Here is a 54,724-nt window from a genome sequence, read left to right on the forward strand (position 1 = left end):
CCGGACGGGCTGCGCAGCGAGTAGCGCCGACGGCGGGCGGCCACGCCCGGTCCGTACCTCCGCACCTCTGTACGGGTCAGCCGCGGCCGCCCGCCGTCACGCGGACCGGCAGCGTCGCCATCGCCTCGCGCAGCGCCGCCGCGAACTCCTCGAACTCCTCGTGCCGGGCGGCCCCGGTCCGCATCCCCAGCGCCACCCGCCGGGCGGGGGCCGGGTCCGCGAAGTACCCCGTGGTCAGCGCGTCGTTGCGGGCGGTCTCGACGGTGACCGCGGTGCGCGGCAGCAGCGTCACACCGAGCCCGCCGGCCACCAGTTGCACCAGCGTGGAGAGCCCGGCCGCGGTCGTGGTGACGGGCGCGCCGTCCGTACGCCCGGCCTCACGGCAGATGTCGAGCGCCTGGTCCCGCAGGCAGTGCCCCTCGTCGAGCAGCAGCAGCGGCAGCTCCCGCAGCGCCTCGCGCGGGATGTCGGCCCGCCCACCGAGCCAGTGGCTGCGCTCCATGACCAGTACGAAGTCCTCGTCGAAGAGCGGGAGCTCGGTGACCCCGGGGACTCCGAGCGGCACCGCGAGCAGCAGCAGGTCGAGCCGCCCTGCGGCCAGCCCCTCCACCAGCGAGGAGGTCTGCTCCTCGTGCACCTGGAGGTCGAGGGCCGGGTAGCGCTCGTGGACCAGCCGCAGTACGGCCGGCAGCAGATAGGGGGCGACGGTCGGGATCACGCCGAGCCTGAGCACTCCGGTGAACGGCGCCCGGACCGCCTCGGCCTCCTCCATCAGCTCGCCGACGGCTTCGAGCACCACGCGCGCCCGGACCGCGAGCCGTTCCCCGGCGGGCGAGAGCAGCACCTTGCGCGTCGTACGCTCGATGAGCTGGACACCCAGTGCCTCCTCCAGCGCGGACACGGCCCCGGAGAGCGCGGGCTGACTCATCCCGATTGCGGCCGCCGCGTCCCGGAAGTGCAGATATTCGGCGACTGCGACGAAGGCGCGCAGCTGCGAGAGGCTGGGCTGTTTGGGCCGGTTGCCCTGATTGCTCTGCGCCACTGATAGGTACCTCCGATCATCACGACCGAGTGTAGCTATTTCCGCGATCAATGCACTCTGTGCCATGGTGGTGATCGTCCAACCCTCAGGAACTCCCCCAAAAAGGGAGGTCCTACGCTGTAAGGAGAGCGCGTGCTCACTGTCGGTGACAAGTTCCCCGAGTTCGATCTGACCGCCTGCGTCTCGCTGGAGAGCGGCAAGGAATTCGAGCAGATCAACCACAAGACCTACGAGGGTCAGTGGAAGATCGTCTTCGCGTGGCCGAAGGACTTCACCTTCGTGTGCCCGACCGAGATCGCCGCCTTCGGCAAGCTGAACGACGAGTTCGCCGACCGTGACGCCCAGATCCTCGGCTTCTCCGGCGACTCCGAGTTCGTGCACCACGCCTGGCGCAAGGACCACCCGGACCTGACCGACCTGCCGTTCCCGATGCTGGCCGACTCCAAGCACGAGCTCATGCGTGCCCTCGGCATCGAGGGCGAGGACGGCTTCGCGCAGCGCGCCGTCTTCATCGTCGACCAGAACAACGAGATCCAGTTCACGATGGTCACCGCCGGTTCCGTGGGCCGTAACCCCAAGGAGGTCCTGCGGGTCCTCGACGCCCTGCAGACCGACGAGCTGTGCCCGTGCAACTGGACCAAGGGCGAGAACACCCTGGACCCGGTCGCGCTCCTCTCGGGCGAGTGAGCTGATACCGACATGGCACTCGACGAACTGAAGGCCGCCGTACCGGACTTCGCCAAGGACCTGAAGCTGAACCTCGGTTCGGTCATCGGCAACAGCGAACTCCCGCAGCAGCAGCTCTGGGGCACCGTCCTGGCCTGCGCGATCGCCTCGCGCTCGCCGAAGGTGCTGCGCGAGCTGGAGCCGGAGGCGAAGGCCAACCTCTCCGCGGAGGCGTACACCGCCGCGAAGTCGGCCGCCGCCATCATGGCGATGAACAACGTCTTCTACCGGACCCGCCACCTGCTCTCGGACCCCGAGTACGGGAACCTCCGCGCGGGCCTGCGGATGAACGTGATCGGCAAGCCGGGCGTGGAGAAGGTCGACTTCGAGCTGTGGTCGCTCGCCGTCTCCGCGATCAACGGCTGCGGCCAGTGCCTGGACTCCCACGAGCAGGTGCTGCGCAAGGCCGGCGTGGACCGCGAGACCATCCAGGAAGCCGTCAAGATCGCCTCGGTGATCCAGGCGGTGGGCGTCACCCTGGAGGCCGAGGCCGTCCTCGCCGAGTAGGAACCCGCAGTACCCTGATACGAGAAGGGCCCCGAGGACGACCGACCGTCCGAGGGGCCCTTCTTTCATGTGCGTGGTGTACGCGCTTCGGAGTATCCGCGCTACGGGGCCTCCGGCGCGTCCTCGTCGTCGTCGCTCTCCTCGGGCGGTGAGCCGGGGGCCGGGGTCGGCGCCGCGTCCAGCGCGGTCGCCCCGTGCGGCGGCGGCGAGTGGCGGCGCGACTCCTCCTGCCCGTACGCCCGCAGATAGCCGACCACCGTATTGGTGACCGCGACCAGCGGCACCGCGACGACCGCGCCGCCGATGCCGGCGACCATGCCGCCCGCGGCGACCGACAGCACCACGGCCAGCGGGTGCACGCGCACCGCCCGGCCCAGGATGAACGGCTGGAGGATGTGGCCCTCGATCTGCTGCACCGCGAGGACCACGAGGAGCACCATCAGCGCCGTGAACACGCCCTCGGTGACCAGGGCGACGACCACAGCCAGTGCCCCGGAGACCACCGCGCCCACGAGCGGGATGAACGCGAAGAGGAAGATGAAGACGGCCAGCGGCACGGCCATCGGCACGTCGAGGAAGTAGATCCCGAGGCCGATGAAGATCGCGTCGATCAGGGCGACTATGACGGTGCCGCGCACATAGGCGGTGAGGGTCCGCCAGGCGCGCGGTCCGGCGCCCGCGACACCGGGCCTCGCCTGGGCCGGCACCAGCTTGAGCACCCACTGCCAGATGCGCTTGCCGTCGTAGAGCAGGAAGAGGGTCGAGAACATCGCCAGCAGCGCGCCGGTCATGAACTCCACCACGACGGTGACGCCCTGGAGGCCCGCGGTGGTGATCGCCTCGGTGTTGGTGCCGACGGTGTCGCTGAGGTTCTTCGCGATGTCGTTGATCTGTTTGTCGGTCACATGGAACGGGCTGTCCAGGAGCCAGTTCTTCAGGTCGTCGATCCCCTTGGTCACCTTGTCGGACAGGGTGTCGATGTTGTCCATGACCTGCCACACCACGAACCAGCCGACCAGGCCCATGATGATGAAGCCGGAGACCGCGGTGACGGCCGTGGCGAGGCCCCTCGGCAGTCCGTAGCGCCTCAGCCGGGCGACGGTCGGCTGGAGCAGCGCGGTGACGAGCAGCGCGGCGACGAAGGCCAGCACCACGAGCTGCACCGCGCTGATGACCCGCATGAGCACCCACAGGGTCCCCGCGAGCACGAGCAGCCGCCAGCCCGCCTCGGCCGCGACCCGCATCCCCCAGGGGATCGCCGCGACCGGGTCGGGGCGCGCGGCGACGGACGGCGCGTACGTGGGCGGGGCCGGCACCTGGTCGACGGCGGCCGCCGCGTCGTCCTTCGTGGCGCGCTCCCCGGGGCCGTTCCCGGCGCTCGCGGACGGGCCCGCGAGCAGGGGGTCGTCCTCGGCCTCCGACTCGGCCCGCCGTTCGTCAAGGCGCTCACCCAGTCTGGTGAGTTCGGCGCCCAGTGTTCCGAGCCACCCCGGCAGTTTCGACATAGCGGTTCCTCTACCCCCGTCCACTCTCCCCACCGCTCTCCCGGGAGCGGTTCCGCATGACCGTACACGCGTGAAGCCCCTCACCGTAGGACGGCGAGGGGCTTCACGGGGTTGAGACCTGAACCTCGGAAGGTTCTAGTACGAGTGGTGGACCAGCCAGAAGGACCAGGCACCACACGGGCTGCCGTACCGGCCGTTCATGTAGCTGAGGCCCCACTTGATCTGGGTGGCCGGGTTGGTCTGCCAGTCGGCGCCGGCGGACGCCATCTTGGAACCGGGCAGCGCCTGGACGAGGCCGTAGGCGCCGGAGGACGGGTTGCTCGCCCGGTAGTTCCACGTCGACTCGTGGGACACGATGTTGCTGAAGCACTGGAACTGGTCGGCGGGCACGATCTGCCGCGCGATCGCCTGGATCTCGGCCACCGTGTAGGAGCCCTGGGCGGCGAACGTGGTGGTGCTGCGGACCTCGGAGCGGCTGGCGCGCTCGGCGGCGTCCTTCTTCTCCTGGCGCTGGCGCTCCAGCCTGTCCTCGGCCGCCTGCTTCTTCGACTTGGCGTCCTTGGCGGCCTGGATACGGGCCGATTCCTCCGCGGACTTCCTCGCGGCGGTGTCGGCGGCGGACGCCTGCGCGTCGGCCTGCTGCGTCAGGGACGCGGTCTGCACCTGGGCCTGCTGGCCCGCGGGAATGTCGGCGAGCAGCGTGGTGTCGGCTGCGGTCGCCTCGAAGTTGTTGTCGTCGGCAGCAGGGGTGCTGCCCGATGCAACGCCTACGACGGCGCCGACGGTGGTGACCGCAGTGGCAGATGCCACGGCGAACCCCCGGACCGAGATCCGGCTCACACGGTGTCCTTCCAGCGTCGCCCGCTTAGGTGACCTCGCGGGCGCAATCGTGCCCCTGGCGCTGGCCTCCCTACTGCTTGGGTCACGGGAGGCACGGGCCCGGTGGGCGACTCCCCGGAGGGAACGCCGCGTGGTGCTCGCGGGCGGCATACGGACGACGGTTGTTGAGTTGTGTGGTGCGTGGCGCCTCTGGAGGTGCCGGTGTGCCGTATGCGGGGCCTGACGGAAGCAAGACTCTGCCGGAACGGGACACCGGGAAGCAATTCTCCGTTGCGTGTGAAAGCTCACACCCCGTTTGGAGCACCTGAATTACGGAAAAGGCGCCGCAACACGATGCTGCCCGGCTAAGCTCCTTGGCTCGCCGGGCGGCACCAAAACCCCAACCGGTATCAGATCTGACCTTCCTCCAGCATTTCGGTCACCAGGGCGGCGATGCGGGAGCGCTCGGAGCGCGTGAGCGTCACGTGCGCGAAGAGCGGGTGCCCCTTCAGCTTCTCGACCACGGCGACCACGCCGTCGTACCGGCCGACCCTGAGGTTGTCCCGCTGGGCCACGTCGTGCGTGAGCACCACGCGCGAGTTCGTCCCGATCCGGGACAACACGGTCAGCAAGACGTTCCGTTCGAGCGACTGGGCCTCGTCGACGATCACGAAGGCGTCGTGCAGGGACCGGCCCCGGATATGGGTGAGCGGCAGGATCTCCAGCATGCCGCGCCCCAGCACCTCTTCGATCACCTCGCGTCCGGAGACGGCCGAGAGGGTGTCGAAGACGGCCTGCGCCCAGGGGCTCATCTTCTCGGCCTCGCTACCGGGGAGATAGCCGAGCTCCTGCCCGCCGACCGCGTACAGCGGACGGAAGACCATCACCTTCTTGTGCTGTCCGCGCTCCAGCACCGCTTCGAGGCCGGCGCAGAGCGCCAGCGCCGACTTGCCGGTGCCGGCCCGGCCGCCCAGCGACACGATCCCGACCTCCTGGTCCAGGAGGAGGTCGAGGGCGATGCGCTGCTCGGCGCTGCGGCCGTGGATGCCGAAGGCCTCCCGGTCGCCGCGGACGAGGCGCACCTGTCCGTCGGGCGTCACCCGGCCGAGCGCCTTGCCGCGTTCGGACTGGAGGACCAGGCCGGTGTGCACGGGCAGGTCGGCGGCCTCGGGGACGTACAGCGTCTCCTCCGCGAAGAGCAGATCGACCTGGTCGGCGGCGAGGGGCAGTTCCGCCATGCCCGTCCAGCCGGAGTCGGTGATCGCGAGTTCGGCGCGGTACTCCTCGGCGAGGAGGCCGACCGAGGACGCCTTGATGCGCAGCGGGAGGTCCTTGGAGACGACCGTGACGTCGTACCCCTCGGCCTGGAGGTTGCGCGCGACCGCGAGAATCCGTGAGTCGTTGTCCCCCAACCGGTAGCCGGCGGGCAGGACGCCGGGATCGGAGTGGTTGAGCTCGACGCGGAGCGTCCCGCCCAGGTCCCCGAGCGGGATCGGGGCGTCCAGCCGGCCGTAGCGGACCCGGAGGTCGTCCAGCAGGCGCAGGGCCTGGCGGGCGAAGTAGCCGAGCTCCGGATGGTGCCGTTTGGCCTCCAGTTCCGTGACCACGACGATCGGGAGCACGACTTCGTGCTCGTCGAAGCGGGCCATGGCGTTCGGATCGGCCAGCAGGACGCTGGTGTCGAGAACATAGGTGCGCCTGTCGGGCATGCGGCGCTTTGTGCTGGTCACCACGGAAGGACGTACCCCCTCGGACGAGGTTGGGGTGCGACGGCGTCGCGGAGCATCCCAATGGGAGAGGACGGACCGGGCTCCGGCCACCTTGCGCGGGCCGAGCGCCGGCCCTCCGCGTCAGCCGCACTGTATGTACGGTCCTTCGTGTGCAAAGGGCCTCCCGGGCGAGCGGACTCCATGCCGCTCACTTGGACACGGCGTCCGCCTGGTTGATGACCGGACGCCGACCTGTCAGGGATATGCCCTCGAACCCGCCCGGCCATGCCGACCCGCCCACTTCCGGGGGAAGGCCGCGCGGGCCGGGCGGTGGTGAGTCAGCCGCCGTAGCGGCGGTGGCGGGCGGCGTAGTCGCGCAGGGCCCGCAGGAAGTCGACCCGGCGGAAGGCCGGCCAGAAGACCTCGCAGAAGTAGTACTCGGAGTGCGCGCTCTGCCAGAGCATGAACCCGGACAGCCGCTGCTCGCCGCTGGTGCGGATCACGAGGTCCGGGTCGGGCTGGCCGCGCGTGTAGAGGTGCTCGGAGATCAGGTCGGTGGAGACGATCTCGGCGAGGTCCTCGAAGGAGGTGCCCTTGGCGGAGTGGTCCAGGAGCAGCGAGCGCACCGCGTCGGCGATCTCCTGGCGGCCCCCGTAGCCGACGGCGACGTTGACCAGTATCCCGTCGACCCCGAGCGTGGCCTGCTCGGCCTCCTTGAGGACCGTCTGGGTGTGGGCGGGCAGCAGGTCGAGCGTGCCGACGTGGTGGACGCGCCAGCGGCCGTCGGCGGCGAGGCCGCGCACCGTGTTCTCGATGATGCCGAGCAGGGGCGTCAGCTCGGACTCGGGCCGGTCGAAGTTGTCCGTGGACAGCAGCCAGAGTGTGACGACCTCGACGTCGGTCTCGCTGCACCAGCCGAGGAGCTCTTTGATCTTGTCCGCCCCGGCCTGGTGCCCCTCCGCCGCCGTGCCGCCGGACGCCTTGGCCCAGCGCCGGTTGCCGTCGAGGATGACACCGATGTGCTTGGGCACCTGGGCGTGATCGAGGCGGGCCTCCACCCGGCGCGCGTAGAGCCCGTACACCAGGTCGCGCAAGTTCACTGAGTCCACCTCTCGGTTCCGTGCGGGCCCGCCGGCCCCTTCGCCCGGGGCCCGGGTCGTCCCCTGGGGATCGGATCGCCGCACTGGAAGGAGGCGGATCGCCCCGCCGTGTCATGGCAGTCCCGTCAGGGCCACCACATTACTGCGCAGCCGCCGCACCGGCCCAACCCGGCCTGTCACAAGTCCGTGATAGGGAGAGAATCATGACTGATTCCTCTTCCTCCTACCGGGCCTCCGGATCGCGCTACGACTCCATGGAGTACCGGCGCAGCGGACGCAGCGGCCTCAAGCTTCCGGCCGTCTCGCTCGGCCTGTGGCACAACTTCGGCGACGACCGGACGCTCGATTCCCAGCGCGCCATCCTGCGCCGGGCCTTCGACCTCGGCGTGACCCATTTCGACCTGGCCAACAACTACGGCCCGCCGCCCGGCTCCGCCGAGCTGAACTTCGGCAAGCTCTTCCGGCAGGACTTCGCCCCGTACCGCGACGAGCTGCTGATCTCCACCAAGGCGGGGTACGAGATGCACCCCGGCCCGTACGGGGAGTGGGGCTCGCGCAAGTACCTGCTGTCGTCGCTGGACGCCTCGCTGAAGCGGATGGGCCTGGACTACGTCGACATCTTCTACTCGCACCGCTTCGACCCGGACACCCCGCTGGAGGAGACGATGGGGGCGCTGGCCTCCGCCGTGCGCCAGGGCAAGGCGCTCTACGTGGGGGTTTCCTCGTACAACTCCGCGCAGACCGCCGAGGCGGCGCGGCTGCTGCGGGAGATGGGGGTGCCTGCCCTGATCCACCAGCCGTCCTACTCGATGATCAACCGCTGGACCGAGGACGACGGGCTGCTGGACACGCTGGAGGCGGCCGGCATGGGCTGCATCTCCTTCGTGCCGCTGGCCCAGGGGCTGCTGACCGGGAAGTACCTGAACGGCGTACCGGAGGGCTCGCGGGCCACGCAGGGCAAGTCGCTCGACCCGGGTCTGCTGTCGCGGGAGGTGGTGCGCCGGCTGAACGGGCTGAACGACATCGCGCGCCGCCGGGGCCAGTCGCTCGCCCAGCTGGCCCTGAAGTGGGTGCTGCGCGACAGCCGTATGACGTCGGCTCTGATCGGCGCCTCGCGCGTGGAGCAGTTGGAGGAGAACGTCGCGGCGCTGGCGGGTCCGGAGCTGTCGGCCGAGGAGCTGAAGGAGATCGACATCTTCGCCGTGGACACCGAGGGCACCAACATCTGGGCCGGACGGGCCTGAGAACCCCGGCTGCCCGCCGGGCTGAGAACCCCGGGCGCCCACCGGGCACAAAAAAACGGGCCGGTCCGTGGGGGGGGGTACGGACCGGCCCGAGGGGGGGGTTCCACCATAACCCTTCGTAAGTGATGTTGGGTGCCACGGCGCGAAATAATTACTCTCCGAGAGTGAAGCGCTCCGTTCCGGACGCGGGACCGGTACCTTCGCACAGCCTGGACCTGCGCAAACGTCCCGAGGCGCCCATTCGGCGCCGGAAACACTCCCAGGACATCCACAGGATGTCCACATCCCCTTGGTCAGTGGCCGCCCTTCGGCTTCACGCAGCCGGTGCCCTCCATGTAGCGGCCGTGCGCCTCGGCGTTGACGAGTCCGTTGACCATGCCGTCCAGCGAGCCCCGCACGCACAGGGCGCCGAGGGACAGGATGAACGAGGTGCGGTGGGGCCCGAAGGTGCCGGTGGCTATCGCCCCGTCGGCGTATCCGAGCCCGCTGAGCGCCCGGTGGACCGTGGCCTCGGTGGACTTGCGCCCCTCCGCGAGCCCGGCGAGCCCCCGCTTCACCTTCTCCACCTCGGCCTCGCCCTTGGCCCGGTCCGCGTCCGACAGGTCGAAGGTGGACTGGAAGGCGTGGTTCTCGGCGTAGTGGGGGCTGGTGTCGCCGGGGCCCTTCTCGTCGTACGGGCTCGCGGCCGCGGGTGACAGGCTGCCGCCCGGGTCGGCGTTCTGGTCGTGGACCCGCTCCGTGCCGCAGCCCGCGAGGGCCGCACCCAGCAGGAGCGCGGTCGCGCCGGTGAGGAACGGGGAAGTGCGTCTCGTACGTCTCGCTGCGCTCATGGGTACGAGTATGGGACGGGAACCCGCCCGCCGGAGGGGCGAGTTGGCGCGCCTGCCGTCAGGTCGCGGCGGCGGCGCCCCGGTGTCCCCGGGTGAAGCGGATGCCCACGGTGTCGCCGCCGACGACCACGAAGCGGCCGCCCTCGCAGCGGATGACGGCCTCGTGGACCTCGCCGCGCTCGTCCCGGCGCTCGTCGGTGCTCAGCACCGTCCAGCCGCCGTCGGGTGGCTGCGGCAGGGCGGCCAGGGCGGCGTACTCCCACTGGGCGGCGGGGACGCACCAGTCGGGCAGGTGCGGCCAGGTGCCGGCGCCGACGTGCAGGGTGCCGTCGGACGCGCAGGTCAGGAGCACCGACTGGCCGTCGCCCAGGAGGAACGCGACGGCCTCCGGCTCGCCCATGCGGCCCTCGGGCCGGTAGAAGATGCCGAGCACGCCGACGATCCTGGCCCCCCTGAGCCACTCTGCCTTGCCCTGGCGCGGGCCGCGTATGGCGTCCCCGTCGTTACCGGCGTCCATGGCCTGCTCCTTCCCCGAGCGCTCAGCGAACAGAGTGCCATCCTTCGGGCCGGCCAAGGGCGTTGGCCTCACCCCGGTTTGCGGGCCTCGATCAGGAAGCGGGTGGTGTGGGCGACGAACGGCCCCTCGGTCTCCAGCCGGTGGTGCAGCTCGGCCAGGCGGGGCCGGTACTCCTCGACGGTGAAGCCCGGCACCATCCAGATCACCTTGCGCAGGAAGTAGACGACGGCGCCGATGTCGAAGAACTCGGTACGCAGCCGCTCCGCCCGCAGACCGACCACGTCGAGCCCGGCCGCCTCGGCGTCGGCGCGTGCCCGTTCCGGGTCGCGGGCGCCGCGTACCTGCGGGGGCTGCGGTCCGAGGAAGTACTCGACCAGCTCGAAGACGCTGGCCGGCCCCACCTGCTGGGAGAAGTACGTGCCGCCGGGGGCCAGCACCCGGGCGATCTCGTCCCACCAGGTGGTCACCGGATGGCGGCTGACCACCAGGTCGAAGGCCGCGTCGCCGAAGGGCAGCGGCGGCTCGTCCGCGTCCGCGACGACCACGGCCCCGCGCGGGTGCAGCAGCGCGGTGGCGCGGGCGATGTTCGGCGGCCACGACTCGGTGGCGACGGTCAGCGGCGGCAGCTTCGGCACGGAGGCGAGCACCTCGCCGCCGCCCGTCTGGATGTCGAGCGCGGCCCGCGCCCGCCCCATCCGCTCCCCCATCGCCCGCGCGTACCCCCAGGAGGGGCGCGCCTCGGTGGCCCGGCCGTCGAGCCAGGAGAAGTCCCAGCCCGCCACGGAGACGGTGTCGGCCTCGGTGACCAGCGCGTCGAACCGGTCGGCTTCGCCGGGCGGGAGTGCGCTTTCATCGGGTGCGGCGGGCATGCGGTCATCGTCGCAGGGGGCGGCAGACGGGCGCGACCGCATTACCGCCCGCGCGGGCGGGGGCGGAACGGCAACGGCGCCACGGGCACCGCCCGCGCGTGCCGGTGGGGCGGTTACCGCGCCCGTGGCGCGGTTCCGCGCCGGTGGGGCGGTTCCGCGCCGGTGGGGCGGTTCCGCGCCGGTGGGGCGGTTCCGCGCCGGTGGGGCGGTTCCGCGCCGGTGGGGCGGTTCCGCGCCGGTGGGGCGGTTCCGCGCCGGTGGGGCCGTGCCGTGCCGGTGGGGCGTTGCCGCGTGGATGGGGCCGTTGCCGCGCCGGTGGGGCCGTTCCGCGCCGGTGGGGCCGTTCCGCGCCCGTGGGGCCGTTGCCGCGCCCGTGGCGCCGTTGCCGCGCCCGTGGCGCCGTGCCGCGCCGGTGGGGGCCGGGTCACCACCAGAAGACGGGGTACGGCTGCTTGTTGACCCGGTTGCCGACGAGGCCGACCAGCACCAGGATCACCGTGGCCGCGGCGAGCAGGGCGAGGAACGGTACGACCGAGGGCCCGGTGGCGGCCACGATCACGGCCGTCGCGGCGGCCGGCGAGTGGGCGACGCGCAGGAGCATCATGGCTCCGAGCGCGAGGCCGCCCGCGATCCCCGAGGACCAGACGCCCTGCCCCAGGGCGGCGAGGACGACGAACCCGGTCACGGCGGAGACGAGTTGCCCGCCGATCACGCTGCGGGGCTGCCCGAGGGGCGTCCCACTGGCACCGGCGATGAGCGCCATGCTGGCCGCGAGCGGCGGGATGAGGAGTACCTGATCCGTCCATTCGCCGATGGCCACCAGGAGGGTCAGCGCGATCACGCTGCTTGCGGTGGCGACCAGCATCGTCAGCGGCTTGGGCCGGGGCGGCGCCTGTGTCGCGTGCCACGGACGCGTGGGGGCTAGGACCTCTGCCCCGGGCCTGGTCTGCGTCATTGTGTCGGATTCCTTTCACTCACCGAGTGATGCACAAGCGTTGCCTAATGGGCTTCCCATTAGCGCTGACGGTATGAAGATACCCGCAACCGACCGGCTCCGCGGTCGGTTGCGCGGACTACGACCGGAATGACTCAGCCGGTCAGCGATGTCTCACCGGGACGACCGGCACCGCACGGCACGGGAGCCGCGCCTCGACGGTCCTGCGCGGCGTAGACTTCCGCTCGCGAGTCGGCAGCCTCTCCGCTCCGCGCTTCGCGCAACGCCGCAGGTCGCGTGCGTACGGCCAGGGCGGTGCGGCCTCCGGCGCCGGGCATCCGGTGCCGCGTTCCGGGGCCTTCGACCACCAAATCGCCCTTGACCGACACCCGTTCGGCCCGGCTCGGCCCAGGAAGACCCGGTCGAGCCCGTCGAGGCTGAAACCTCCGGGAGGGAGGGTCGGAATGACCACACACGGTAGGGACACTCTCGAAATCCGCCCCCTTGAGCCGCTGGCGGTCGAGTTCACCAGCTCATGGCACTTCGACGCGGGTGTCCTGATCGACGAGGTCAGCACTCCGCAGGGACTGGCGCACTGGGCCGGCACGTACCGTTCGCGCCTCGGCATGGCCGCCGGCACACCGGTGGAGGTCGGGGCCTGCGACGTGACGACCGCGCTGGCCGTCCGGGGAGCCGTGCGCGATCTGCTCGACGCGATGGTTGACCTGTCGGTGCCGCCCCAGTCCTCCCTCGACCTCGTGACCGGGCAGGCACAACGTGTCCAGGAGGCCCGGGTCACCTGGCCCCCGGCCGGCCCGCAGCTCGAATGGCCGGGCCACATGCGGACGATGGACATCATCTCCGCCCAGGTCTGCGCCTCGGCGACCCGGCTGCTGACCTCGCCGCGCCGCGACCTCCTGCGCCGCTGCCCCGCCCCGAGCTGCGTGCTGTTCTTCACCGCCCTGCGCACGGGCCAGCAGTGGTGCAGCCCCGCCTGCGGAAACCGCGCCCGGGTCGCGCGCCACAGCGCCAAGGCGCGCTGACCCCGGTCGCCCGGGGTGCCGGAGGCAGCCGATCAGGCCGCCAGGCCGCCGAACAGGAGACCCAGGAGTGCCCCGGCGATCATGAACGGGCCGAACGGGATGCCCGTCTTGCGCCCGGCGCGCCGCAGCGCGACGAGCACCACCCCGTAGACCGCGCCGAACAGGAAGCCCGCGAAACCTCCGGCGAACACGACGGCCCAGCCGTACCAGCCGAGGGCCACGCCCAGCGAGAGCGCGAGCTTGACGTCGCCGAGGCCCATGCCGCTCGGGTTGACGAGGAAGAGCAGGAAGTAGAACGCGCCCAGGACGAGCCCGCCGAGCAGCGCGGACAGCCAGGAGCCCGCGTGTTCCGGCAGGAGTGCCGCGATGCCCAGGAGCACGGTGGCCGCCCCGGCGGCCGGCAGTGTCAGCGCGTCGGGCAGCCGGTGGACCCGGTGGTCGATGCTCGCGAGGAGCACGGCGACCGGGGCGAGCACCAGCCAGACGGCCAGCTCGGGCCGGGCCCCGGTGGCCCAGGCGAGGGCGGCACAGGCGAGGGCGGAGACGACGGGGGCGAGCAGGTGGGGAGCGTAACGGGGTTTGGTGGCGGGGGGGTTGGCGCGGGGGCCGTCCTCGGGCCATTCGGCGGCAGGCGGGCTGACGCGGGGGCCGTCCTCGGGCCATTCGGCGGCGGGCGGTACGGGGCGGGGCTCGGTGGCCTCCGTGCCCGTCCGTACGGCGGCGGCTGACGCACCCGGGCCCGCCCCCGCACAGCCGGCGCAGCGCGTGGAGCCGAGCCAGGCGCGGGCGGGGCCGGTGAGGGGGTGGCCGGCCGGGCAGACGTCCCGCCAGGGTTCACCGGGCTGGACGGAGAACCGGTAGGCGGCGCGCGGGACCAGCAGTCCGCCCGCGGCTCCCCAGAGGGCGGCGACCCCTATCAGCATGGCGTACACCTCACCGATCCTAATCGCCGTTCCCGCTGGGGCGTTGGGCCCAGCGCGCCGATTCGGCCCCGGCGGCCGCCGGGCACCGCTACGGTCGTCGCCATGGCTCGATGGCGCAATGGCACGGGGACGCTGACGATCACGGACCGGGACGGGGTGACAGAGACCCGGGTACCACTGCGGATCGCGGCCTCCTACCGGCACCGGGCACGCGGGCTGCTCGGCCGGGACGGCATCGACGGGGCGCTGATGATCACGCCGTGCGGGAGCGTGCACTCCTTCCGCATGCGGTTCACGATCGATGTGGCCTATCTGGACCGGAGGTTCAACGTCCTCGCGGTCCACACGATGAGGCCGGGGCGGCTGGGCCTGCCCCGGCTGCGGGGCCGGCATGTGATCGAGGCGGAGGCCGGGGCGATGGCGGCGTGGGGGCTGCGGCCGGGCGTACAGGTGCGGATCACGCAGTCCGGCGAGCGGGCATAGGGCTTCTTGGGCCCAACGCATCTGTCTGGGCCCGGAATCGGGGCCGGGGGCCCGGGCCGGGGCGCGCCCTGCCGCTTTACGCTCGCGCCACACCCGGGTCCTGCGGTACGCGCACCGGGGACGGGCGTCGGGGCGGGGACGGGCGTCGGAGGGGAGAAGCATGAGCGGTGGCAGCGGCTGGGTCGGCAGGAGCGCGGGGCGCGTGCGCCGGGGACGCGGTCCGGTGCGGGCGGGCGGTTCCGGGGAGGGTGTGGACGGGCCGGGGGGCGGGAGGCTGGGGGGCGACGGTTCCGGGGGCGTGTTCTTTCCGCTGGTCCGCAGCTGGGTCGCCGGGACGGTCGTCCATCTGGCCGTGGGCTACCTGGTCTCGCGCGGGCTCGTCGGCGTGCTGGCCACCGACGCGCGGCTCGACGACTTCGCCTGGCGGCTGGGCCTGCTGCACGTGCCCGCCGTCCTCATGACCGTACTGACCGTCCTCGCCGCCGCCCGGGTGCTGCCCGAGGAGCGGCGCGAGTCCAGGACGCTGTACGTGTCGGCCGCCCTGGGCGTCCCGCTGGTCGCCCTCTGCTACGGCTACGCCACTGCGTGGCAGGTCGCCGGGGTCGAGGGCGCCGTGATGCCCGTCGTGGCGGTGGCGACCGGGGCCGTGGTGGGGCTGGGCGTCGACCGGCTGATGGAGGAGGTCGACCCGGGGCCGACGGCCGCCCCGTAGGTCCGGCGGGACGGCGGCGCCACCGCCACGGAGTACCTCGGCGTGATCGCCCTGGCCGCCGCCGCCGTCGTCGTCGCGGCGCTGGTCACGACCGGGGCGGGCCTGGACGCGTTCTTCGCTTCGATCACCGCCGAGTAGGCGCCCTCACCGGTTGGGCACGTCACTGCCGTAGACGACCCACGGCGACTGCTCGAAGGAGTTCACGCCGGACAGCTGCGGCTGGGCGGCGGCCACCTCCGGCAGGACGGCGAGCGTGTCGGGCCAGCAGTCGAAGTACACCGACCCCTTCACGATGAAGCCCTGCCAGTCGGTGGACGCCGACGCGCCCTCCCGGTCGACCACGAAGCCGACGCAGAGCAGCGAGGCCCGGCCGATCGCCTCCCGTATCGCGCGCAGGGCACGCTCCTGGTCGGCGCGGCTAAGCGAGCCGAGCCCGAAGCGCAGCCCCACCGTCCCGTCGTCGCCGCGTCCGATCCGGGCCGGTATCCCGGCCCCGCTGTCCAGCCAGAGCAGGAAGTCGACCCGGTCGAGGCGTTGCAGGCCGGCCAGGAGCACGAGTTGGTCCCTGGTCACCCAGGACTGGGTGCCGGAGGGCTCGGCGCCGGGGCTGAGCAGGGTGATGCGCCGGGTGGCCGGGTGGTCCGCCCGCACCCCCGCCGCCTCCAGGTCTCCGAGCAGGGACTCGGCGTCGGGGCGGCTCCAGCACAGGTGGTACGAGCAGAAGAATCCGTCACTCATCAACACGTCACCTCATGAAGTACGGGCAGCCCTCCGGCCCCGTTCCGCCGCAGACGGCGGCGGTGCGGGTGGCCGGTTCACGAGCGTAGGGCAACCTCTGGTCCGGGGCGTGGGCCCAAGGGCCACGGGCGGGCCCCACATGTCCGATGTGCCTGGCGTGCCCGGCGCCGCCCGTTCGACGCAAATGCCGTGGACAACACCGCACCCGCCCGGACAGGCTGAGCGGTGATGACACGCACCGATTCGCCTCCCGCATGGGACGAGCGCACCCAGCTGACCACCTTCCTCGACTACACCCGCGCCACCGCGCTGGCCAAGTGCGAGGGCCTGACGCAGGAGGACGCTGTCAAGGCGCCGCTGCCCGGCTCGCCCCTGATGACGATCGCGGGGATCGTCAACCATCTGCGCTGGGTCGAGTACTCCTGGTTCGAGGTCGTGTTCCTCGGCGGTGAGGACGAGGGGCCCTGGACCGACGAGGACCCGGACCGCGAAATGCGGATCGCCGTCGACATGCCACTCGCCGACGTGCTGCGGGAGTACGAGGAGCAGAGCGCCCGCTACCGGGAGCTCGTCGCGGCCCACGACCTGGACACCCCGGCCCAGCAGCCGCGCAGGGACGGCCGCCACCCCGATCTGCGCTGGATCATCCTGCACCTCATCGAGGAGACCGCCCGGCACAACGGGCACATCGACATCATCCGGGAGACCGTCGACGGCACGACCGGCGACTGATCAGGCGGCATCGCGCCGGGCCCGGTTCAGCTCGACGTTGAACTGGGCGCCGGCCAGCAGCGCCAGGTTGGTGAGCCACACCCAGACCAGGAACACCACCAGCCCCGCCAGTGAGCCGTACAGCCGGCTGTAGGAGCCGATGTACGTGGCGTACAGCGCGAACCCCGCCGAGGCGACCAACCACAGCAGCGCCGCCAGCACCCCGCCGGGCAGCGCCCGGCGGGCCCCGCGCGCCGGTTCCGGGCCGGTCCGGAAGAGGACCGTGATCAGAGCGGCGACCAGGCAGAGCAGCAGCGGCCACTTCAGCACCGCCCACACCGCGTCCCCCACGTGCGCCAGACCCAGCCGGTGCCCGAGCCAGCGCGCCAGCGGCCCGGTGAGTACGAGGGCGAACGCACTGGTCATCATCAGCAGCAGCAGCCCGATCGCGGACGCGACGATGATGTGCGCCTTGCGCAGGGCGGGCCGGTTGTCCTTCACACCGTGCATCGCGTGCTGCGCCCGCCGGAACACCGCCAGATAGCTGGACGCGGACCACAGCGCGCTGACGGCCCCGGTCCCCACGAGCAGCCAGACGGCGGTGCGCTGCTGGGTGGCGGCCTCCAGCGGCTGGCGCAGCGCGGCGGCGGACTCGGCCGGGGCGAAGGCGGTGATGTCGGCGATCAGCGCGCCGGTGGCGTCGGGGTTGGCCAGACCGATGACGGACACGGTCACCAGGAGCGCGGGGAGCAGGGCGAGGATGGCGTAGTAGGTGAGGGCTGCCGCCCAGTCCGAGATGTCGTCGTTCCAGAGCGAGACGGGCGTCCGCCGCAACGCGAGCGGCCATAGGCGCGCCGGCCCCGAGCGGCGGGTCTCGGGCCGGCCCCTCGCGGGCCGGCCCGCCGCCGGACTCCCGGTCCCGGTCCCGGTCCCGGTCTCGCTTTCGGTCCCGGTCTCGGTCCCGGTCTCGGTCTCGGGGGCTCTCGCCACCGGGCTGTCGGGTTCGGGGCGGCCCATCGCCGGACCGGCGGCCTCGGGCAGGGCTCTCGCGGGGTGGTCGGCTTCCGAGGCGGCGGGGCCCGGGGGCTCGGACGGGTGGCGGTGGGACGGGGCCCCGGCGGCGGGGCCGCTGGACTTGCTGGACATGGTGGCGGCTCCGGGGCGTAGGAGGAGGGCGCGGCGGGGGCGGTGCGGTGCGCGCCCCCTGCCTCTCCTCTTCTGCTCGGCTTCCCACCCGGTACACCGGATTCGTCGCACGGGCAGCCGTTGTCGGAGCCGGGTCGTACGCTCCCCTCATGAGCGTCTCCCTCTACTACACCGCGCACCGCGCGACCCCGCTGACCGGGACCGAGTCGGCCGCCGTCGCACGCGTCGTCGTCGCGCACCGGACGTCGTTCCCGTACGAGGACGAGGAAAGCCTGTACGTGTACGACCCAGAGGCGACGAAGCCGGAGCGCATCCTCGACGGCTCCACCAAGCTGCCCTTCGATCCCGGCCGCACGATGCCGGTGATCGTCCATGTGCTGGACTCCGTGACGGAGTTGCGCCGCGCCCTGCCCGGCGCCGACTGGCACGTCCACATGGACGATCTCGACATCCCGTGGGACGAGGCCGAGGGGTATGCCCTTCCCGGGATGCGCGACGCGGACCTGGCGACGGAGTTCGCGTCAGCGGCCGGGGGCGCCGTGGAGGAGCCGCCGGACGGCGGACCGGTCAGCTCGGCGCGATGAGGACGGGCTCCCCGGACGCCATGAGGGTGTACGCGATGCCCGGATCGGCGTTCACCGCGTCAACCCATCCGTTGTAGAAGGCCGTCCCCGCTTCCGCGCTCCCGCCCGAGCGCACTTCGTACGCGGCAGCCACCCACTGGCTGGAGCAGACCAGGACGAACTCCTGGGCGGTGTTGTCACGCAGGACGGCGGCGGCCCTTTTGGACCAGCGCGGGCTGTTCTCGGCGAGGTTCTCACGGACGAAGGCTCTGAGGTCCTTCTGGCACGTCCGGTACTTCTTGAAGACCCGGTCGGTGAACTGGGCCTGGACGAACTGCGAGCTGAACGGAGCCGGCACCCACATCCAGCTCCACCCCGGGCCGGAATACCCGCACTCGGACTCGGTGTAGCCATGGTTGGAGATCGCGAGCGACGAGATGCCTCGTTGCGGAGCGTCCAGTCTGAGCATGATGCCCCCTCGGTGTCAGCATCCGTGAACCTCGGGCGCATCACTCTACGAGTGCCCTGTACGCGCAACAAGGGCGCACGACGGCTGCCCCAACGCGGCACCCTGACCGAGGCCTTGAAACCTCTGCGATACGTCCGAGCGCGACCACATCGACATCCGTGTCATCCCGGTCGGCCGAGGCGCGTTCCCCGGCGCCGGTCACGCCTCTCTCCACGCCCACGGCGCCGTTCCTCAGCTCGACACCGTCCAGCTGGACTCCGCGCACGGTCCGGAATTCATGCATGCTCAAGGGCGGTTGACCAAGTGCCGCGCCCATCTGGACTGGCTGGAGGCCGCCTCACTCGACCCCGCTGGTTCACGGGACTTCATCCACGCCGTCTCGGACCGATCGTCGTGAGGACGTTCAGCATGTCAGCGATCGACTGGGAAGGTGCCTTCTGCGGAGAGGGAAACAACTGCTTTCGCCTGGGCACAGACGCCGAAGGAAACAGCTGCATCGCGGTCGCCGGTGACGAAGCGCACGTCCTCACCGACAGCCGCGAAGCGCTCGCGCAGATGATCCGGGACATCAAGGCCGGCAAGACCGACCACCTCCTTCAGCAGCCCGACAAAAGGCTTGCAGACGCTCGGGTGCCCCCCTACCGTCGTGGGCATGGGTTCCCTGTGACAGTCCCCGTGCGCCTGCGTTGAGCTTCGCTCCGCAGGCGCGCCTTCTCCTGCGCATCCGCGCGAACACGCCTCCGCACCCCCGTGCACGCCTCCGCGTGCACCGGCGGGCTCCGGCGTGCGCGGATGCGCCCCGACCACCGCGTGCCGATCGGCCCGGGCCGAGAACAGGGGGCTCCATGCACACCGCACAGCTATCTCTTCAGAACGTCACCCGCCGCTACGACGACCACGTCGTGCTGGACGACGTCACCTTCAGCGTCAGGCCCGGTGAGAAGGCGGGCGTCATCGGCGACAACGGGGCCGGGAAGTCCACCCTGCTGCGCCTCGTCGCCGGGCAGGACCGGCCCGACAACGGTGAGCTGACCGTGGTCGCGCCGGGCGGTGTCGGCTATCTCGCCCAGTCGTCGGCCCTGCTGCCCGGGGCCACCGTCCAGGACGCGGTGGACGCGGCGCTCGCCGACCTGCGCGCTCTGGAAGCGCGGATGCGCAGGGCCGAGGTCCGGCTCGCGGGCCTGACCGGCGCCGAGCTGCCCACCGCGCTGGAGGAGTACGCCGGGCTGGTCGCCCGGTACGAGGCGCGGGCCGGTTACGAGGCCGATGCGCGGGTGGACATCGCCCTGCACGGGCTCGGCCTGCCGGGTCTGGACCGGGGCCGGGTCCTGGCCACGCTGTCGGGCGGCGAGCGGTCGCGGCTGGCGCTGGCCGCGACGCTGGCCTCCCAGCCGGAGTTGCTCCTGCTGGACGAGCCGACCAACGACCTGGACGACCGGGCGGTCGCCTGGCTGGAGGCCCATCTGCGGGCGCATCGCGGCACGGTTCTCGCGGTCACCCACGACCGGGTGTTCCTGGAGCGCGTGACCACCACGATCCTGGAGGTCGGCGAGGGCCGGGTCACCCGGTACGGGGACGGCTACGAGGGCTACCTCGCCGCCAAGGCCGCCGACCGGCGGCGCCGACTGCGGGAGTACGCGGACTGGTGCGCGGAGCTGGCCCGCAACCGCGAGCTGGCCGCCTCCAACGTGGCCCGCCTGGACGCGATCCCGCGCAAGGTGCCGCTCAGTGTGTTCGGGCACGGCGGGTTCCGGGCGCGGGGCCGGGGCCACGGGGCGATGGTCCGCATCCGCAACGCGAAGGAGCGCGTCGAACGGCTCACGGAGCGCCCCGTCGCGCCGCCGCCCGATCCGCTGGTGTTCGCCGCCCGGGTGACCACCGCGGAGGCCGCCGCGCCACGGGTCGTCGCGGAGGTGGACGGCGTACGGGTCGGCGGTCGGCTTTCCGTGCCGGCGCTGCGGATCGGCGGCATGGAACGGCTGCTGGTCACGGGGCCCAACGGGGCCGGCAAGTCGACGCTGATGCGGGTGCTCGCCGGTGAGCTGCGGCCCGATGCGGGGACCGTGCACACGCGGGGCCGGGTCGGGCACCTGCGCCAGGAGGAGACGCCGTGGCCGCCCGGCCTGTCGCTCCCGGAGGCGTACGCCCACGGGCGCGGCGGGGACCTCGACGAGCACACCGACCGGCTGCTGGCCCTCGGCCTGTTCCGCCCCGCCGACCTGCGCCTGAAGGTGGGCGAGCTGTCCTACGGTCAGCGCCGCCGGATCGAACTGGCCCGCCTGGTCGGCGAACCCGTCGACCTGCTGCTGCTCGACGAGCCGACCAACCATCTCTCCCCGGCGCTGGTGGAGGAGCTGGAAGGCGCCCTGGCCGGCTTCCGGGGCGCGGTGGTCGTGGTCACCCACGACCGCCGGCTCCGCGACCGCTTCAACGGCAGGCGGCTGGAAATCGCCGACGGACGAGCGGTGGGGAGGCAGAGGCCGCGTGAGGCCGCGTGAGGCCGCGTGAGTATGGCTGGTAAGCCAATGGCTGGATGGCTGAAAAGCGCCCCATCCAAGCGGTACTGAGGCGGGTCCATACAGGAACACCAGCTGATTCGGTTCCGCACCGCGTCTGTCCCGCTGGTACACACTCGTAAAAGACCCCTGGGGGGGCTTTGTCCTCAGTGAAAACCGGCCGTTCCGGTCTCGCGCGCCCGAAGCGCGCGAGCCGGATAGCGGCCTGCACCGCACTCGTTCTCTCCGCCGGCATGCTGCTGGCGGCTCCGGCCTCGGCCGACGAAGCGAAGGGCGCCGACGCCCCGAAGGCCGTCGGCTCGACGCCGCGCCTGGACATCTCCGGCGACGGCAAGAGCGACATCCTCTACCAGAGCCGAGAGGGCTATCTGTACCAAGGGGTGGGCACGGGGGTACCGGACTACCCCTTCCTGTTCAACGACCCCAACGACCGGACCGTGTACAAGGACATCATCGCTCCGGGCGATCTGCAGGGCGACGGCAATCCCGAGATCCTCACCCTGACTGCGTCCGGCACGCTCACGCTGCACCCGTGCGTGGGGCCGGACAGGGTGGGGGGCCGTCCCACCTGGTCCGGAAAGGGCTGGCAGAAGTACAACAAGGTCGTCGCGCCGGGCGACCTGACCGGTGACGGTCACAACGACCTGATCGCGCGCACGCCCTCCGGCGACGTCTTTCTCTACGTCTCCACCGGGCGCATCGACGGCGAGCCCTTCGAACCTGCCGTAAAGGTCGCCTCCGGCTGGGAGGCGTACGACCAGATCGTCGGCCTGAACGACGCCACCGACGACGGGATCGGCGATGTCGTCACCCGGACCCCCGAAGGTGATCTGTACTTCCACGCAGGCACCGGGGACCCGTCGAAGCCCTTCAAGGCACCGTCCGAGATCGGCTACGGGTTCGACACCTACAACCAGCTCGTGGGCGTCGACGACATCAACGGGGACGGCCGCGGCGACCTCATGGGCCGCAAGGTGAACGGCGACACGTACATCTACCGGTCCACCGGCTACGGCCGCTTCCGGGCGAGGGTCCCCGGTACCTTCGGGTGGCAGAAGGCGGCCATGTTCGTCGGGGCGGGCGGCAACCCGGACTTCGGCAAGCGCAGCGTCATGGGGGTCACCCCCGACGGCTCCGGATGGTGGTACGACTCCAAGAACAACGGCGAGTTCCATGCCCGCGAGAGCCGAAACGCCTTCGACGAGGGGTGGGTGCGGGTCGCCTCCTCCCTCGGCGACGACGGGCGGGCCGACAATCTCTGGGTGCGCAACGGCCGTCTGTACATCGCGGGCCACCGGATCGGCGACGGCTGGGACGTCTACGACGACCTCATCGGCCCCGGCGACCTGAGCGGTGACGGCGCGGGCGACATCCTCGCGCGTGACGCCAAGGGCGACCTGTTCCTGTACCAGGGGAACGGCCTCGGCACCGCGCTCGCGGCGAAGGCCAAGGTGGGCTACGGCTACGACACGTACCGTCACATCATCGGCGCCGGGGACCTCACGGGTGACGGCCGGGCCGACGTGGTGGCCGTCGCCAAGGACGGGACGCTGTACCTGTACGAGGGCACGGGCAAGGCGTCCGCGCCGCTGAAGGCACGCGTGAAGATCGGCTACGGCTTCGACATCTACAGCAAGTTCGCCGCAGTCGGCGACCTCAACGGCGACGGCAAGGCCGACCTGATCGGGGTCAACGGCTACGGCGACCTGTACAGGTACACGTCCACCGGGACGGGCAAGCTCAACAAGCGCGTACGGATCGGCTACGGCTTCAACACCTACAAGGCCCTGTACTGATCCCCGCGCGGCGGCGGCCGGGCGCCGCCGCCGCACGGTACCGGTCAGCTCTGTGCGCCGCTCTCCCCGCGCTGGAAGGAGACCTCCACGCGCCGGTTCTTCCTGCGGCCCTGCTCGTCGTCGTTGCTCGCAATCGGGTAGTCCTCGCCGTAGCCCCGGATCTCGAACGTGATCCCGCTGCCGCTCAGCGCCTCGTCCAGCACGTTGTGCACGGCTTCGGCGCGCTTCTTGGAGAGCATGTCACCGTGCTCGGACGAACCCAGGTTGTCGGTGAACCCGAACACGCGGACCTTCGAGGCGTCCTGCTTCTTGATCTCCTCGGCGATGGCGTTGATCCGCCCGTTGGCCTCGGCGCTGAGCTTGGCGCTGTCCTTGCCGAAGAGGACTTCGGCCTGGAGGGCGAACTTGATGTCCGCGTTGGTGTCCTCACGACGCTCCTCGCCGCCTAGGTCCTCGATGACGGACTTGATGTCGAGGACTTTGGGCGGGGCGAGGGTGGCGCCTTCGGGGAGTTTGAGGTCGGTGTCGTTCGGATCGATGTCGACCGGGGGTTCAGCGGAGGCGGAGGGGTAGGGGCTGTCGTCGGCGAAGGCCTGCGGGGCCATACCGAAGGCCAATGCCGCCGTAAGCACCATTACTGATACCCGTGCCGACGCTCGCAGGCTGCCACTCATCTCGCTGCTCATCACGAGATTGCAATCGTCGCGTTGGCAAAGCCGGGGAACTGCAGTCCGACTTCATTGGTGGACAGATCGGGAGCGGGGAACTGGGCGAAGAACGTGAGAGCGGAACCTGCCTCGATACTGGGGTCGAAGCCGCTCGTAGTAAGCGGTCGGTTGTCCGTGTCACGAAGCACGTAGTAGCGCTTCTTCGCCTTCGAATCCACCAGCGTCATCCCCGCGAGCGACCGGTCGGTGGACGCCACAGCCTCCTCCTCGCCGCTCCACTGGATCGGCGTGGTGTAGTCCTCGTTTCCGGTGTTCTTGATCTGGCCGTTCACGGTGAGGAATCCACCTGAATCGCGCGTGGCTGAATTGATGACCATTTCGATCCCGGAGTCCCCCTTGACGGTTGCCAGAACCGTGCTCGTTTCCGAGGTTCCACCGGACTTGCTCTTCGACTTTTCGGCACCCGGCGACGCTGCGGAGCTCGATGAACCCTTGTCCTTGGCACCGCCGTCGTTATCGCCATCGCACGCGGCCGCAGAGAAGGCCAACGTCGCCACCAAGAGCGCGGTAGCACCGGTTCGGCGCACGTTCCTCACGTACCGAGTAGTCATCGATCCCTATCCTTTGCGGTCAGTCTCAGTCAGTCTTCGGCCAGGCGTACGGAGAAGAGGTCGGCCACGCCGGGCATGAGCGCGAGATCCTCCGGGTCGAGCGACCAGTCCGGGCCGCCGTCACAGCGAACCTTGCCGATCGACGCGGCTGCCGCGTCCGGATCTGCGTCCTGGTCGCTGCCCGGATCGCTGTCCGGGTCCGGGATGAACCTGCAGCGGGGTTCGACAACGGCCACGGCCTCGGCTTCGGCCTGCTTGCCCTCGGTCCCCGGAATGAGATCCGTGCTCATGCCCTTGTCCGACTTCAGGCTGACCTCGTAGCCCCATCTGCCGTCGGACAGTTGCCGACACCGGACGACACGTGCCTTGTTCAGGGCGGCGAACGCCGAGGCCTTCCCACAGGCGTTGCCGGGGCCCCCGGGGAAGGGCGCATTGAACACGTATTCGAAGTAGTCGGGGTCGGTGAGGTGTGCCTTCAGATCCGATTCGAGCAGGCTGCGCGATTCCTTGGCCGCAGCCAGGGCGGCGGCGTCGGCCGCACTCTGGGCGCCATTTCGCTGGATATCGGCTTCGCCGAACGTGAAGAAGATCAACGCAAGGAAGAGCAGGCCCGCCACCGCTGCGATGTACAGCGGTGCGGCCTGCCCAGAATCCTCGCAGGCGCCCGAACTCACTTGTTGAGGACAGAGTTGATCTTCTTCGTGAACTTGTTGGCGATGGTGACACCCATACTGGTTCTGAGCAGAGCAATCACAATCGCCACCACCAGAATCGTGATGCCGACGTACTCGATCGCCCCCTGCCCCCGGTCCCTGCGGCGCTTCATGTGGTCGACCGTGGTGTTCACCCAGTGGTGCACATGAGTCTGCGTGCTCACTGCCGCCTTGAGCGCGATGTCCTTCATGACGATGTCCCCCTCCGAGTTCGACCGACCGGGAATCGGTCGACGCTGATCCGTGAGTCCGCGTGGCTCCGACATGAGCAACGTACGTCCGTACAACACCGCTCATCATGGGCCTCTGGGTCCAACTCCGTGCCCGATCACGCAGTTGGGGCTCGGGAGGCGTACCGCTTTCAGCCATGGCGCACCGTTCCCCCGGACGGCCCGCGGTGCCATAAGGCGATGGCCTCGCCGCGGCTGCCGACATTCAGTTCGGTGAAGATCCGGTTGATGTGGTTCTTCACGGTCTTCTGACTGATGAAACAGGTGGCGGCGATCTGCTGATTGGACATGCCCGACGCGATCAGGTCCATCACCTCCACCTCCCTCTCGCTCAGCTCCGACAACACGCTCCGGGGAGCCGGAGCAGTGGACCTCGACGATGAATGTCCCACAAATGGCCCTGCGCGCGAAGAGTTTCGCGGGGACGGGCCGTCACTGTGTGGTCCCGCAGTGCGACGGGCCGCCCCTGCGGACGCCGCCCCCAGCCCGCCCGGCAGCGGGTGCCCCGCATCCCCGGCGCGCCACGTTCCGCGGGGGCTCCAACAACGCACTGGGCGCCGCGACGGCGCCCCTGTACGCGTCAACTACCGAAGATCTCGCCGATGTTGACGTTCGCCGCGTAGTAGAAGCCGACGACGATCAGGATCATGGTTCCCGGGAGCATGAAGCTGGTGACGATGAGCGTGGCCTTGGGGACGGCCTTGGACGCCTTGCGGCGGGCGTTCTGGGCGTCGGTGCGGCGCATGTCGTTGGCGATCTGGATCAGGGTGTCGACGATGGGGGCGCCCAGCTCCTCGCCCTGCTGGAGGGCGGAGACGAACATGGAGACCTGTTCGGACTCGTTGCGCTTGCGGAGCTGGTCGAAGGCGTCGCGCCTGCTGACGCCCATGTCCATCTGGCGCAGGGTGATCCGCAGCTCGTCGGACCACGGCCCGACGTACTTGTCCGCCACCCGCTCCAGGGCCTGGCGGAAGCCGAGGCCGGCGGAGACGACGACCGCGAGGACGTCGAGGAAGTCGGGCAGGGTGCGGTCGATGTCGTCCTTGCGCCGGCTGATGGCGGCGCGGATGATCACGTCCGTCCAGAAGAAGCCGTAGACGAGCAGGATGATGGCCAGGACGACCTGCCCGTTCATCAGCATGGCCAGGGCCGCCAGGATGCCGAGGCCGCCGTAGACGGCGCGCCGGGCCGCGTAACGGTCGACGGTCAGTCCTCGTGGGTTGCCCGCCATGTCCAGCTTGCGCCGGATCTTGTCGACGCGTCTGGGGCCCATCATCGACAGGACCCGGGGGGCGTACGGCATGCCCAGCCGGTCGATCGCCGAGCCGGCCGCGCTGGTGCGGCTGGCGCCGACCTCCAGGGCGATGGCCAGGTCACCGGGGAGCTTGGCCTCGGCGCGGTACATGCGGATGCCCTGGAAGACGCCGAGTACGGCGAGTGCCAGTACGGCCGCGAGCAGTAGTTCCATCTCTGTCTCCTCGTCCCTTCCGGCCGTCAGATACGGACGCGAGTGAGGCGGTTGATGAGGAAGAAGCCGAGGCCGTAGAGGCCCGCCGCCACGACGACGGCGATCCGTCCGGGAGTGGCCGTGGTCATGTCGTCGAGCGCGCCCGCCCGCATGCCGCTGATGACCAGCAGGAAGGCCATGCCGAGGATGGGGACGGCCACGGCGGTCACCTTCACCTGCGACAGCAGGGTGGTGACCTCGCGCCTGGTCTCCTTGCGCTCCTCCAGCGTGCCCGTCAGGTTGCGCAGTGAGGAGACGATCGAGCCGCCCGTCCGGTTGGAGAGGATGAGGGTGGAGACCAGGACGGTCAGTTCGCGCGAGGGCAGCCGTTCCATGAGCTCGTTCAGGGCGTCGTCCAGGGAGTGGCCGACGGCCAGGCGGTCGGCCACCCGGCGCAGCTCCGCGTGGGCCGGGTCGTCCAGTTCCTCGACCGCCATGCCGATGGCGGTGCGCAGGGCCAGGCCCGCCTGGGTGGCGTTGGCGAGGACGCGGGTCAGTTCGGGGAGCTGGTTGATGAACGCCTCGGTGCGTTTGGCACGCTGCCAGTTGAGGAAGGCGTTGCCGCCCCACAGGCCGACGAGTACGGCGACGAGCCCGAAGAACGACGCGAAGACGGACGCCATCACGAAGTAGAGGCCGAGCAGGGCGCCTACGACGTAGACGAAGTACTCGCCGGGGGTGAGGTCGAGGCCGGTCACCGCGATCTTTCGCTCGATGCGCTTGCCCAGACCCGTCCTGCGCAGCCGCCGGTCGATCCCCCGGAAGCGCCGGACGCGGCCCTCGACGGTGAGCTGCCCGGTCTGGGACATGCGGTCGATCAGCGCCTGCCGTTGTTCCCTGCCCGAGGAGTAGCTGTGCAGGCCGAGGACGGCGAGCAGACAGGCGAGCAGGGTCACACCGACCGTCAGGAGCGGGAGGTTGTCCATGTCGGGGAGGGCCTTCTGGGTGAGCGGCGGGCGGGGGACCGGGCGAGGCGCAGGGGCAGGGGCAGGGGCAGGGGCAGGGGCAGGGGCTCAGGTGGTGGTGGAGCGTACGAGCAGTTGTTCGTCGGCGTGGGCGACGCCGAAGGCCGGCGGGACGGTCTCGTTCATCATGTAGAAGCGTTCGGCGACCCGGCGCGGCACCGGGAAGTAGTCGAAGCGGCCGTACACGCGCCCGTCCGCCGCCATCGGGAGGGCGTTGAAGCGGCAGACGGAGACGATGCGGTAGTCCTCCCGGCCGTGCGAGTCGACCACGGCGATCTCCGTGATGCGGCGGGAGCCGTCGCCGTGCCGGGTCAGCTGGACGATCACGTCGACGGCGCTGTTGATCTGGTCGTGGATCGCGGCGAACGGGATCTCGACCTCGGACATGGAGCTGAGGGTCTGCAACCGCATGAGCGCGTCCTCCGCGCTGTTCGCGTGGACCGTGGCGAGCGAGCCGTCGTGGCCGGTGGACATGGCCTGGAGCATGTCCAGCGTCTCCCCGCCCCGGACCTCGCCGACGATGATGCGGTCGGGCCGCATGCGCAGCGAGTTGCGGACGAGGTCGCGGATGGTGATGCGGCCCTTGCCCTCCACGTTGGAGGGGCGGCTCTCCAGCGTGATCACGTGGGACTGCTGGAGCTGGAGTTCGGCGGAGTCCTCGATGGTCACGATGCGCTCGCCGCCCGGGATCAGCCCGGAGAGCGCGTTGAGCAGGGTGGTCTTGCCGGTGCCGGTGGCCCCGGCGACGATCACGTTGAACTTGGCGCGGACGAAGCCGGCGAGCAGCAGCAGCATGTGCTCGTCCAGCGAGCCGAGGGAGATCATCTCCTGGAGCGTGAAGGCCCTCGGGAAGCGGCGGATGGTGAGGATGGGCCCGGAGAGGGAGAGCGGCGGGATGATCACGTTGACGCGCTCGCCGGAGGGGAGCCGGGCGTCGACCATCGGGTTCGCCTCGTCCACCCGGCGGTTGACCGTGGAGACGATGCGTTCGATGGTCTGCATCAGCTGCTCGTTGGAGGAGAAGCGCATCGGGAGGAGTTCGAGGCGGCCGGCGCGCTCCACGTAGACCTGTTCGGGGCCGTTGACCATGATCTCGCTGATGGACGCGTCTTCGAGGAGCGGTTCGAGGATGCCGAGGCCGAGCGCCTCGTCCACGACGCGGCGGATGAGCTGCGAGCGCTCCACGGAGGACAGGACGGGGCCCTCGCGGCTGATGATGTGGCCCAGGACGCGTTCGAGCCGCGCCCGGCGCTCGGCCGCCGCGAGGGCGGACATCTCCGCGAGGTCGATCTCCTCCAGGAGCTTGGCGCGGTAGACCCCGACCAGCCGGCTCTCCTCGCTCATCCCGTTCGCCGGCTCGGGACTGGTGATACGCGCCCGCAGGCTCATGTGCTCAACTCCCTCGATTCCTTGGACGCCGTGTCGGTTCCGGGTCAGTCGCGCGGCATGGTGGCGCTCTTCTTGACGGAGCCGAAGGAGAACATCGGCAGCAGGCTGGGGATGTCCACGCTCACCGTCACGGTCACGGAGTCGGAGCCCCTTGTCGAGGTGACGCCGATGTCGTCGGCCAGCCAGCCGCTCATGGACTGCCGGGCCACCGCGCCCGCGCGGTGCTCCTGGTGGTCGGTCGAGGCGACCCGGGCCGCCGTCCGGGCCGCCGTGCCCGCCTGCTGGGCCGCGTACACGGCGATGCCCAGCTGGACCACGGCCAGCGCGACGACGAGGAGGAGGGTGAGGACGCCCACGTACTCGATGGCGGCCTGGCCCCTCTCGCGGCGGGGCTCCGGGGGGCTGCGCCTCACCATGCGTCACGCCCCTCGTTCCTGGCCCTGGCCTCGCCCGTCGCGTGCCACGGCAGGCTGAACGCCCCGGGGAACAGGAGCGGCACGTCGAGCCGCACCTTCGCGGTGACCAGCTCGCCGGACCCGGGGTCGGGGCAGTCCACCCGGACCTTCCAGGCGCCGGGCACGTCCTCGTGGACGGCCCGCTCGCAGGCCGCCTGCCGGCCGCCCTCGGCGACCGCCGCCGCCCTGACCGCCTTGTCCGCCGCGTTCCCGGCGAGGATGTACGTGTAGCAGACCATCGCGGCCTGCCAGAGCAGCGCCAGGGTGATCAGGATCAGCGGCAGGGTGCCGACGAACTCGATCGCGGTCTGGCCCCGGTCGGACCGGCCGCCGCGAAGGCCCTCGGGGTGGGTGCTGCCCGCTCCCGGCCGTCGCCGCCGGCCCGCTCGTAAGAGGTTCATGGTGCAACGGTCCCCCTCGATCGCCTCGGTCCGCCCGGTCGCCGCGCGTTCACTTCGTACGTCCCCGCCGGCCGCCCGTCGAAGCGCGGTCACCCTTCAATCTGCCCCCTCTGGGGGCTGCTTCCGCGTTTTTGACCAGACCGAGATCTCCGGCAAGTCCCCACAGGGCCTGTTTCACGGTGGATTTGGCCTCCAGGTCCTGGAGCCGGCCCGCGTCCACCACCGCCTGGAGCTCCTTGAAGTTGGCGGGGACCGCGATCCGGGCGACCCTGGTGGCCGTGATCTTCTCGATGAGCGCGGGCTGGATCTCCGTGCTGCGGGTGTGGCGGTTGACGAGCGTGACGGTCTCCTCGGCCTTGCGGACCTGGAGCCGGTCCCAGAGGCGGACCATGCGCTTGGCGGCGCGGACGGTGATCACATCCGGGGTGGTGACCAGCAGCGTGTGGTCCGCCATTTCGATGGCCGCCGCGTTGGCCGAGTTCATGTGCGTACCGCAGTCGATGACGACGACCTCGTAGCGGTGGCGCAGGGCGCTGACGGTCTGGCGTACGACGCGGTCGCTGACGTCCTCGCCGCGCTCGCCCTCGCCCGGCGCGAGGAGCAGGGCGAGGCCGGTGTCGTGGTTGTAGAGGGCGTCCTGGAGGACGCGCGGCGAGATGTCCTGGATGGTGGAGAGGTCGACGATGGAGCGGCGGAACTGCACGTCGAGGTAGGAGGCGACGTCCCCCGACTGGAGGTCCAGGTCGGCGAGGGCGACCGTGTGGCCGGACGCGGCGGCGGCGAGGGCCAGCTGCACGGCGGTGACGGTGGTGCCGACGCCGCCCTTCGCGCCGCTGACCGTGACGACGGTGCCGCCGGGGCCGGAGAAGACCTCGGCGCCCGCCCCGAGGTGGCGGCGGACCCCGGTGGACCAGCCGGCGGCGCCCTGGACGCGCTGGGCCAGCTCCTCGTAGGAGAGGGGCAGGCCGGCCAGGCCGCGGGCGCCGGCGTCCATGGCGGCGGAGTAGAGCCCGGGGCTCGCGTCGGCGGTGACGAGGACGACCCCGACCGCCGGGAAGCGCAGGGCCACCTCCCGGATCAGCTCCAGGGCGGGGACCGGGCCGATCCGTTCGTGTACGAGGACCACCTCGGGCAGCTCGTCCAGGGACTCGGCGGCGAGCTGGGCCAGGGTGTCGAGCAGTGAGGTCGAGTCGCCCAGGGGCGCGGCCGGCTCCGCGTCGGGGAGCTGGCCGAGCAGCGTGGTGACGGCTCGGGCGGCGTCGGCGTCGCCGACGGCCGGGAGGATGCGTGTGCTCATCCGGTCCTCACTTGTTCTTGTCTTCGTCGAGGTTGTAGCTGCCCTCGCCCGGGCGCAGGGTGGTGGGGCTGTCGTCGGGCAGCAGGGCGAGGCGGACGTGCTCGGCGAAGGACTCCGCGTAGGCGACGCGCTGGGCGTCGGTGGTGTCCAGGGCGAAGGTGATCGGGACCGCCTCGGTGGGGCCGGCGGCGCGGTCCTCCTGCTTGGGTTCGAGTGAGGTCAGCCGGCCGACGTCGATGACCTGGGCGTTGGCGACGATCACGCGCGAGGTCGGCTCGTCCTTGTCGGTGCGGCCGGCGAACGTGGCGTAGATGTTGACCAGGTTGCCCGGCCTGATCTTGCCGGCGACACCGGTCGCCGCGTCGATCATGATGGCTATCTCCTGCTGCCCCTTCTCCAGCTTCGGGCGGTCGACCAGCATGTCGTCCTGGAGCAGCGAGCCCTGGTGCAGTTCGGTGACCGCGATCTTGCCGTGGAGGGCGGAGAGGTCGGTGACGGCGTTCTTGGAGAGCCAGCGCCTGGGCACCGAGATCTTCTCGAACTGGCCGGGCTCCAGGGGCCGGTAGGGCGAGATCGTCGTCCTGACCCGGTACGCGGTCACCTCGGGCCCGACCTTCGAGTTCACGTCACTGATCACCGAGAGCACACCGGCGAAGGCCGCGAAGGCGCACAGGACCGACAGGAGGAGCAGGATGACGCCGCGGCGTTGCCGTGAGTTCATGGGCGGAGCAACCTCGTTGGGAGACGTGGGCCGACGGGCGGGGGGCGGGGCGGTACGGGGACGGTCTTCCGCCGGCCCTCAGGACCTCAGGGCGACGGCACCGTGCGGCCGGTCCTCGGGCGGTTTCAGCGGGGCGTTGCACAGGCCGCAGCGGTCGCCGATGAGTTCGTTTCCGCACCACGTACAGGCCTCTCTGCGCACCGAGGAAACCAACTGATAAATCAGCGAGATATCGGGCAGGAAGGCGGCGAATTCGATCAGTTTCGACGTGCCCCACCAGCCGGGTGATTCCTCGGGCAGCGCGGCCTCGTGCACCGCCTGCACCTGCCAGCCGGGGGCGAGGGTTCCCGTCACCCACTCCGACTGCGACTGCCCCCGGGCGACGAGGAGATGGGTGGCGAACTGGGGGCCGGTGAGTTCGCCCGTACCGACCCTGACCAGCTGGGGTTCCGGGTTGGCCAGCACGCCGAACTGCGAGCCGGGGACCCAGGACTTGGCGTGCGCCTTGAGGGTGACCGGAACCCGGTCCAGCTTGGTCACCGAGTTGAGCAGGGCCCCGGCGTGGATGTAGTGGGAGAGGAGCCGGGCGGCCGAGGCGATCACGCCGGCGCTGAAGTCGCAGATCGACAATTGCCGTAACTGGCGCACCAGTACGGCCACACCCAGTGGCGGCAGAGGCGATTTCAGCAGCGCGATCCGGTCGCTCTCCAGTACGGAGCGAATGGTGTGCAGGCGGCGCTCGTGCGCGGCGGGAATGCCGGCCGGGTAGACGGCGATGACGTATCCGTGCTGCTCCAGGAGGATTTGCATGTCGCCGATCGCCTGGTCCAGCGGCTGTTCGCCGGGGGCGCGCAGGACGACGGCGGGGGGCGTCTGCTGGTCCTGCGGGGGCAGCACCAGGCCGGGACTGGTCACTGCTATTGCTGTCGGCACGCCGTTCCCCGTTCAGCTCGGGCCGCCGCGTACCGCCGGCCGTAATCGCTCCCGCCGGGTGCTTCCGCTCGGATGCTCCCGCCTGAGCACTTTATCCACGTACGGCAGGGCAGAGAACACCTTCAAGAAGTCGGTACGGCAAGGCTGATGAAGTCTTCTCGGGGAGTCGGCGCGACAAACCGCCCCAAGCGAACGCTTGTTGATTTCCGTACGATTCCGCGGCCCCGGCGGGCCCCCGCGCACCCCGTCGGGCCGCCGCGTCGCGAACGGTCACTGCCAGAGGTCTTGACAACTTGATTGGTCTGGACCAGTTTATCGCCCAGCGGTGGCCACCGTTCCTCGATTCCACACCCCCCTGACACCCCCGTGTCGCTCCCCCGCCATCCCCGACTCCCCCCGGAGGCAGCAAGTGGATCGTTCCCCCGCACCGAGCCGCAGACGACGCCGCACCCGTCCGGTCCTCGGCTCCGCCGTAGCGGTCGTCGCCGCCGGCGCGCTGACCCTGACCGGGCTCGTCACCAGCGCCGAGGCCGCCGACATCAACGTCGCCAAGAACGCCGGCTTCGAGTCCGGCCTCGCCAACTGGACGTGTACCGGCAACTCCGGCACCACCGTCTCCTCCCCCGTGCACAGCGGCACCTCGGCCCTCCGGGCGACCCCGGCCGGCCAGGACAACGCCCAGTGCACGCAGATCGTGGCCGTCAAGCCCAACTCGACGTACAAGCTCAGCTCCTGGGTCCAGGGCAGTTACGCCTACCTGGGCGCCACCGGCACCGGCACCACCGACGTGTCGACCTGGACCCCCGGCTCCACCAGCTGGACCCAGCTCAGCACCAGCTTCACGACCGGCCCGAACACCACCTCCGTCACCGTGTACACGCACGGCTGGTACGGGCAGTCCGCCTACCTCGTCGACGACGTCTCGGTCAGCGGCCCCGACGGCGGCGGCGGCACCGACCAGCCCGGCCCGTCGATCCCCGGCGCCCCCGCCGGGCTCGCGGTCGGCTCGACCACGTCCTCCTCCATCGCCCTGTCCTGGAACGCGGTGTCCGGTGCGACCGGCTACACCGTCTACAAGGACGGCGCGAAGGCCACCACCTCCACCGGCACCTCGGCGACCATCACCGGCCTCTCCGCCGACACGGCGTACCAGTTCGCGGTGACCGCCACCAACGCGGCCGGTGAGTCCGTCAAGTCCGCCACGGTCAGCGGCCGTACGGCCACCTCAGGGACGAGCAACCCGAACCCGGGCACCTCCGTGCCGAAGCACGCGGTCACCGGCTACTGGCAGAACTTCAACAACGGCGCGACCGTCCAGAAGCTCAGCGACGTGCCGGCGAACTACGACATCATCGCGGTCTCCTTCGCCGACGCGACGTCCACGCCCGGTGCCGTCACCTTCAACCTGGACTCGGCGGGCCTGAACGGCTACACCGTCGACCAGTTCAAGGCCGACATCAAGGCGAAGCAGGCGGCCGGCAAGAACGTCATCATCTCGGTCGGCGGCGAGAAGGGCTCGGTCTCGGTCAACAGCGACGCGTCCGCGACCAACTTCGCCAACTCGCTCTACTCGCTCATCCAGGAGTACGGCTTCAACGGCGTCGACATCGACCTGGAGAACGGCCTCAACTCCACGTACATGACGAAGGCGCTGCGTTCGCTGTCGCAGAAGGCGGGCTCCGGCCTCGTCATCACGATGGCCCCGCAGACCATCGACATGCAGTCCACCGCGGGCGAGTACTTCAAGACGGCGCTCAACATCAAGGACATCCTGACCGTCGTCAACATGCAGTACTACAACAGCGGTTCGATGCTCGGCTGCGACGGCAAGGTCTACTCGCAGGGTTCGGTGGACTTCCTCACCGCGCTCGCCTGCATCCAGCTGGAGGGCGGCCTCGACCCGTCGCAGGTCGGCCTCGGTGTCCCCGCCTCCACCAGCGGCGCGGGCAGCGGCTACGTCTCCCCGTCGGTCGTGAACGCGGCCCTGGACTGCCTGGCCAAGGGCACCGGCTGCGGCACCTTCAAGCCGTCGAAGACGTACCCCGGTGTGCGCGGCGCGATGACCTGGTCGACCAACTGGGACGCCAAGTCGGGCAACGCCTGGTCGAACGCGGTCGCCCCGCACGTCCACGGCCTGCCGTAACCACCACCCGTCACTCCTGCCGTCACCCCGACCGGCAACCCTGACCAGCAGCGCCGCCGCTCCCCCGGCGGCGCTGCTGCGTGCGGGGGGCGCCCCCCGGGACGGGCGATACGCGGCTTCGGTACCGGTAACGCAACACTCGGGTACGGGTGTTGCCCGACCGCATGGATGTCCGCGCCCGCGCGTGGCACCGTTGGGGGGCGCGGTGCTGGGGCGACAGGGGGAGTGACATGGCCGGGGCGCGGATCGAAGCGCTGGGCGGGGACGACCCGGCGACCCTCGGACCGTACCGTCTGCTCGGGCGGCTGGCGTCCGGGGGCATGGGCCGGATCTATCTGGCCCGCGGCGGCGACCGCGGTCTCGTCGCCGTGAAGACGCTGTTGGCCGAGGCCCGGGTCAGCGAGACCGACCGGCGGCGCTTCGCCCGCGAGGTGACGCTCGCGCAACGGATGGACAGCGCGTTCACGGCACGCGTACGGGACGCCGACCCGGACGCCCGGTGGCCGTGGATGGCCATCGACTACATCGCGGCGCCCCCGCTCTCCGAACTGGTGCGCTCCTGCGGGGTGCTGCCCGCCTCGGCCGTACGGTGGATCGCGGCCGGCACCGCCCAGGCCCTGGCCACCCTGCACGAGGCGGGGATCGTCCACCGCGACGTGAAGCCGCAGAACGTGCTGCTGCCGCTGGACGGACCGCGCGTCATCGACTTCGGCATCTCGCACACCGGCGACCTGACCCTCACCGGCCTCACGCTCGGCACGATCGCCTTCACCTCGCCCGAGCAGGCCCGCGGCGAGGAGTCCACGGCCGCCTCCGACGTGTACTCGCTGGGGGCGACGCTGTTCCTGCTCGCCACCGGGCGGCCGCCCTACCGCTCCGACGGCGACACCCTGCGGCTGCTGGCCCGCGTGCAGCGCGGCCAACTCGACCTGACCGGGCTGCCGAAGGAGCTGGTCGCCACGGTCCGGCCGTGCCTGGCCGTCCAGCCACGCCACCGGCCGTCCCTCACCGACCTGCTGGCCCGCTTCCGTGCTCAGCAGGCAGGGCTGCCGCCGACGTCGAGCGGCACCCGCTGGCTGCCGCCGCGCTGGACGGCACTGATCGACGCGTACGCCGCCCAGGGGCGGGAGTGGGCCAACGGCCGCTCCACTGACCCGGCCGGCGCCGCCCCGACCCTCGTCCAGCGCACCCGCCCGGTCCCGCAGCCGCCCCCGACGCTGGTCCATTCGCCGGAGCGGCGGGCGAGGGCCGAGCGCGACCGCACCCGCCGCGAGATGGCGGCCCTCGCCGAGCTGGCCGCGCGCCAGCGCGCCGAGCAGGCCGAACGCGAACAGGCGGAGCGTGAACAGGCCGAACTCCACGCCCGCCGGCAGGCGGAGCGCGCCGAGCGGGAGCGGGCCGAGGCGGCCCGCCGGGAGGCCAGGCAGGCCGAGCGGCAGCGCGCGGAGGAGGCCCGCCGGGAAGCGGCCCGGCAGGAGGCCGCGCGCCGGGAAGCGGCCCGCCGGGAGGCCGAGCGCGCCGAACGGGCGCGCGCCGCCCAGGAACGAGCGGACCGGGAGCGGGCCGAGCAGGAACGGGCGGCCCTCCAACGCGCCGAGCGTGAGCGGGCCGCCCGCCGGGGGGCCGCCCGGCCCCGGACCGCCTCGCCCACCCCGCCGGGCCCCGGCGCCCCGTCCCCGCGCACCGGCTCGTCGGCCGGCGCCCCGGCCCTGGGCTGGCTGCTCGCGGTGGCCGCCGTGATCGCGCTGCTGGCGTGGCAGCCCTGGGAGAAGGCGGGCGGTGACGGGGGCGGCGGCAGGGCGTCCGGCACCACCGCGTCCGGCTCCGTCACCTCCGGCAGCGACCTCGACACCCACGGGGACGACAGGGCCGGCACGGACGCGGACGCGGACGCGGACGCGGGCACGGGCACGGGCACGGGCACGGATGCGGACGCGGGCACGGACGCGAACGCGGGCACGGACACGGATGCGGGCACGGGCACGGACGCCGACTCCGACTCGGACTCCGACTCCGACTCCGACGACAGCGAGACCGAGGAGCCGACGCCGACCCCCACGCCCACCCCGTCCCCGAAGCCCACCATGGACGCCACCGACCGGGCCTTCGCGGCCGTGCACGCCGGTGACTGCCTCAACGTGTACAACGACGGGCACGACCACATGAGCGCCGGCCGCCCGACCCGGGTGAGTTGCAGCGCCTCGAACGCGTACATGCACGTCAACCGGGTCAGCACCCGCTCCGGCGCGTCCAGCTCCTGTGACACCGGGGCGGGCTACACCTGGTGGAGCAGGACGGGCGGCGACGGGGTCGTGCGGACCCTGTGCCTGGACCGGGTGTACCGGGCGGGCCAGTGCTTCCCGGCCGAGGTCAACGGGGCCACCAACGCCGATCTGACGGTGGTGTGGAGCTGCGGCGCGTCCAAGGTGCCCAAGGCGGGCCAGTCGATCCTGCGGATCACCGGCTTCTACCGGGCCCCGAAGGCGGGCCGGAACTGGACCTGCCCGGCGGGGCCCGGCGAACGCTTCTGGTACTGGCAGGTGAACCAGGGCCGCAGCATCATCTGCGCCTCGGCCGCGTGAACCGGCCGGAGGCAGCGCCTGGATCACCGGGCTGAGCGGCGCGGCCCCGCCGGAGAGCGCGGCACGGCGCCTGCGGGGTGCGGGGCGCCGTGCCGGGCGGGGTGGTGGTGCGGTGGTGGTTCAGCCCAGGACGGCGAGGGCGTCGATCTCGATGAGCAGGCCCTTGGGCAGGCCGACGTAGACCGTGGTGCGCGCGGCGGGGGCCTCCTTGAGGTCCTGCTCGGCGAAGTACGCGTTGTAGATGTCGTTCATCTCGGCGAAGTGGTCCACGTCCGTGAGGTAGACGCGCATCATCATCACGTCGTCCCAGCTCGCGCCGCCCTCCTCCAGGATGGCCTTGACGTTGGCGAAGGTCTGGAGGGTCTGCTCGCGCAGGGTGGGGCCCGCCGGGGTGGGGGCCTGGCCCTCCACGGCGGACAGGAAGCCGACCTGGCCGGCGACCTGGAGGATGTTGCCCTTGCGCACGCCGTGCGAGAACTTCGCCGGCGGGGTGGTGTGGGTGCTCGGGGTGAGGGCGGTCTTGGCGGTCTTGTCGGTCATCGGTGATCAGGCTTTCTTGGGTCGGTTGCTGCCGGAGTACTCCCGGCTGATGGTGTCGGCGGTGCGACGGACCAGGGGGAGCAGGGAGAGGAGTTCCTCGGCCGTGACGACCACGTTCGGCGCGGAGACCGACATCGCGGCGACTACGCGCCCGTCGGCGCCGCGGATGGGGGCGCCGACGCAGTTGATGGACTCCTCGTGGCCGCCGAGGTCGGTGGCCCAGCCCTGTTCGCGTACGGTGGCGAGCTCCTTGAGGAACGCGGCGGCGCCGGGCGTCGAACGGGACGTGTACATGGGGTAGTCGAGCTTGTCGGCGACGGCGCGCCGCTCGGCCTCGCTCAGGTCGGCGAGCAGGAGCTTGGCCACGGCGGCGACGGTGATCGCGACGGGCTTGCCGATCCGGGAGTACATGCGGACCGGGTAGCGGCTCTCGACCTTGTCGATGTAGAGGACCTCGTTCTCCTCGTACACGGCGAGGTGGACGGTGTGCCCGCAGTTCTCGTTGAGTTCGGCCAGGTGCGGGTGGGCGATCTCGCGTACGTCGAGGTTTTCGACGGCCTCCTGGGCGAGCGCGAACAGGCGGGCGCCGAGGCGGTAGCGCTGGTCCTGCTGGCGGTAGACGAGGCCGTGTTCGTGGAGCGTACGGAGCAGGCGCAGCGCGGTGGACTTGTGGACGCCGAGCCGTTCGGCGACCTGCCCGAGGTCGGCGGGCCCCTGGGCGAGGAGCGGCAGGATGCTGAGCGCCCGGTCGACGGTCTGACTCATGTCGTACGTACCTCCGTGTCGTCCCCCGTCCAGCCGGGGCCGAGACGCAGTCTCCCCCAGGCGGCGTCGTCCAGTGCCGCGAGATGGTCGGCCCGGTCGCGGGCGGGCGGGTCGGTGAGGTCGCCGGGGACGGTGAGCACGGCGGCGGCCATCAGGTGCCCGTGGCGGGCGCGGGTGCGGACGGGGAGTCCGCGCAGGGTGGCGGAGAGGAAGCCCGCGGCGAACGCGTCGCCGGCGCCGACGGGGGCGACGACGTCCACGGAGAGGGCGGGGACGTGGGTGACGGTGTCGGCCGAGTGATCAGCCCCTCCGGCGTCTGAGGAGCGGGGTCCGGGGCGGAGCCGCGAGAACACGGTCACCCCGTCCGCGCCCCGCTTCACCACGACCACCCCCGGCTCCGGCAGCGCCTCACGGATCGCCTCCGCCCCGACGACCCCCCACGCCTCCTCCGCCTCGTCCTCCCCCACGAACACCAGGTCCGCCCGACGGGCAAGCTCCAGCAGCACCGCGGGAGACGCGTCCGAGCCGCGCCACAGCCCGGGGCGGTGGTTGACGTCGAAGGAGATCAGGGGGCGGTCCGGGCGCGGGGCGGTGAGGTCGCGGAGCAGGGCCAGGCAGTCGGCGGAGAGCGCGGCCGTGATGCCGGAGAGGTGCAGCACGCGCCCGGCCGGCAGCCCTTCGTACGGGACCGTGGCCGGGGACATCGTGGACGCGGCGGACCCGGCCCGGTAGTACGCCACCTCGTGGAGATCGGTGAACCGGTCCGTCGCCGTACGGAAGTAGATGCCGGTCGGCCGGTGCGGGTCGCGCCGCACGGCGGAGGTGTCGACGCCGTACGCGGCGACCGCATCGACGAGGTGGTCGCCGAAGCCGTCCGCGCCGACCCTGCTCACCCAGGCCGCCCGGTGTCCGGCCGCGGCGAGCGCGCAGGCCACGTTGGACTCGGCGCCGCCGATGCCCCGGGCGAAGGACGGCACGTCGGCGAGGCGCCCGGGCCGCGAGGGCAGGAACGTCACCATGGACTCGCCGAGGCACACGACGTCGGCGGTCGTGGCGTCGGCACCGGTCCTGGGCGTGGTTCCGGACACGCGGGGCTCCTCGGGGTCGGGCGACGGCGGCGGGCGGCACCGGCACACCATTGACCGGGCGTCGGCTCGGATGTTAGACAGCCTTGAGCGATATACGCAATGGGTGTTGCATATGCTGCAATCACTCCGCTGACCGGACCGAGGAGAACCCATGGCCGCCGCGCACCACGTGACCGCTCTCGCCGACGAACCGGTCGACCACCGGTTCAAGGGCCTCCCGCCCGACGCGACGGGCCTGACCGTCGGCGCGCTGGCCGCCGAGCGCCGCAACCTCTTCGGCGGCGGGTTCACCACCCCCGTCCTCGCCCTGTCCGCGGAGTCCGTCGAGCACAACCTCGCGCTCCTGGAGACGTACGCCGAGCGCCACGGTCTCGCCTTCGCCCCGCACGGCAAGACGTCGATGTCCCCGCAGCTGTTCGCCCGCCAGCTGGAGCACGGCGCGTGGGGCATCACGGCGGCCGTCCCCCACCAGGCGCGCGTCTACCGGGCGTTCGGGATCGGTCGGATCTTCCTCGCCAACGAGCTGGTCGACGCCGCCGCGCTGCGCTGGCTCGCGGGCGAGCTGGACGCCGACCCGGACTTCGCGTTCGTCTGCTACGTGGACTCCGTGCGCGGGGTGGAGCTGATGGACGAGGCCCTGCGCGCGGCGGGCGCCTCCCGCCCGGTCGACGTCGTGGTGGAGCTGGGAGCGGGCGAGGGCGCCCGCACCGGTGCGAGGACCGAGGCGGACTGCGCCGCCGTGGCCGACGCGGTGGCCGGGGCCACGACCCTGCGCCTGGTGGGCGTGGCGGGGTACGAGGGCGAGGTGCCGCAGGCCTCCGGCGAGCGGGTCCGGGACTGGCTGCGCCGGCTCGTCGCGCTGGCCGCCGGCTTCGACGCGGCGGGCCGCTTCGCCGCGCTCGGGGCCGGGGAGCGGATCGTGATCAGCGCGGGCGGCAGCGCGTGGTTCGACGCGGTGGCGGACGTGTTCGCCGAGATCCCCGAGCTCTCAGCCCCCGTACTCAAGCTGCTGCGCTCGGGGGCGTACGTCTCGCACGACGACGGGCACTACCGCCACCTCACGCCGTTCAACCGGGTGCCCGAGGAGGGGGCGCTGCAGCCGGCGTTCCGGCTGTGGGCGCAGGTCGTGTCGCGCCCGACCGCCGAGCAGGCGTTCCTCAACGCGGGCAAGCGGGACGCCGCGTACGACCTGGACCTGCCCGAGGCGCAGGTCGTGCGGTCGGCCCGGGACGGGTCGGTGCGGGCGGCCGAGGGCATCACGATCAGCGGCCTGTCCGACCAGCACGCCTGGGTACGGACCGAGGCGGGCGCCCGGCTGGAGGTCGGGGACTGGGTGGGGATGGGCCTGTCCCACCCGTGCACGAGCTTCGACAAGTGGCAGCTGATCCCGCTCGTGGAGGCGGACGGCACGGTCACCGACTTCGTCCGCACCTTCTTCTGAGCCCGGGTCCGCCCCCTCCGAAAGGCAGCCAGAGACACCCCATGGACCTCGTCATCCGCGACGCGGCCGTCATCGACGGCACCGCCGCCCCCTCCTACCGTGCCGACGTGGCCGTCACCGACGGCCGCGTCGCGGAGATCCACCGCGAGGACTCCCCCGGCCCCCGCCCCACCGCCGCCCGCACCCTGGACGCCGACGGACTGGCCCTCTCCCCCGGCTTCATCGACATGCACGCCCACAGCGACCTGGCGCTGCTGCGGGACCCCGACCACAGCGCGAAGGCCGCCCAGGGCGTCACGCTGGAGGTCCTGGGCCAGGACGGCCTGTCGTACGCGCCCGTGGACGACCGCACGCTCGCCCAGGTCCGCCGCTCCATCTCCGGGTGGAACGGCGACGGCGACGACATCGACTTCGACTGGCGCACCGTCGGCGGCTACCTCGACCGGCTCGACCGCAACTTCGGCGGCCGGGGCATCGCGGTCAACGCCGCCTACCTCATCCCGCAGGGCACGGTCCGGATGTACGCGGTCGGCTGGGACGACCGGCCCGCCACCGACGCCGAACTGGCCCGGATGCGGCAGCTCGTGGACCAGGGGATGCGCGAGGGCGCCGTCGGTATGTCCTCGGGGCTCACCTACACCCCCGGGATGTACGCGGACGACGCCGAACTCACCGAGCTGTGCCGGGTGGTGGCCGCGCACGGCGGCTACTACTGCCCGCACCACCGCTCCTACGGCGCCGGCGCGCTGGAGGCGTACGAGGAGATGGTGCGGCTCACCCGCACCGCCGGCTGCGCCCTGCATCTCGCCCACGCCACCATGAACTTCGGGGTGAACGAGGGCCGGGCCCCGGACCTGCTCGCCCTCCTGGACGACGCGCTCGACGCGGGCGCCGACATCTCGCTCGACACCTACCCGTACACCCCCGGCTGCACGACCCTGGTCGCGATGCTGCCCAGCTGGGCGAGCGAGGGCGGCCCGGAAGCGGTCCTGGCGCGGCTGGCCGACGACGCCACGGCCGCCCGCGTCCGCCACGACCTGGAGGTCACCGGCTCGGACGGCTGTCACGGGGTGCCGATCGAGTGGGACACCATCGAGATCTCCGGCGTCGGCGCGCCCGCGCTCGCCGCGTACGTCGGCCTCACGGTCGCCGAGTCCGCGCACCGACGGGGCGAGGAGCCCTGGGTGACCGCGCGGCGGCTGCTCGTGGCGGACCGGCTCGGGACGACGATCCTCCAGCACGTGGGCCACGAGGAGAACGTCCGGCAGATCATGCGCCACCGCGTCCACACCGGCGGCAGTGACGGCATCCTCCAGGGCGACAAGCCGCACCCCCGCGCCTACGGCACTTTTCCCCACTACTTGGGCCGGTACGCACGGGAGTTGGGCGTCCTGTCGCTGGAGGAGTGCGTCGCCCACCTCACCTCGCGCCCGGCGGCCCGGCTGCGGCTGCCCGACCGGGGGTACGTGCGCGAGGGCTACCGCGCCGACCTGGTCCTCTTCGACCCGGCGACGGTGGCGGCGGGCTCGACCTTCGAGGAGCCCCGCGCCCTGCCGGCCGGCATCCCGCACGTGCTGATCGACGGCCGCTTCGTGATCGAGGACGGCAGGCGTACGCAGGTGCTGGCGGGCCGGTCGGTGCGCTCCGGCGGGGCCAGGGCGGCGGGGGCGCGGTAGTTTCCCGAACAGGCCCCAGGGCAACCGGGTGTCATGAATATCTCTGCGACAGCCTCGAAGAGTCACGGAAAGGCGCGGCAGGCCGGAAACAGCACAGCCGTCGAGGCGGGCGGGCGTGCGGGGTTCGTGGCACGTGGGGTGATCTACTTCCTGGTCGGCTTCCTCGCCCTGCGCATCGCGTTCGGCGGGGGCGACAGCGACGGCAAGGGCGGCGGCGGGAAGCAGGCGGACCGGGGCGGGGCGCTCGCGGAGATCGCGCAGAAGCCCTTCGGGCACGTCCTGCTGTGGGTCCTGGGGATCGCCCTGGCCGGCATGGCCCTGTGGCGGGTGTCCGAGGCGGCGTTCGGGGCGGCGGGCCCGGACGGGGACAAGGCGACCAAGCGGCTGGCCTCGGCGGGGCGGGCCGTCTTCTACGCCTTCGTGGCCTACTCGGTCCTGATGTTCGCCGCGGGCGACAAGGGCAGTGGCAGTGGCGGCGGCGACGCCCGCTCGCAGGACGTCACGGCCCGGGTGCTGGACATGCCGGGCGGCCGGTGGCTGGTGGGCGCGGCCGGGGTGGGCGTCGCCTGCGCGGGTCTGTGGATCGCGGGCCGTGCGGCGCTCCGCAAGTTCCACAAGCACCTGCGCATGGGCGAGATGTCGCCCGCCGAGCGGCGGGGCGTGGACATCGCCGGGATCTTCGGCGGGGTCAGCCGCGGGCTCGTCTTCGCGGCCGCGGGAGGTTTCGCCGTGTCGGCGGCGGTGAAGGCCCGTTCCGGCGAGGCCAAGGGCATGGACGACACGCTGCGGGCCTTCAGCGCGACCCCGGCCGGTCCGTGGCTGCTGGCCCTCATCGCGGTGGGCCTGGCGGCGTTCGGCCTGTTCTCCTGGGCCAACGCGCGGTGGCGCAGGATCTGAACGCACGTTCTGGCCCGGCGGCGCGGGACAGGGGCGGGGCGGGAATCACTCCCGCCCCGCCCCTTCACGTCCCGCCGGACCAGGCCCCTTCACGTTCCGCCGAACCGGGCTCCTTCACGTCCCGCCGGATCAGGCTCCTTCACGTCCCGCCGGTCACGGCTTGGGCAGCGTGCACCCCGCACGGTTCAGGTCGAAGACGTTGCCGGCGCCGATGCACGCGGCGATGCCGTAGGTCTCCTGGGCGTACCTGATGCCCCGGCGGACCGTCACCTGCCCGTTCTCGTCGACCTCGCACGGGTTGTTGTCCGTGCACCGTTGGCCGTCGTCGTTGCCGGTGTTGTTGACGGCGACGACCTTGCCGGTGGCGTTGTCGATCACCGGCGAGCCGGAGGTGCCGCCGATGGTCTGGCAGGCGGAGGTGTAGCGGACCGAGTCCTTCCAGGTCCACTGCCCCTCCTTCAGCCGGTGGACGAACCCGTCGACGTTGCAGTTGTAGGTGCGCTTCCAGTACCCCGACACGACGGTGATCGCGGTGCCCTGGACCGGGTGCGCGGTGTTGAGCTCCAGCGCCTTGATGCCGTAGGTGCTCTCGATCTGGGCGTACGTGGAGGTGAGCTGGTACACCGATATGTCGGTGTCCGTCATCGTCCCGTACGCGATCTTGCTCGCCCGGAGTGTGCCGACGCCGCTGCCCGAGGCGTTGAGCAGGGTGAAGGTGCGGCTGGAGGACCGGTTGAGCAGGACCTGGCCGGGGGCCGGGAAGCCGGTCTCCAGGCAGTGCCCGTTGGAGAGCACGAGGGCCGGGTCGCCCGGCTGCGAGTCCGGCGTACGGACGACCGAGCCCGAACAGTTGCTGAGCGCCACGGTCCCGGCGAAGCCGATGGCCTTGGGCCGGGCCTTCGCCTCGGTCCGGAGCGTGCTGTGACCGGACGAGGCCGTCGCCCCGACCGTGCCGGCCGGTGCCGCTTCGTGGCTCGTGGCCGCGGTTGCGGGGGCGATGCCGGCTCCGAGGAGCAGCACCGCGAAGAGCGCGCCGACGAGAGGCTTTTTCATGTGGGGGTCCCCTCTTGTGACCTGAACAGAGCGCGACAGGCCTCTGCGACCGAAGTTCTTTCGGTTTTGACATGCGCATGCTGGCGCATGGAGAGGGGGCGCACAAGGGGCGGATTCCGGCCGCGCGTTCAGGTCACCAGGCCCTGGCGGTAGGCGTAGACGACGGCCTGGACGCGGTCGCGGAGCCCGAGTTTGGCCAGGATGCGGGAGACGAACGTCTTGACGGTCTCCTGGCTGATCAGGAGCGCCGCCGCGATCTCGCTGTTGGAGAAGCCGTCCGCGATGAGGCGCAGGACCTCCAGCTCGCGCGGGGTCAGCGGGATGTCGGACGGGATGCCCCCGGTGGGGCGGATGCGGGCGGCGTACCGGCCGACCAGCTTGCGCGTCACCTCGGGGTCCAGCAGCGCCTGGCCCGTCTGCACGGTCCGGATGCCGTGCAGCAGCTGGGCGGGCGGGGCGTCCTTCAGGAGGAACCCGCTCGCCCCGGCGCGCAGCGCCTCGTACACGTACTCGTCCAGGTTGAAGGTGGTCACCACGAGCACCTTGACGGGCTGTTCGACGCCCGCCCCGGCCAGCAGGCGGGTCGCCTCGATGCCGTCGAGCACCGGCATGCGGATGTCCATCACCACGACGTCCGGGCGCAGCCGGCCGGCCATCTCGACGGCGGTCCGCCCGTCCCCGCACTCGCCGGCCACCTCCAGGTCGGGCTGGGCGTCGATGATCGTGGCGAGGCCGGTGCGGACCAGGACCTGGTCGTCGCAGACGAGGACCCGGACCGGCGCGGTCACGACGCGCTCCCCGAGGGTATGCGGGCCCGTACGACGAAGCCGCCGTCGGCCCCGGGCTCCGCGCTGAACTCGCCGCCCAGGACGCCGACCCGCTCGCGCAGCCCGGCCAGGCCCCGCCCGCTGCCTCCGGGCACCTCGGCCCGTGCGCCGGACCCGTCCGTGCCGACCTCCACGGTGATCTCTCTTCCGCCGTGCCGCACGAGCACCGAGGTCCGGCTGCCGTGGGCGTACTTGAGCGCGTTGGTCAGCGCCTCCTGCACCACACGGTAGGCCACCAGGTCGGCGCTCCCGGTGGACTCGGCAGGGGTGCCCTGCTCGGTGAACTCCACGCTCTGCCCGGCCCGCCGGGTCTGCTCGACGAGGGTGCGGATACGGCCGACGGTCGGCGTCCTGGCCTCGGCGCCGTGGCCCGGGTCGAGCAGGTCGAGCAGGTGGCGCAGGTCGTTGATGGCCCGCCGCCCGGTGTCGGTGACGGTGCTCAGGGTGTGGTCGAGCCGGTCGGGCGCGGCGGTCAGATAGCGGGCCGCCTCGGCCTGTACGACCATCGCCGTCACGTGGTGGGTCACGACGTCGTGCAACTCGCGGGCGATGCGGGCGCGTTCGGCGGTACGGGTGTCCTCGGCGACGCGGTGGCGGCGTTCGGCCTCGGCGGCCCGGGTGGAGCGCAGCCACGTCCCGACGCCCCAGACCAGGGCCAGCACCAGGTAGAACGTCAGGAACTCGTCCGCCGGTTCGCCGGTGCCGTACCCGTGCAGGACGAGGGCCAGCGGCACGTAGGCGGCGGTCAGGGCGAGCGCGGTGACGCGCCGGCGCCGGTCCAGATGGGCCCCCGCGCTCAGCAGGGCGAAGGGCAGCGCGGTGCCGGCGACCATGTGGTAGCCGCGGAACTGGTCGACGGCGAAGCCCAGCGACACCAGGACCAGGCAGGCCGCCGGCCACCTGCGCCGCAGGGCGAGCGGCAGGCCCTCCAGGGCGGCGGCCAGCACGGCCACCGCGTCCAACGGACGGTCCGGTACGGCGCCGAGCTCCGTCCCGTGCCGGTGAAAGGCCGGGACGAGCGACAGGGCGAAGAGCAGCAGCCCGAACGGCAGGTCGCGGACGGTGACGTCGAGCCGCTGCCACCGCGCCGGCCGGAGGGCGGCGATGTCGAACCGCCGCCACCGGGCCGGCACACTGCGAAGACTGGTCACCGGGGAACTGTAGTGGCGGCCTCGGCCGGGACGGTACGCCGGCCGCGGCGGGGCACCAGATTGCCGCGCCGGTGCGCCAGCCACAGGAACACGATCGTCAGCAGGGCCCCGAACAGCACGGCGTACACGCTCGCTTCGGGCCCGAAGTCGCCGCCGGTGACCAGCTGGGAGCCGGAGGCCGTCGAGTCCAGGAGGCCCTTCGGGGTGTCGTTGCCCGAGACCTCGGTGCTGAAGATGCCGGCGGCGGCGAAGTTCCAGCCGAAGTGCACACCGATGGGCACCCACAGATTGCGGGTGGCGGCGTACGCGGCGGCGAGCATGCCGCCCGCCTCGATGGCGATGGCGAGCGCGCCCCACAGGCTCGCTTCCGGGTTGGCCAGGTGCATCAGGCCGAACAGCACCCCGGTCAGCGTCAGCGAGATCAAGGTCCCGGCGCGCTCCTCGATGATCCGGAACAGCACGCCGCGGAACACCACTTCCTCGGTGGCGGCGGCAGCGGCCATGAAGCCGACGAGCCCCACCGCGCCCGTCACCGAGCCCAGGCCGTCGACCTCGTAGTCCCCGAGGAACGCGATGTTCGCGATGACCGCCCCGAACAGCGCCAGCCCGATCAGTACCCCACGCCCGACGGTCCCCGCCGCGCCCTCCCGGTCCAGCTCGGTGACCGCACGCCGCTCGGTGCGCCCCACCACCCACCGGTAGACCAGGACGGCGATCACCGCGGTCACGAGGCCGAGGACCAGCGTGAGCCACGGATTACCGTCCACCGCGCTGACGCACTGGCCGCTGATCGCCCAGACCGCCACGACGGCGAGAAGCTGCCAGACCACTCTCATGAGAACCCCTTCGACACGTCCGCGGCGACCTGCCGCGGCTCCGCTCGAACGCTACGGACGGGGAGCGCCGAAAGCGTCACCGCTGGGTGGACACCTGCGTGTAGCTCGCACGGGGGACAGCGCGCGGGCCACCGGGGGCCGGTACGGGGCAGGTCCCCGCCCCGTACCGCTACCCGGCCTCCGCCTCCGTCAGGGCCGCCGCCTCGCCTGACAGCCGCACGGCCTGCCGCAGGCCCAGCCCCGGCTCGGCCGTCCGCAGCGCCTTGACCGCCGCCACGGCGTCGAGGGGCCCCTCGTGGCCGCCCGCCCTGATCCGGCGCCCGGCCCAGCGGCCGCGCAGCTCCGCGTCCGGCACCCCGGCCTGCGCGGCGGCCAGCGCGAGGGCCCGCTCCAGGCCGGGGCGGTCCTCCTCGCCCGCCTGCTCCAGCGCCTCCCGGAGTGCGGCGACGACGGCGTCCGCGTCGCGCACCACGATCACGGCCATGTCCTGTTTCCCGTTTCCGATCATGTGCCGAGTGTGCCCTGCTCCCCTGCGTTGCCCACCGGTGTTGAGCGACTTCAGAGGTAACGGTGGGTCAGCCCCGCGGACCGGGGCCGGGACCGGATGACCGACTCCCGTCCGTCCGGGGGCGGAAGCGGCGCGACGGCCGCCGCTGCGTACCGTCGGGGCATGACTCGCGACGCCGCCCACGTACTCGACCTCGACGCCTACCTCGCCCGGATCGGCTGGAGCGGGGAGCGCCGGCCCACCGCGGCCGTGCTGCGTTCCGTGCACCGGGCGCACGCGCTGGGCATCCCGTTCGAGAATCTGGACCCGGTCCTGGGCACCGTGCCCTCGCTCGCCGTATCCGATCTGGAGGCCAAGATCGTGCGCGGCGGGCGCGGCGGCTACTGCTACGAGCAGAACACGCTGCTCGCCGCCGCGCTGCGGGCGCTCGGCTTCGGGGTCACGCTGCTCACCGCCCGGGTGGTGCTGGGCGCGGCCCCCGGTGACATCCGGCCCCGCACCCACATGCTGATGGAGGTCCGGGTGCCGGGCGAGCCGGACCCGTATCTCGCCGACGTCGGCTTCGGCGCCGCCGGCTCGCTGCTGGAGCCGATCGCGCTGGTGCCGGGGGCCGAGCTGCACGACACCCCGCGCCACCACCGGCTCGTCCGGCCGGAGCACGACGGGCCGCTGGAGCTGTGGGAACTCCAGGCGCGTACCCGCGACGGCGAGTGGGCGCGGCAGTACGCGTTCACGCGGGAGCCGTTCGAGGCGCCCGACTTCGAGGTCATCAACTGGCACATCGCGACCAACCCGCGCTCGCCCTTCGAGCATCTGCTGTACGTGCGGCGCACCACCGAGGACGCCCACCTGGCCCTGTCCGGCCGCACGCTGGTGGTGACGCCGCACGACGGCGGCGCCCCGGAGGAGCGGGAGCTGGCGGACGCCGGCGAGGTGAGGCGCGTACTGGCGGAACTCTTCACGATCCGGCTCCCGGAAGGCGCCCGCCTCCCGCAGTAGGCCCGTCCGCCGCCGCGCGCCGTGGCGCATCTCACCCGCCGCGCCGCGTCACAGCCCCGGGCCACCCCATTCCAAGCCCCGCCCCTCCCGCGACCGGCGTTCCGACGGCGCGGGGAGGCGGGCGCATGGCGATGAAAGCCCGGACGGACGTGCTCCCCTACCCGGGCGGGCCAACCGGCGGCGAAAGCCCGGGCGGGCCGTGAAACACAGTCGTAAGCTCCCTGACATGCAGGTCATCCAGTCCACGAAGCTCGCCAACGTCTGTTACGAAATCCGCGGCCCCGTGCTCGAGGAGGCGATGCGGCTGGAGGCGGCCGGTCACCGCATCCTCAAGCTGAACACCGGCAACCCCGCCGCGTTCGGCTTCGAGTGCCCGCCGGAGATCCTTGAGGACATCCTGCGCAACCTCTCCGGGGCGCACGGCTACGGCGACGCGAAGGGGCTGCTGTCCGCGCGCCGGGCGGTGATGCAGCACTACCAGACCAAGGGCATCGACCTGGACGTCGAGGACGTCTACCTGGGCAACGGCGTCTCCGAGCTGATCCAGATGTCGATGCAGGCGCTGCTCGACGACGGCGACGAGGTGCTGGTCCCGGCCCCGGACTACCCGCTGTGGACGGCCTCGGTCTCGCTGGCCGGCGGCACGGCGGTGCACTACCGCTGCGACGAGCAGTCCGACTGGATGCCCGACCTCGCCGACATCGAGCGGAAGATCACCGACCGCACCAAGGCGATGGTGATCATCAACCCGAACAACCCGACGGGTGCGGTGTACGACGACGAGATGCTGCGCGGCCTGACGGAGATCGCCCGCTGCCACAACCTGGTCGTCTGCTCCGACGAGATCTACGACCGCATCCTCTACGACGGGGCCACCCACACCCCCACCGCGACGATCGCCCCCGACCTGATGGTGCTCACCTTCAACGGGCTGTCGAAGAACTACCGGGTGGCCGGTTACCGCTCGGGCTGGCTGGCCGTCTGCGGGCCGAAGGCGCACGCCACCTCGTACATCGAGGGGCTGACGATCCTGGCCAACATGCGGCTGTGCGCCAACATGCCCTCGCAGCACGCCGTCGCCACCGCGCTCGGCGGCCGGCAGTCGATCAACGACCTGGTGCTGCCGGGCGGCCGCATCCTGGAGCAGCGCGATGTGGCGTACGACCTGCTGACGCAGATCCCGGGCGTGACCTGCGTGAAGCCGAAGGGGGCGCTGTACCTCTTCCCCCGGCTCGATCCCAAGGTCTACAAGGTCAAGGACGACCGGCAGATGGTCCTGGACCTGCTGCGGGCCGAGAAGATCATGGTGGTGCAGGGGACGGGGTTCAACTGGCCGGACCCGGACCACTTCCGCGTGGTGACGCTGCCCTCGGCCGAGGACCTGACGGACGCGATCGGCCGGATCGCCCGCTTCCTGGACGGCTACAGCCAGGTGTAGCCGGGCCGGGAGCGGCCACCCGCGGGCCGCTTCTCGATGATGGACAACTTTAGACTCAATCCAAGCTAGGATGGTTCTCACAGCATCACCAGGAGGCCATCCATGTACGAACCGATCCGCTCCAAATCGGTCCACACACCGGCCGACCACGCCGGCGACTTCCCGCACCGCACCCGCGAGGAGGAGCTGGACATCCAGCTCGCCGGACACCTGGCCGCTCTGCTCGCGGTCACCGACGAGCTCGGTCTCGGCGAGGCGGGCGACCGCATCGCCGAACAGGTCGCCCGGTTGCGCGGCGCCCCGCCCGCCCGGCACGCCGGTCTGAGCGACGCGCCCGCCGCCGCCCTCCACCGCCGCGCCCACGCCCTCGCGGGCCGGGCCCTGGTGGTGGCGGCTTCCCGCGCCGACACGGCGGTCGCGATCCTCTCGGCCGAGCGCATGGACGCCCACACCGAGGCGATCCCGGCCGCGGCCGGCACCGAGCAGCCCGCCACCGCCCGCACGCGGCTGGTCGGCGCCCACTGACGGCCCCGGTCCACGCGCCGTCGAGGCGCGCGGACCGGGCGCCACACCTCTACGCCCTCCACGGCTCCGCCTCCGACCCCGGCAGGACGGGCCTGAGCCCCGCCCGCGCAGGGGCTCAGGGCGCGGACGGGGACGCCGTCGCGGCGGCGGCGGTCGACAGGAAGGTCACGTCACCGATCTCGCACTCGGCCCGCCCGAGCACCGGAACCGGCCCCGTGACCTGCCGGGACGCCGTGGCCCCCACCGCCAGGTCCGCCACGACCACGGTGCTCCTGGCCGCGGCCCCGCCCTCTCCGCCCGCGTCCGGCAGGTCCCGGAAGACGAGGGGCACGGTGTAGGTCCCGCGCCGCCCGGCCTGGCTCGTCACCCGTATGTCTGCCACCGGGCGGCCGGTCGTCGCGTCCCGCCGGCAGGAGGAGACGGTGACGTCCTGGGACGGGAAGCGCAGGTTCTCGTGGTTCTGCCCGTAGGCGTACACGAAGCCCACGACGGACACCGCGATCAGCGCCACCAGCGTCGCGCCCACCGTGATCAGGGCCACCTGCCGGCCCGGCATCGACCGCTTCGGGAAGAGCTGCGGACCTGGATACGTCATGACGCGTCGCCCCCGGCACCGTCGAACCAACGTCCCGCGCACGGACGGCGCGGCCTGGTCAAACGTACGGTCGTGCGGGTCGCCGCGACAGCTCCGGACGGTCACAGCACGACTACGAGTGGCGCGAGTCGGGCAGGCCGACGGCACCCGCGCCCGGAGCGCTCCGGGTGCGGGTGCCGTCGTGCCGTCACGGGGCGGGCGGCGAGGGCTCAGCCCAGGCGCTGGACCAGCGCGCGGTACTCGTCCCACAGCTCCTTCGGCGTGTGGTCCCCGAAGGTGTTGAGGTGCTCGGGCACCAGGGCCGCCTCCTCGCGCCAGACCTCCTTGTCGACCTTGAGCAGGAAGTCGAGGTCGGCCTCGGAGAGGTCCAGGCCTTCGGTGTCGATCGAGCCCTTGGCGGGAAGGACGCCGATCGGCGTCTCGACGCCCTCCGCCTTCCCCTCCAGGCGCTCGACGATCCACTTCAGGACGCGGCTGTTCTCACCGAAGCCGGGCCAGACGAACTCGCCCGCGTCGTTCTTGCGGAACCAGTTCACGTAGTAGATCTTCGGCAGCTTCGACTGGTCCGGCTTGTCCGCGCCGACCTTCAGCCAGTGGTTCATGTAGTCGCCCATGTTGTAGCCGCAGAACGGCAGCATGGCGAACGGGTCGCGGCGCAGCTCGCCGACCCTGCCCTCGGCGGCCGCGGTCTTCTCGGAGGCGACGTTGGCGCCGAGGAAGACACCGTGCTGCCAGTTGAAGGACTCGGTGACCAGCGGGACGGCGGAGGCGCGGCGGCCGCCGAAGAGGATGGCCGAGATCGGCACGCCCTTCGGGTCCTCCCACTCGGGCGCGATGATCGGGCACTGCCCGGCCGGGACGGTGAAGCGGGCGTTGGGGTGGGCGGCGGGCGTGGTGGACTCGGGGGTCCAGTCGTTGCCCTTCCAGTCCGTGAGGTGCGCGGGCGGCTCCTCGGTCATGCCCTCCCACCAGACGTCGCCGTCGTCGGTGAGCGCGACGTTCGTGAAGACGGAGTTGCCCCACATCGTCTTCATGGCGTTGGCGTTGGTGTGCTCGCCGGTGCCGGGGGCGACGCCGAAGAAGCCGGCCTCGGGGTTGATCGCGTACAGCCGGCCGTCCTCGCCGAACCGCATCCACGCGATGTCGTCGCCGATGGTCTCCACGGTCCAGCCGGAGATCGTCGGCTCCAGCATGGCGAGGTTCGTCTTGCCGCAGGCGGAGGGGAACGCGGCCGCCACGTACTTCGACTCACCGCGCGGCGGCGTCAGCTTGAGGATCAGCATGTGCTCGGCGAGCCAGCCCTCGTCGCGCGCCATGACGGAGGCGATGCGCAGCGCGTAGCACTTCTTGCCGAGCAGCGCGTTGCCGCCGTAGCCGGAGCCGTAGGACCAGATCTCGCGGTCCTCGGGGAAGTGCGAGATGTACTTGGTGGGGTTGCAGGGCCACGGGACGTCCTCCTGGCCTTCCGCCAGGGGCGCGCCGAGGGTGTGGACGGCCTTGACGAAGAAGCCGTCGGTCCCGAGCTCGTCCAGGACGGGCCGGCCCATGCGCGTCATGGTGCGCATGGAGACGGCGACGTACGCGGAGTCGGTGATCTCGACGCCGATCGCGGAGAGCGGGGAGCCGAGCGGGCCCATGCAGAAGGGCACGACGTACATGGTGCGCCCGCGCATCGAGCCGCGGAAGACGCCCTGTTCGCCCACGAAGATCTCCCGCATCTCGGCGGGGTCCTTCCAGTGGTTGGTCGGGCCGGCGTCCTCCTCCTTCTCGGAGCAGATGAACGTCCGGGTCTCGACGCGGGCGACGTCGCTCGGGTCGGAGGCCGCGTAGTAGGAGTTCGGGCGCTTGATCTCGTCGAGTTCGGTGAACGTGCCCTTGGCGACGAGCTCCCCGCACAGGCGCTCGTACTCGGCCTCGGAACCGTCGCACCAGACCACCCGGTCCGGTTCGGTGAGTGCTGCGATCTCGTCCACCCAGGAGATGAGCTCCTGGTGGTTGGTGGGAACAGTGAGGGGAGCCGCGATGTCGCGCGCCACGATCGCTCCTTGGTGAGGGTGTGTTCTGTTTGGTGCCCTTGTGCCCCGTGGGGGCTGCGACCCGGATGCGTAACCCCTTCGAATTCCCCTGGCGCTCATCCGGTGCCGACCGCACTCATTTGATCATCCGGCCGTTCCGCCCATATGTCCAGGGGGCCGCCCACGTGAGCATCGACACGTGATTCCGACCCATATCCGGTACCTACGGTGGCGTAGGTACGATGCGGGAATGACTGCTGCCGCCGCCGCACACGATTCCGCCGGGCCGCGCCCGGCCACCCCCGCCGACGCCCCGCTCAAACCGCGGATGCGCGGGTGGCTGCACGCCGGCATGTTCCCGGCCGTCGTGATCGCGGGCATCGTGCTCATCGCGCTCTCGGAAAGCACCCGGGGCCGGATCGCCTGCGCGGTCTACATCGTGACGGCATGCCTGCTCTTCGGCGTGAGCGCGGTCTACCACCGCGGTACGTGGGGGCCGCGCGGCGAAGCCGTACTGCGCCGGCTCGACCACGCGAACATCTTCCTGATCATCGCGGGCACCTACACCCCGCTCACCCTGCTCCTGTTGCCCGAGTCCACCGGCACCCCGCTCCTGTGGGCGGTCTGGGCGGCGGCGGTCGCCGGCATAGCCTTCCGGGTCTTCTGGGTCGGCGCCCCGCGCTGGCTCTACACGCCCTGCTACATCGCGATGGGCTGGGCGGCGGTCTTCTTCCTGCCGGACTTCATGCGGACCGGCGGGGTCGCGGTGCTGGTGCTGGTGGTCGCCGGCGGGGTCCTCTACAGCGCGGGCGGTGTCATCTACGGCGTCAAGCGGCCGAACCCGTCACCGCGC

General features: G+C 71.7%; 55 protein-coding genes and 3 pseudogenes (2 of these 58 only partly in view). 22 read left to right on the forward strand and 36 right to left on the reverse strand.

The genetic code is table 11. The features are described 5' to 3' along the window. Window positions 1-24: the 3' end of an FtsX-like permease family protein gene (locus E6P78_RS18410; protein ID WP_136204693.1), read on the forward strand. Its footprint begins 2,376 nt before the window's first position; only the last 24 of its 2,400 coding nucleotides appear in the window; the start codon falls outside the window, past its left edge; the stop codon is at window positions 22-24. A gap of 52 nt (window positions 25-76) precedes the next feature. Here E6P78_RS18410 and E6P78_RS18415 read toward each other — a convergent pair whose 3' ends face one another. After that, window positions 77-1,042, reverse strand: a complete 966-nt coding sequence (locus tag E6P78_RS18415; protein WP_136204694.1) for a hydrogen peroxide-inducible genes activator — start codon at window positions 1,040-1,042, stop codon at window positions 77-79. A 132-nt stretch (window positions 1,043-1,174) separates the two neighbouring features. Here E6P78_RS18415 and E6P78_RS18420 point away from each other — a divergent pair, with 132 nt between their 5' ends. Together E6P78_RS18420 and E6P78_RS18425 are read left to right on the forward strand one after the other, a co-directional pair. Beyond that, entirely contained in the window at window positions 1,175-1,729 is a 555-nt protein-coding gene (locus E6P78_RS18420) for a peroxiredoxin (RefSeq protein WP_136204695.1), read from the forward strand. Between the two features lie 12 nt (window positions 1,730-1,741). Further along, window positions 1,742-2,275 carry an alkyl hydroperoxide reductase gene (locus E6P78_RS18425; RefSeq protein WP_018550318.1) on the forward strand — a complete coding sequence of 178 codons (534 nt, stop codon included), beginning with the start codon at window positions 1,742-1,744 and terminating at the stop codon, window positions 2,273-2,275. Between the two features lie 101 nt (window positions 2,276-2,376). On the opposite strand, the gene E6P78_RS18430 is transcribed toward E6P78_RS18425, so the two are convergent. The 4 genes from E6P78_RS18430 to E6P78_RS18445 form a co-directional block, all read right to left on the reverse strand. Continuing rightward, window positions 2,377-3,780, reverse strand: coding sequence for an AI-2E family transporter (locus E6P78_RS18430; RefSeq protein ID WP_136204696.1), 1,404 nt, complete (start codon window positions 3,778-3,780; stop codon window positions 2,377-2,379). 135 nt (window positions 3,781-3,915) lie between these two features. Continuing rightward, window positions 3,916-4,620: a transglycosylase SLT domain-containing protein gene (locus E6P78_RS18435; protein WP_136204697.1), complete on the reverse strand. Its 705-nt coding sequence runs from the start codon at window positions 4,618-4,620 to the stop codon at window positions 3,916-3,918. A gap of 389 nt (window positions 4,621-5,009) precedes the next feature. Beyond that, window positions 5,010-6,332 carry a PhoH family protein gene (locus E6P78_RS18440; RefSeq protein ID WP_136204698.1) on the reverse strand — a complete coding sequence of 441 codons (1,323 nt, stop codon included), beginning with the start codon at window positions 6,330-6,332 and terminating at the stop codon, window positions 5,010-5,012. Window positions 6,333-6,646: 314 nt separating this feature from the next. After that, entirely contained in the window at window positions 6,647-7,408 is a 762-nt protein-coding gene (locus E6P78_RS18445) for an isoprenyl transferase (protein ID WP_136204699.1), read from the reverse strand. A gap of 203 nt (window positions 7,409-7,611) precedes the next feature. Between E6P78_RS18445 and mgrA the strand changes: the two genes are divergently transcribed. Next, window positions 7,612-8,652 carry an L-glyceraldehyde 3-phosphate reductase gene (gene mgrA / locus E6P78_RS18450; protein WP_136204700.1) on the forward strand — a complete coding sequence of 347 codons (1,041 nt, stop codon included), beginning with the start codon at window positions 7,612-7,614 and terminating at the stop codon, window positions 8,650-8,652. A gap of 293 nt (window positions 8,653-8,945) precedes the next feature. Here the strand turns inward: mgrA and E6P78_RS18455 are convergent, their stop codons facing one another. The 4 genes from E6P78_RS18455 to E6P78_RS18470 all read right to left on the reverse strand — a co-directional run bounded on the left by E6P78_RS18455 (window position 8,946) and on the right by E6P78_RS18470 (window position 11,823). Then, window positions 8,946-9,482, reverse strand: a complete 537-nt coding sequence (locus E6P78_RS18455) for a hypothetical protein (protein ID WP_240799263.1) — start codon at window positions 9,480-9,482, stop codon at window positions 8,946-8,948. Between the two features lie 58 nt (window positions 9,483-9,540). Beyond that, window positions 9,541-9,999: a hypothetical protein gene (locus E6P78_RS18460; RefSeq protein ID WP_136204701.1), complete on the reverse strand. Its 459-nt coding sequence runs from the start codon at window positions 9,997-9,999 to the stop codon at window positions 9,541-9,543. A gap of 68 nt (window positions 10,000-10,067) precedes the next feature. Beyond that, the gene (locus tag E6P78_RS18465) at window positions 10,068-10,868 is read right to left on the reverse strand and encodes a class I SAM-dependent methyltransferase (RefSeq protein WP_136204702.1); all 801 of its coding nucleotides are present in this window, start codon (window positions 10,866-10,868) and stop codon (window positions 10,068-10,070) included. A gap of 424 nt (window positions 10,869-11,292) precedes the next feature. Then, on the reverse strand, window positions 11,293-11,823 hold the full coding sequence (locus E6P78_RS18470) for an HPP family protein (protein ID WP_136204703.1): 531 nt from the start codon (window positions 11,821-11,823) through the stop codon (window positions 11,293-11,295). Window positions 11,824-12,266: 443 nt separating this feature from the next. On the opposite strand from E6P78_RS18470, the gene E6P78_RS18480 reads away from it, so the two are divergent. Beyond that, window positions 12,267-12,845, forward strand: a complete 579-nt coding sequence (locus tag E6P78_RS18480) for an ABATE domain-containing protein (RefSeq protein WP_136204704.1) — start codon at window positions 12,267-12,269, stop codon at window positions 12,843-12,845. A gap of 32 nt (window positions 12,846-12,877) precedes the next feature. On the opposite strand, the gene E6P78_RS18485 is transcribed toward E6P78_RS18480, so the two are convergent. Next, window positions 12,878-13,777, reverse strand: coding sequence for an A24 family peptidase (locus E6P78_RS18485; RefSeq protein ID WP_136204705.1), 900 nt, complete (start codon window positions 13,775-13,777; stop codon window positions 12,878-12,880). Between the two features lie 93 nt (window positions 13,778-13,870). Between E6P78_RS18485 and E6P78_RS18490 the strand changes: the two genes are divergently transcribed. Further along, window positions 13,871-14,251 (forward strand): DUF192 domain-containing protein, encoded by a 381-nt coding sequence (locus E6P78_RS18490; protein ID WP_206307838.1) that lies wholly within the window; start codon window positions 13,871-13,873, stop codon window positions 14,249-14,251. Window positions 14,252-14,549: 298 nt separating this feature from the next. Further along, on the forward strand, window positions 14,550-14,963 hold the full coding sequence (locus E6P78_RS18495) for a hypothetical protein (protein ID WP_136204706.1): 414 nt from the start codon (window positions 14,550-14,552) through the stop codon (window positions 14,961-14,963). A gap of 144 nt (window positions 14,964-15,107) precedes the next feature. On the opposite strand, the gene E6P78_RS18500 is transcribed toward E6P78_RS18495, so the two are convergent. Next, window positions 15,108-15,701, reverse strand: a complete 594-nt coding sequence (locus E6P78_RS18500; protein ID WP_136204707.1) for a hypothetical protein — start codon at window positions 15,699-15,701, stop codon at window positions 15,108-15,110. A 228-nt stretch (window positions 15,702-15,929) separates the two neighbouring features. On the opposite strand from E6P78_RS18500, the gene E6P78_RS18505 reads away from it, so the two are divergent. After that, window positions 15,930-16,433, forward strand: a complete 504-nt coding sequence (locus E6P78_RS18505; protein WP_136204708.1) for a DinB family protein — start codon at window positions 15,930-15,932, stop codon at window positions 16,431-16,433. Here E6P78_RS18505 and E6P78_RS18510 read toward each other — a convergent pair whose 3' ends face one another. After that, a complete protein-coding gene (locus tag E6P78_RS18510; protein WP_240799264.1) occupies window positions 16,434-17,558 on the reverse strand; it encodes a YhjD/YihY/BrkB family envelope integrity protein in 1,125 nt (374 codons plus the stop codon). It abuts the gene before it with no gap. A gap of 149 nt (window positions 17,559-17,707) precedes the next feature. On the opposite strand from E6P78_RS18510, the gene E6P78_RS18515 reads away from it, so the two are divergent. Then, a complete protein-coding gene (locus E6P78_RS18515; protein WP_136204709.1) occupies window positions 17,708-18,142 on the forward strand; it encodes a hypothetical protein in 435 nt (144 codons plus the stop codon). Here E6P78_RS18515 and E6P78_RS18520 read toward each other — a convergent pair. After that, window positions 18,126-18,590, reverse strand: coding sequence for a hypothetical protein (locus tag E6P78_RS18520; protein WP_136204710.1), 465 nt, complete (start codon window positions 18,588-18,590; stop codon window positions 18,126-18,128). The two genes, E6P78_RS18515 and E6P78_RS18520, sit on opposite strands and share 17 nt — an antisense overlap. Before the next feature lie 133 nt (window positions 18,591-18,723). Here E6P78_RS18520 and E6P78_RS33465 point away from each other — a divergent pair. The 4 genes and pseudogenes from E6P78_RS33465 to E6P78_RS18540 all read left to right on the forward strand — a co-directional run. After that, a pseudogene (locus E6P78_RS33465) lies at window positions 18,724-18,987 on the forward strand (Scr1 family TA system antitoxin-like transcriptional regulator); the annotation flags it as partial. 11 nt (window positions 18,988-18,998) lie between these two features. After that, window positions 18,999-19,187 (forward strand): annotated as a pseudogene (locus tag E6P78_RS33470) (hypothetical protein); the annotation flags it as partial. 248 nt (window positions 19,188-19,435) lie between these two features. After that, entirely contained in the window at window positions 19,436-21,088 is a 1,653-nt protein-coding gene (locus E6P78_RS18535; protein WP_136204711.1) for a TlrC/CarA/OleB/SrmB family ABC-F type ribosomal protection protein, read from the forward strand. A 251-nt stretch (window positions 21,089-21,339) separates the two neighbouring features. After that, complete coding sequence (locus tag E6P78_RS18540; protein WP_240799265.1) at window positions 21,340-22,902, forward strand: VCBS repeat-containing protein; 1,563 nt, start codon at window positions 21,340-21,342, stop codon at window positions 22,900-22,902. A gap of 44 nt (window positions 22,903-22,946) precedes the next feature. Here the strand turns inward: E6P78_RS18540 and E6P78_RS18545 are convergent, their stop codons facing one another. The 13 genes and pseudogenes from E6P78_RS18545 to E6P78_RS18605 form a co-directional block, all read right to left on the reverse strand. Beyond that, complete coding sequence (locus E6P78_RS18545) at window positions 22,947-23,507, reverse strand: OmpA family protein (RefSeq protein WP_240799266.1); 561 nt, start codon at window positions 23,505-23,507, stop codon at window positions 22,947-22,949. An 80-nt stretch (window positions 23,508-23,587) separates the two neighbouring features. Continuing rightward, the gene (locus tag E6P78_RS18550) at window positions 23,588-24,181 is read right to left on the reverse strand and encodes a hypothetical protein (RefSeq protein ID WP_206307839.1); all 594 of its coding nucleotides are present in this window, start codon (window positions 24,179-24,181) and stop codon (window positions 23,588-23,590) included. A 29-nt stretch (window positions 24,182-24,210) separates the two neighbouring features. Then, entirely contained in the window at window positions 24,211-24,855 is a 645-nt protein-coding gene (locus tag E6P78_RS18555) for a pilus assembly protein TadG-related protein (protein ID WP_136204714.1), read from the reverse strand. Then, a complete protein-coding gene (locus E6P78_RS18560) occupies window positions 24,852-25,085 on the reverse strand; it encodes a hypothetical protein (protein ID WP_136204715.1) in 234 nt (77 codons plus the stop codon). The genes E6P78_RS18555 and E6P78_RS18560 overlap by 4 nt, the downstream gene beginning before the upstream one ends. Window positions 25,086-25,255: 170 nt before the next feature. After that, window positions 25,256-25,543, reverse strand: a pseudogene (locus tag E6P78_RS18565) (helix-turn-helix transcriptional regulator); the annotation flags it as partial. Window positions 25,544-25,704: 161 nt separating this feature from the next. Then, window positions 25,705-26,592, reverse strand: coding sequence for a DUF5936 domain-containing protein (locus E6P78_RS18570; protein WP_136204716.1), 888 nt, complete (start codon window positions 26,590-26,592; stop codon window positions 25,705-25,707). A 26-nt stretch (window positions 26,593-26,618) separates the two neighbouring features. Continuing rightward, window positions 26,619-27,557, reverse strand: a complete 939-nt coding sequence (locus E6P78_RS18575) for a type II secretion system F family protein (RefSeq protein WP_136204717.1) — start codon at window positions 27,555-27,557, stop codon at window positions 26,619-26,621. An 87-nt stretch (window positions 27,558-27,644) separates the two neighbouring features. Further along, complete coding sequence (locus E6P78_RS18580; RefSeq protein ID WP_136204718.1) at window positions 27,645-28,985, reverse strand: CpaF family protein; 1,341 nt, start codon at window positions 28,983-28,985, stop codon at window positions 27,645-27,647. Between the two features lie 44 nt (window positions 28,986-29,029). Next, window positions 29,030-29,401, reverse strand: coding sequence for a TadE/TadG family type IV pilus assembly protein (locus tag E6P78_RS18585; protein ID WP_136204719.1), 372 nt, complete (start codon window positions 29,399-29,401; stop codon window positions 29,030-29,032). Then, window positions 29,395-29,841 (reverse strand): TadE family protein, encoded by a 447-nt coding sequence (locus tag E6P78_RS18590; protein WP_136204720.1) that lies wholly within the window; start codon window positions 29,839-29,841, stop codon window positions 29,395-29,397. The genes E6P78_RS18585 and E6P78_RS18590 overlap by 7 nt, the downstream gene beginning before the upstream one ends. Window positions 29,842-29,890: 49 nt before the next feature. Next, on the reverse strand, window positions 29,891-31,138 hold the full coding sequence (locus E6P78_RS18595) for an AAA family ATPase (RefSeq protein WP_136204721.1): 1,248 nt from the start codon (window positions 31,136-31,138) through the stop codon (window positions 29,891-29,893). Between the two features lie 7 nt (window positions 31,139-31,145). After that, window positions 31,146-31,859 carry a Flp pilus assembly protein CpaB gene (gene cpaB / locus E6P78_RS18600; protein ID WP_136204722.1) on the reverse strand — a complete coding sequence of 238 codons (714 nt, stop codon included), beginning with the start codon at window positions 31,857-31,859 and terminating at the stop codon, window positions 31,146-31,148. A gap of 78 nt (window positions 31,860-31,937) precedes the next feature. Continuing rightward, on the reverse strand, window positions 31,938-32,774 hold the full coding sequence (locus E6P78_RS18605) for a hypothetical protein (protein WP_136204723.1): 837 nt from the start codon (window positions 32,772-32,774) through the stop codon (window positions 31,938-31,940). A 427-nt stretch (window positions 32,775-33,201) separates the two neighbouring features. Here E6P78_RS18605 and E6P78_RS18610 point away from each other — a divergent pair, with 427 nt between their 5' ends. Then, window positions 33,202-34,935 (forward strand): glycoside hydrolase family 18 protein, encoded by a 1,734-nt coding sequence (locus E6P78_RS18610; RefSeq protein WP_136204724.1) that lies wholly within the window; start codon window positions 33,202-33,204, stop codon window positions 34,933-34,935. A gap of 230 nt (window positions 34,936-35,165) precedes the next feature. After that, the gene (locus tag E6P78_RS33885; protein WP_136204725.1) at window positions 35,166-37,517 is read left to right on the forward strand and encodes a serine/threonine-protein kinase; all 2,352 of its coding nucleotides are present in this window, start codon (window positions 35,166-35,168) and stop codon (window positions 37,515-37,517) included. Between the two features lie 120 nt (window positions 37,518-37,637). Here E6P78_RS33885 and E6P78_RS18620 read toward each other — a convergent pair whose 3' ends face one another. From E6P78_RS18620 to E6P78_RS18630, 3 genes are read right to left on the reverse strand one after another with little or no spacing between them, the layout of a single operon-like run. Further along, the gene (locus tag E6P78_RS18620; protein WP_136204726.1) at window positions 37,638-38,057 is read right to left on the reverse strand and encodes a RidA family protein; all 420 of its coding nucleotides are present in this window, start codon (window positions 38,055-38,057) and stop codon (window positions 37,638-37,640) included. Window positions 38,058-38,063: 6 nt separating this feature from the next. Next, entirely contained in the window at window positions 38,064-38,822 is a 759-nt protein-coding gene (locus tag E6P78_RS18625; RefSeq protein ID WP_136204727.1) for an IclR family transcriptional regulator, read from the reverse strand. After that, entirely contained in the window at window positions 38,819-39,910 is a 1,092-nt protein-coding gene (locus tag E6P78_RS18630) for a sugar kinase (protein ID WP_136204728.1), read from the reverse strand. The genes E6P78_RS18625 and E6P78_RS18630 overlap by 4 nt, the downstream gene beginning before the upstream one ends. 151 nt (window positions 39,911-40,061) lie before the next feature. On the opposite strand from E6P78_RS18630, the gene E6P78_RS18635 reads away from it, so the two are divergent. The 3 genes from E6P78_RS18635 to E6P78_RS18645 are packed head-to-tail and all read left to right on the forward strand — an operon-like array spanning window position 40,062 to window position 43,924. Continuing rightward, entirely contained in the window at window positions 40,062-41,351 is a 1,290-nt protein-coding gene (locus E6P78_RS18635; protein ID WP_136204729.1) for an alanine racemase, read from the forward strand. 41 nt (window positions 41,352-41,392) lie between these two features. Next, on the forward strand, window positions 41,393-43,027 hold the full coding sequence (locus E6P78_RS18640; RefSeq protein WP_136204730.1) for a D-aminoacylase: 1,635 nt from the start codon (window positions 41,393-41,395) through the stop codon (window positions 43,025-43,027). A gap of 33 nt (window positions 43,028-43,060) precedes the next feature. Beyond that, window positions 43,061-43,924, forward strand: a complete 864-nt coding sequence (locus E6P78_RS18645) for a DUF1206 domain-containing protein (RefSeq protein WP_206307840.1) — start codon at window positions 43,061-43,063, stop codon at window positions 43,922-43,924. A 153-nt stretch (window positions 43,925-44,077) separates the two neighbouring features. Here the strand turns inward: E6P78_RS18645 and E6P78_RS18650 are convergent, their stop codons facing one another. The 5 genes from E6P78_RS18650 to E6P78_RS18670 all read right to left on the reverse strand — a co-directional run bounded on the left by E6P78_RS18650 (window position 44,078) and on the right by E6P78_RS18670 (window position 48,299). Continuing rightward, window positions 44,078-44,977 carry a serine protease gene (locus E6P78_RS18650; protein WP_136204732.1) on the reverse strand — a complete coding sequence of 300 codons (900 nt, stop codon included), beginning with the start codon at window positions 44,975-44,977 and terminating at the stop codon, window positions 44,078-44,080. 128 nt (window positions 44,978-45,105) lie between these two features. Next, a complete protein-coding gene (locus tag E6P78_RS18655; RefSeq protein WP_136204733.1) occupies window positions 45,106-45,765 on the reverse strand; it encodes a response regulator transcription factor in 660 nt (219 codons plus the stop codon). Then, window positions 45,762-46,937, reverse strand: coding sequence for a histidine kinase (locus E6P78_RS18660; protein ID WP_136204771.1), 1,176 nt, complete (start codon window positions 46,935-46,937; stop codon window positions 45,762-45,764). Before E6P78_RS18660 ends, E6P78_RS18655 begins: the two co-directional genes overlap by 4 nt. Window positions 46,938-46,951: 14 nt before the next feature. Further along, the gene (locus tag E6P78_RS18665) at window positions 46,952-47,791 is read right to left on the reverse strand and encodes a CPBP family intramembrane glutamic endopeptidase (RefSeq protein WP_136204734.1); all 840 of its coding nucleotides are present in this window, start codon (window positions 47,789-47,791) and stop codon (window positions 46,952-46,954) included. 169 nt (window positions 47,792-47,960) lie between these two features. Then, complete coding sequence (locus E6P78_RS18670) at window positions 47,961-48,299, reverse strand: hypothetical protein (RefSeq protein ID WP_136204735.1); 339 nt, start codon at window positions 48,297-48,299, stop codon at window positions 47,961-47,963. Window positions 48,300-48,461: 162 nt separating this feature from the next. On the opposite strand from E6P78_RS18670, the gene E6P78_RS18675 reads away from it, so the two are divergent. From E6P78_RS18675 to E6P78_RS18685, 3 genes are all read left to right on the forward strand, one after another. Then, entirely contained in the window at window positions 48,462-49,298 is an 837-nt protein-coding gene (locus E6P78_RS18675; RefSeq protein ID WP_136204736.1) for an arylamine N-acetyltransferase, read from the forward strand. A 226-nt stretch (window positions 49,299-49,524) separates the two neighbouring features. Continuing rightward, window positions 49,525-50,736, forward strand: coding sequence for a pyridoxal phosphate-dependent aminotransferase (locus E6P78_RS18680; protein ID WP_136204737.1), 1,212 nt, complete (start codon window positions 49,525-49,527; stop codon window positions 50,734-50,736). A 102-nt stretch (window positions 50,737-50,838) separates the two neighbouring features. Further along, window positions 50,839-51,261, forward strand: coding sequence for a hypothetical protein (locus E6P78_RS18685; RefSeq protein ID WP_136204738.1), 423 nt, complete (start codon window positions 50,839-50,841; stop codon window positions 51,259-51,261). Window positions 51,262-51,376: 115 nt separating this feature from the next. On the opposite strand, the gene E6P78_RS18690 is transcribed toward E6P78_RS18685, so the two are convergent. Both E6P78_RS18690 and E6P78_RS18695 read right to left on the reverse strand, forming a co-directional pair. Then, entirely contained in the window at window positions 51,377-51,856 is a 480-nt protein-coding gene (locus E6P78_RS18690; RefSeq protein ID WP_240799268.1) for a hypothetical protein, read from the reverse strand. 209 nt (window positions 51,857-52,065) lie between these two features. Next, window positions 52,066-53,892: a phosphoenolpyruvate carboxykinase (GTP) gene (locus tag E6P78_RS18695; protein WP_136204739.1), complete on the reverse strand. Its 1,827-nt coding sequence runs from the start codon at window positions 53,890-53,892 to the stop codon at window positions 52,066-52,068. Window positions 53,893-54,121: 229 nt separating this feature from the next. On the opposite strand from E6P78_RS18695, the gene E6P78_RS18700 reads away from it, so the two are divergent. Then, on the forward strand, window positions 54,122-54,724 hold the 5' portion of the coding sequence (locus E6P78_RS18700) for a hemolysin III family protein (RefSeq protein WP_136204740.1). The gene runs 96 nt beyond the window's last position; the window shows 603 of its 699 coding nt (coding positions 1-603); the start codon lies at window positions 54,122-54,124; its stop codon lies beyond the right edge, outside the window.

The sequence above is a fragment of the Streptomyces sp. A0958 genome (assembly GCF_004795035.1).
Classification (GTDB): Bacteria; Actinomycetota; Actinomycetes; order Streptomycetales; family Streptomycetaceae; genus Streptomyces.

Bases quoted from the DNA above. Each gene is read 5' to 3' on its own strand.
- E6P78_RS18425 (WP_018550318.1), top strand. From the start codon at position 1,742: ATGGCACTCGACGAACTGAAGGCCGCCGTACCGGACTTCGCCAAGGAC.
- E6P78_RS18430 (WP_136204696.1), bottom strand. From the start codon at position 3,780: ATGTCGAAACTGCCGGGGTGGCTCGGAACACTGGGCGCCGAACTCACC.
- mgrA (WP_136204700.1), top strand. From the start codon at position 7,612: ATGACTGATTCCTCTTCCTCCTACCGGGCCTCCGGATCGCGCTACGAC.
- E6P78_RS18455 (WP_240799263.1), bottom strand. From the start codon at position 9,482: ATGAGCGCAGCGAGACGTACGAGACGCACTTCCCCGTTCCTCACCGGC.
- E6P78_RS18460 (WP_136204701.1), bottom strand. From the start codon at position 9,999: ATGGACGCCGGTAACGACGGGGACGCCATACGCGGCCCGCGCCAGGGC.
- E6P78_RS18465 (WP_136204702.1), bottom strand. From the start codon at position 10,868: ATGCCCGCCGCACCCGATGAAAGCGCACTCCCGCCCGGCGAAGCCGAC.
- E6P78_RS18470 (WP_136204703.1), bottom strand. From the start codon at position 11,823: ATGACGCAGACCAGGCCCGGGGCAGAGGTCCTAGCCCCCACGCGTCCG.
- E6P78_RS18480 (WP_136204704.1), top strand. From the start codon at position 12,267: ATGACCACACACGGTAGGGACACTCTCGAAATCCGCCCCCTTGAGCCG.
- E6P78_RS18490 (WP_206307838.1), top strand. From the start codon at position 13,871: ATGGCTCGATGGCGCAATGGCACGGGGACGCTGACGATCACGGACCGG.
- E6P78_RS18500 (WP_136204707.1), bottom strand. From the start codon at position 15,701: ATGAGTGACGGATTCTTCTGCTCGTACCACCTGTGCTGGAGCCGCCCC.
- E6P78_RS18505 (WP_136204708.1), top strand. From the start codon at position 15,930: ATGACACGCACCGATTCGCCTCCCGCATGGGACGAGCGCACCCAGCTG.
- E6P78_RS18510 (WP_240799264.1), bottom strand. From the start codon at position 17,558: ATGTCCAGCAAGTCCAGCGGCCCCGCCGCCGGGGCCCCGTCCCACCGC.
- E6P78_RS18515 (WP_136204709.1), top strand. From the start codon at position 17,708: ATGAGCGTCTCCCTCTACTACACCGCGCACCGCGCGACCCCGCTGACC.
- E6P78_RS18520 (WP_136204710.1), bottom strand. From the start codon at position 18,590: ATGCTCAGACTGGACGCTCCGCAACGAGGCATCTCGTCGCTCGCGATC.
- E6P78_RS18535 (WP_136204711.1), top strand. From the start codon at position 19,436: ATGCACACCGCACAGCTATCTCTTCAGAACGTCACCCGCCGCTACGAC.
- E6P78_RS18540 (WP_240799265.1), top strand. From the start codon at position 21,340: ATGCTGCTGGCGGCTCCGGCCTCGGCCGACGAAGCGAAGGGCGCCGAC.
- E6P78_RS18545 (WP_240799266.1), bottom strand. From the start codon at position 23,507: ATGGCCCCGCAGGCCTTCGCCGACGACAGCCCCTACCCCTCCGCCTCC.
- E6P78_RS18550 (WP_206307839.1), bottom strand. From the start codon at position 24,181: ATGACTACTCGGTACGTGAGGAACGTGCGCCGAACCGGTGCTACCGCG.
- E6P78_RS18560 (WP_136204715.1), bottom strand. From the start codon at position 25,085: ATGAAGGACATCGCGCTCAAGGCGGCAGTGAGCACGCAGACTCATGTG.
- E6P78_RS18570 (WP_136204716.1), bottom strand. From the start codon at position 26,592: ATGGAACTACTGCTCGCGGCCGTACTGGCACTCGCCGTACTCGGCGTC.
- E6P78_RS18575 (WP_136204717.1), bottom strand. From the start codon at position 27,557: ATGGACAACCTCCCGCTCCTGACGGTCGGTGTGACCCTGCTCGCCTGT.
- E6P78_RS18580 (WP_136204718.1), bottom strand. From the start codon at position 28,985: ATGAGCCTGCGGGCGCGTATCACCAGTCCCGAGCCGGCGAACGGGATG.
- E6P78_RS18585 (WP_136204719.1), bottom strand. From the start codon at position 29,401: ATGGTGAGGCGCAGCCCCCCGGAGCCCCGCCGCGAGAGGGGCCAGGCC.
- E6P78_RS18590 (WP_136204720.1), bottom strand. From the start codon at position 29,841: ATGAACCTCTTACGAGCGGGCCGGCGGCGACGGCCGGGAGCGGGCAGC.
- E6P78_RS18595 (WP_136204721.1), bottom strand. From the start codon at position 31,138: ATGAGCACACGCATCCTCCCGGCCGTCGGCGACGCCGACGCCGCCCGA.
- cpaB (WP_136204722.1), bottom strand. From the start codon at position 31,859: ATGAACTCACGGCAACGCCGCGGCGTCATCCTGCTCCTCCTGTCGGTC.
- E6P78_RS33885 (WP_136204725.1), top strand. From the start codon at position 35,166: ATGGCCGGGGCGCGGATCGAAGCGCTGGGCGGGGACGACCCGGCGACC.
- E6P78_RS18620 (WP_136204726.1), bottom strand. From the start codon at position 38,057: ATGACCGACAAGACCGCCAAGACCGCCCTCACCCCGAGCACCCACACC.
- E6P78_RS18625 (WP_136204727.1), bottom strand. From the start codon at position 38,822: ATGAGTCAGACCGTCGACCGGGCGCTCAGCATCCTGCCGCTCCTCGCC.
- E6P78_RS18635 (WP_136204729.1), top strand. From the start codon at position 40,062: ATGGCCGCCGCGCACCACGTGACCGCTCTCGCCGACGAACCGGTCGAC.
- E6P78_RS18640 (WP_136204730.1), top strand. From the start codon at position 41,393: ATGGACCTCGTCATCCGCGACGCGGCCGTCATCGACGGCACCGCCGCC.
- E6P78_RS18645 (WP_206307840.1), top strand. From the start codon at position 43,061: ATGAATATCTCTGCGACAGCCTCGAAGAGTCACGGAAAGGCGCGGCAG.
- E6P78_RS18650 (WP_136204732.1), bottom strand. From the start codon at position 44,977: ATGAAAAAGCCTCTCGTCGGCGCGCTCTTCGCGGTGCTGCTCCTCGGA.
- E6P78_RS18665 (WP_136204734.1), bottom strand. From the start codon at position 47,791: ATGAGAGTGGTCTGGCAGCTTCTCGCCGTCGTGGCGGTCTGGGCGATC.
- E6P78_RS18670 (WP_136204735.1), bottom strand. From the start codon at position 48,299: ATGATCGGAAACGGGAAACAGGACATGGCCGTGATCGTGGTGCGCGAC.
- E6P78_RS18675 (WP_136204736.1), top strand. From the start codon at position 48,462: ATGACTCGCGACGCCGCCCACGTACTCGACCTCGACGCCTACCTCGCC.
- E6P78_RS18680 (WP_136204737.1), top strand. From the start codon at position 49,525: ATGCAGGTCATCCAGTCCACGAAGCTCGCCAACGTCTGTTACGAAATC.
- E6P78_RS18685 (WP_136204738.1), top strand. From the start codon at position 50,839: ATGTACGAACCGATCCGCTCCAAATCGGTCCACACACCGGCCGACCAC.
- E6P78_RS18690 (WP_240799268.1), bottom strand. From the start codon at position 51,856: ATGACGTATCCAGGTCCGCAGCTCTTCCCGAAGCGGTCGATGCCGGGC.